Consider the following 56,030-nt stretch of genomic DNA (forward strand, 5'->3'; position numbering starts at 1 on the left):
GCTTGCTGGGCTGCGGGTGCGGCCGCGGCGGCCGCGGGCGCGGCGCCTGCAGCCGGCGCTGCCGGGCTGGTGGTCGCCTGCGCCACCAGAGTGGCGCTATGCAGTGCGTTGGACATCTCAGTTCCTCATTACGAAATCGAACGGAATTTTTGCTTTGGCGGGATAAGCCACGCCATTACGGGTATACGGCTTGAAGCGGCCTTTGCGGGCGGCTGCCAGCGCCGATTCGTCCAGGCGCGGAAAGCCCGACGAAGCATCGATGGTTGCCCGCTCGACCAAGCCCTGAGTATTGATTTCCACCAGCACCACGACCCGGCCCTCTTCCCGCATGCGGCGCGACGCCATCGGATAGTTGGGCATCGGACGCGCACCCTGGAACTCGATGCTCGAGACCAGCACGGGCTGATCGGGAGGTGGTCCCTGCGTCGGGCCCTGCGGCGCCTGCGTGCCTTCCGGCGCACCACTGGGCGGCGTCGGCTGCGGCGGCGTTTCAGGCTTGGGCTCGGGTTTGACTTCCTGCTTGGGCTTTGGCTTGGGTTTGGGCTTGGGTTTGGGCGGAGGCGGCTTGGGCGCCGGCATCGGCGGCTTTTCCACCACCGGTTCGGGCTCGGGTTCCGGCTCCGGCTCGGGCTTCAACTCGGGTTCGGGCTCGGGTTCGGGCTCGATCTCGGGTTCAGGCTCGGGCGGCGTCTCGGTCACCGGCTGCGGCACTTCAGGAGTGGGTTCGGCTTTGGCGATCTGGGGGATGGGGGCATCCACCACGCTCACCATGATTGCCTCGGGTTCCTCCAATTCAGGACGACTTTCCGGCGCCATGAAGATGGCGCCGATCACCGCTGCATGAAGCGCGACGACCGCCAGGCCAGCGCCTGCGCGTATACCAAAAGAAGACCGCGAAGAAGAATTCCAACCGGGTTGAAGACTAGGCATGAATCAGCCAGGGTGCATTGACTTTTCCGGCCAGCCAGAGAAATGACGCGCACAAAACGGCGACGCCGGCTGACCGGTACAAGCCCGACATAGTATCTTAAATGCGAATGATTCGCACGTTGTATTTCGAATGGAACAGCGTAACACCGCTGACGGAGATCAAAGCGGAATCAATAAACGCTTACGAAAAAAGGCGGACGCTCGCGCGTAGCGGCACTGAAAACGCCCACCGGAAAAACAAAAAACCCGCCACGTCGCCGTGTGCGGGTTAGATGCGAATCCGGAACGAGGCGCGGTGTGCCTTCCCAACCGGGATCGTGTGCTTCTGGTGGGTGCTACAGGGGTCGAACCTGTGACCTACGCCGTGTAAAGGCGCCGCTCTACCAACTGAGCTAAGCACCCATTTCAGTGCAATTGCCCGGCGCGATTAGCACGCGGGAATTACCAATTTGGGGTACTCAAAAGCAATACGCGGGCCGGAGTATACCGGACCGCGTACTTGTGGGCAAATCGCAGCGCCAGGCGCCTTGCGATCCGCTGCCGTCAATCAGTTGACGGCGTCCTTCAGGGCCTTGCCCGGACGGAACTTCGGCACCTTGGCCTTCTTGATCTTGATGGTTTCGCCGGTGCGCGGGTTACGGCCAGTGCGCGCGGCGCGAGCCGACACGGCAAACGTGCCGAAACCGACCAGCGTGACCGTACCGCCCTTCTTCAGCGTGGTCTTCACGGCACCGATCAGGGCGTCGAGCGAACGGCCGGCAGCAGCCTTGGAGATATCGGCCTTGCTGGCGATGTGATCGATGAGTTCGGTTTTGTTCATGCAGGTGTACCCCTCACAAGGTGTGGAGTCTGCCGGGGGGGCGGAGTTCATGGCCGTCAGGATGGATGCCACAAATGGACGCGAGACCAGGCAAACGACGAACAGACAGTGGATAAACTTTTTTCTTGCGCTGCAAAGCACAACTTTTAAACTGCTGCGCCGCTTAGGATTTGCTGGCTTTTTGCCTGCAAACCGTCAGCGACGCAGAGGTGTATTAGGCCTTGGCGTAGAGCGGCTGTCAAGAGAAAACCTGACCGCAACCCGCGTCAATACTAGCTTTTAGCCGTTTTCGCAATAAACAAAAACGCGAATTTCGGGGTTTGCACGACACCCCAAATAAACACTTTAAGCTTCATCAAACGTCGGCCCAGCGACGCAGCAGATTGTGATAAATGCCGGTGAGCTGCACGATCGACGCATGCCCCGCCACATCCTGGTTCAAGCGCTGGATAGCCACGTCCATATCCAGCAGCAATGCGCGCTGGCTGTCTTCGCGCACCAGGCTTTGCATCCAGAAGAACGAACTGACGCGCGCGCCGCGCGTCACGGGGTTGACCTTGTGCAGGCTGGTGCCCGGATACAGCACCATATGCCCTGCCGGCAGCTTCACGGCGCGCGGACCATAGGTGTCGTCGATAACGAGCTCGCCGCCGTCGTAGCTATCGGGATCCGAGAAGAACAGCGTCGCGGACAGGTCGGTGCGCACGCGCTCCGGTGAACCCGCGATGCCGCGCACGGCGTTGTCGACGTGATAGCCGAAGGCCTCGCCGCCTTCGTAGCGATTAAACAGCGGCGGGAAGATCTTGCGCGGCAACGCAGCCGACACGAAGAGATTGTTGCCCGACAGGCGCTGCAGGATCAGCGTGCCGAGCTCTTGCGCCAGGGGATGCTGTTCGGGCAATTGCCGGTTGTGCTTGACCTGCCCCGATTGATGGCCGGCGGTGACCTTGCCGTCTACCCAGTCTGCGGCATCCAGCCGCTGGCGGATGTCGGCCGCCTCTTGCGGCGTGAAGACTTCTGCGATCTGTATAAGCATGGGTTCCTACCCCGATTGCGTTGTCGGCGCAGCCCTGGCGGGAGCCGCGCCTGCCGCATTATCCCTTCAGGCAACCATTGAGCGCCTGATCGAAATCAAACAGCAAATCGGCTTCGTCTTCGATGCCCACCGACACGCGAATCAGGCTGTCCGCAATGCCCATCTGCTGACGGCGCTCCGCGCCCATCTCGTAATAGATGGTGTGGGCGGCCGGCAGCGCCAGACTGCGCGTATCACCCAGGTGCGTCGCCATCAGCACGACACGCAGCCGATTCAGGAAGTCGAAGCAATCGACGCCATCTGCCAGCTCGACGCCCAGCAGGCCGCCGAACCGCGAGCCGAAGAGCGCCGCGGCGCGCGCGTGTTGCGGATGGCTTGCAAGGCCCGGGTAATGCACCTTCGCCACGCCCGGGTGCTCTTCCAGAAAGCGCGCCAGCGCCAGCGCATTGGCGCAGTGCTTGGCCATGCGCAGCGCCAGCGTCTCGGCGCCCACCGCAATGCGGTGCGCCGGCTCGGCGGCCAGCGTGCCGCCCATGTCGCGCAGACCCTTTTTCTTGATCTGCGTAAGGCCCCAACCGGTCGACGCCCCCTTGCGATAGGCCTCGTAGATATTCTCGTTGCCGGCCCAGTCATACAGGCCCGTGTCGGTCACCGCGCCACCCAGCGCGTTGCCATGACCGCCGATGTACTTGGACAGCGAGTTCATCACCAGCGATGCGCCCACGGAAGCAGGCCGGAACATCCACGGCGAGGTCAGCGTGTTGTCCACCACATAGACCAGCCCCTTTTCGCGGCAGATCTCGCCGATCACGGCCAGGTCGGCCACCTGCGTGCCCGGGTTGGCAATGGTCTCGGTAAAGACCATGCGCGTATTGGGCTGGATGGCGGCGCGCACCTGCGACGAATCCGTCGCGTCGACAAAGGTGATCTCCACGCCCAGTTCCTGCAGCGTGCCGAACAGGCTGTTGGTGTTGCCGAACACGAACTGGCTGGACACCAGGTGGTCGCCCCGGCGCAGCAGCGTGGTGAAGATGGCGGCCAGCGCAGCCATGCCGGTCGAGAAACTGACCGTGCCCTTGCCGCCTTCCATCTGGCTGATCTTGGCTTCCAGCGCGGTCGTGGTCGGCGTGCCCTGGCGCGCATAAGTGAAGCCCGCCTTGCCCTGGAACACGGCAGCCAGCTCGCGCGCGTCGTCGTAGGCAAACTCGGACGACGGATGCATCGGCTTGTGCACCGCTCCGTGCTCGACGGATTGATTGCGGTCGGAATGGAGGATCGTAGTGGTAAAGCCGTTCTGGTGCATGATGGGCAGACGCAAGAAAGAAGGGTATCTACAGGATTAGACGGATCACGATTGGCGCTGGCGCACGGTCTCGTACAGGCAGACGGCGCTGGCGACGCTGACGTTCAGGCTTTCCACGGAACCCAGCATCGGGATGTTGACGAGCTGGTCGCAGGTTTCACGCGTGAGGCGGCGCATGCCCTCGCCTTCGGCGCCCATGACCCAGGCCATCGGCTGGCGCGCGTCGATCTTGTGCATGCTGTCAGTGGCCTGATCGTCCGTGCCGACGAGCCACACGCCGCGATCCTTCAGGCTGCGCATGGTGCGCGCCAGGTTGGTCACCATCAAATACGGAACCGTATCCGCCGCGCCGCACGCCACGCGCTGCACGGTGGCGTTCAATCCAACGGCGCGATCACGCGGCGCGATCACCGCGTGCACGCCCGCCGCGTCGGCGGTACGCAGGCACGCGCCCAGATTGTGGGGGTCGGTCACGCCATCAAGAATCAGCAGCAGCGGCGGCCCTTCGATCACGTCGAGCACTTCGTCGACATCCACCGCCAACTGGCGCTCGTCGGCCAGCGCCACGACGCCCTGGTGACGGGTGCCGCGCGACAGGCCGTCCAGGCGCTCCATGGGAACCGGATGCAGACGGCAGCCAGCCCGCTCGGCCTGCTCGATGAATGTCTGCATGCGCTTGTCGCGGCGCGAGGCCTCGACGTAGATTTCCTTGATCGACTCGGGCGCGTGGCGCAGCCGCGCGACAACCGCGTGAAACCCGGCCAGGACTTGGGTCGACGCCATAAAACAATACCTTTAGATAAACGAATACCCGCCCCAGAGGGGGCGGGCCACCGGACAGGACCGGCAATAACCGCAATGTTACCCCTTACAGCCACACCGCCGAACGACGGCATGGCCATAAGGATCCCCGCCGCCGCTCAGTGGCGCTTGCGGGTGGCCTTCTTGGCGGGCGCGGCCCGCTGAGTGGCCTTGGGCGGCTTGCTGGCCTTTTTGGCCGCGGCGCGCCGTTCCTTGGCAGTCTGCCCCTTCAGGCCCGCGGGCTTGGGGGACGCGGCCTTCTTGACGCGGCGCATGGGCTCATCGGGCCCGCGCGCCGCCGCCTTGCGCAGCGCGTCGAAACTCGTGCCCTGCACCAGCCGGAACTCGATGCGGCGCGCTTCCAGGTCCACGCGGGACACCTGCACCTGCACCTTGTCCGTCAGGCGGTAGCGCATGCCGGTGCGTTCGCCGCGCAGTTCGTGCAAGGCGTCGTTGAACTGGAAGTACTCGCCGCCCAGCTCCGAGACGTGCACCAGGCCCTCGACGTGCAGCGTGTCCAGGGTGACGAAGATGCCGAAGCTTGCCACGCCGGTGACTGTGCCGCTGAAGTCTTCGCCCACGCGCTCCTTGACGAACCAGCACTTGAGCCAGGCCTCGACATCGCGCGAGGCCTCGTCGGCGCGGCGCTCGCTGGCCGATAGCACCAGACCCATCTTTTCCCAGATGGCGTGTTCGTGTTCGCGCTGCGTGCGGCCGATGACGACGGCGTGGTCGTCCAGACTGGGCACATACCGCTGCCCCGCCAGCAGCGCCTTGATCACGCGGTGCGTGAGCAGGTCGGGATACCGGCGGATCGGCGAGGTGAAGTGGCTGTAGCCCGGATAGGACAGGCCGAAGTGACCCATGTTGTCGGGGCTGTACACCGCCTGCTGCATCGAGCGCAGGCACATGGTCTGCAGCAACTGGTAGTCGGGGCGCCCGCGCACGGAATCCAGGAAATCGCCGTAGTCTTTGGCGGTGGGCGTGTCGCCCCCGCCCAGCGACAGGCCCATCGTGCGCAGGAATTCGCGCAGCGATTGCAGGCGTTCCGGCGTGGGGCCTTCGTGGATGCGGTACAGGCCGGGATGCTTGCTGCGCGTCATGAAGTCCGCCGCGCAGGTGTTGGCGGCCAACATGCACTCTTCGATGAGCTTGTGCGCGTCGTTGCGCACGGACGGCACGATCTGTTCGATGCGGCCCAGCTCGTTGCAGACGATCTTGGTTTCGACAGTATCGAAATCAATGGCGCCGCGCTTCTTGCGGCCTTGCGACAGCAGTTGGAAAAGCTCGTACAGATGCTGGACCTGCGGCATCACGCTGCGCATCGCATGCGCGGCCGGCCCGCCCGGCTGCTGCAGGGCCGCCCAGATGTTCGTGTAGGTGGTGCGGGCGTGCGAGTGCATGACCGCGTTGTAGAACTGGTACGCCGTGACCGTGCCGGCCTTGGCGCCGCTGGCCGGAATGACCATGTCGCACACCAGCACCAGGCGGTCGACGTCCGGATTCAGCGAACACAGGCCGTTGGAAAGCGACTCGGGCAGCATCGGAATGACCCGGCGCGGGAAATACACGCTGGTGCCGCGTTCGATCGCATCGTCGTCCAGCGCATCGCCCGGACGGACGTAATGGCTGACGTCGGCAATGGCCACCAACAGGCGCCACCCCGGACGCTTGCGCTGGCCCGTGCCCAGCTCCACCGGCTCGCAATACACCGCGTCGTCGAAATCGCGGGCGTCTTCGCCGTCGATGGTGATAAGCGGCACGTCGCGCAGATCGACCCGGTCTTTCAGGTCGGATTTGCGGACCGTGTCGGGCAGGCGCGCGGCCTGCTTCAAGGCGCCATCAGTGAAGTCGACCGGCACATCGAACTTGCGCACTGCAATTTCGATTTCCATGCCGGGATCGTCGATCTCGCCCAGCACCTCGGCCACGCGGCCCAGCGGCTGCGTATGGCGCGTGGGCTGCGCCATGATTTCCACCGCGACCACCTGCCCGTGCTGGGCGCCATTGGTGTCGCTGGGCGGAATCAGGATGTCGTGCTTGATGCGCTGATCTTCGGGCACGACGATGGACAGACCATGTTCGTGCAGAAAGCGCCCCACCAGCTTGTTGGTGCGGCGCTCGATGACTTCGACGATGGTGCCTTCCGGCTTGCCCCGGTATTCGCCGCCCGGCTTGACCAGCACGCGGTCGCCATGCAGCACCTTGAGCATTTCGCGAGGGGACAGGAACAGATCCGGACCGCCGTCGTCGCGCAGCAGGAAACCGAAGCCGTCGCGATGACCCAGCACCTTGCCCGCCACGAAGTCGAGCTTGGTCGCCAGCAGCAGCACCCCCTTGCGGTTGGGCAGCAACTGCCCGTCGCGCTCCATGGCGCCCAGGCGGCGTTCAAACCCCACCAACGTCGCCTCGCGCTCGACGCCCATACGCTCAGCCAGCTCTGCCGGAGACAACGGCGAACCCGCGGCGCGCAGCGCTGTCAGGATGGCTTCACGGGACGGAACATCAGGGTCGAAGTCCGGCGGCGCTTCGGGCAAGGGTGTTGATCTGTTCTTATTGGATTCGTTATTCGATCGTTTTGCCAAAGCTAAATTTTCCGTATATAATGCGCAGCTTCTGTGGTTCGCCCAAGGCTGAACACTGAAGCAGAAATGGTCAGAACGGTTTAGGAAACCGGGTTTGAAAAAACCGATTGTAAAACCAACTGCATTCAGACGCATGGATTAGTTCAAAGCTGGCTGATTAGGTCAACGCTTAAAACCAACCCAAGTGACTGGAACGCAGCGTAGCACATAGTTCTGACAGTATCTTTCAGTGCCCAGGTGGCGGAATTGGTAGACGCGCACGGTTCAGGTCCGTGTGCCGCAAGGTGTGGAGGTTCGAGTCCTCTCCTGGGCACCACGGAATTCTAATCAAGGCAGTTTGCGACTGGCTTGGTGAAATAAGGCTAAAAGGCCCCGGAAATCGAAAGGTTTCCGGGGCTTTTGCTTTTGTGTTTTCTTTCTGTGATCGCTTGCCGGAATCTGCGCACGCCAGATATCAGCGCCGCACCGCCCTCGCTTCGGTTATCGCCAGGGCACCTTGCGATTCAAATGATGACGCGCATAAAGATCGGCGCCCATGCCGTCGATCTGCCCATCGATCAATGCCTCGAACGGCGCAAGCAGCGCGTCAAAGTTGCGCGGCGCCTCGATGGCGTTCAGTGCGTGCGTCACCGCTTCGATGGTGGACAGCGCGCCTGCCACGTCGGCGTGGCGCACCCGATAGCGTGTCGTCAACCCCGGCGGCAGCATCACGCGAGGCAGCGCGGCAAGCGCCGGATTGATGTGCAGCAGCTTGCGCGCATGCCCCCATGTGCCGTCCGGCACGATCAGCCGGACGGGCATGCCCAGGTCCTGGCCATAACCCGGCGTCAGCACCTCGGCGCCCTCTCCGGGAAACAGCAGGCGCGGCGCATGATCCGGCACTGCCCAATCAGACTCCGAAAAGTACTCGCCCACCACACGGCGCGCCCCCGCCAGTCCCAGCACCGCAAGACGCGCCGTGTTCAACGCGTGGCGCGCTTCGCTGGGATGCTGCAGCACCACCACGCGGGTACGGCAAGACAACGATGGAATCAACGCGCAAAGGCAATGCGACAGCGGGCGCAGGCAGCGCGTACAGAGGGCTCGAGACATGGGCGACACTATATCGAAAGCGGCCTGTTCGCGGCCCGCCCAAAAAAAAGTGAAAAAAAAGCAGCACGACTTGCACACATCAAAAAAAGTGTGCATAATCTCGTTCCTCTGCTGCTGAACACGAAACGAAGCGAAAGCGACGCAACATGTGAAGCAACAGCGCCCAGGTGGCGGAATTGGTAGACGCGCACGGTTCAGGTCCGTGTGCCGCAAGGTGTGGAGGTTCGAGTCCTCTCCTGGGCACCAATTACTACATCACGAGGTACCTGTCGTGATGCGCCAAAAGAAAAACCCCGAATGCGAAAGCGTTCGGGGTTTTTGCTTTGTGCGCGCGTTTTTGTTTTGCGTGCGCGGTTCTTTGGCACGGTTCTTTGGCGCGGTTCGTTGTTTCGCAGGCGCGGCCTTTCGCTGTTCGCGGACTACACCGCAGCCCATCGGCTGCGGTGCATGACCGGACAGCGCCCTACTTCAACGTGCGCGTCATCACCACGTGCGGAATGCCCGCCTCGACAAATTCCTCGCCTTCGGCCTTGAAGCCATGCGCCTCGTAAAAGCCTGCAGCATGCGTCTGCGCATGCAGCACCAGCATGCGATGGCCGTCGCCGTGGCCCTGGCCGATCAGCGCATCAAGCAACTGTCCGCCCACGCCCATGCCGCGCGCCCGCTTGTGAACCGCCATTCGGCCGATGTGACCGTCGGGCAAGAGACGCCCCGTGCCCATCGGCGTGCCATCGGGCCCGTAAGCAACGGCATGCACGGACACGGCATCGTCGTCGTCCATCTCGATTTCCGGCGGTACGTTCTGCTCGACCACGAACACCGCATGGCGCACCGAATATGCATCGTCGCGCAAACGATCCCAGGTCCCCAGCGCGATACGCACCGTTGTTTGTCTATTGGCCGACATGTCCTTCCCCCTACGTTGCAGCAAATGAATAACTGAATCCTACGCCGCATTTTGGCAGGGATGAAGAACGCGCGAAAAGGGGTACGATCGCGGCTTGCCCTTGCCGCCCCTGGTCCGCCATGACGCCTGCCGCACCCCCTGCCTGGTTGAAAGCCGCACCCGCGCTCTTTCTCGTGCTGTGGTCCAGCGGCTTCGTCGTATTGAAGGTGGGCCTGGCCTACGCCGATCCGCTCACGTTTCTGGCGCTGCGCTACGCCTGTGTGCTGCTGATCCTGACCCCCCTGCTGCTCGCCCTTCGCCCGCCGCTCCCCACCCGCGCCAGCGCATGGGGCCATCTGGCCATGGTCGGTTTGCTGTTGCAGGCCGGCTACTTCTGCTTCACCTACCTGTCGCTCAAGCAGGGCATGTCGGCGGGCGGGGTGGCCCTCATCACTTCACTTCAACCCATATTGATCGGACTGCTGGCGCCGGCCCTCGCGCATGAACGCGTCGACGCGCGGCGCTGGGCCGGATTGGCGCTGGGCGTGACGGGCGCCGCGCTGGTGATCGTGGCCAAGGCCTCGATCGATGTGCTGGCGCCATTGGGACTCACTTTCGCGGTCGGGGCCTTGCTGTGCCTGACCGGCGGCACGCTCTACGAAAAGCGCTTCGGCGCCCAGATCCATCCGGTCGCGTCCAACTTTGTCCAGTACGGCGTCGGACTTGCCGTGTCCGCGCCGCTGGCATTTTGGCTGGAACCGATGCACATCGACTGGACGGGCCCGTTGCTGGGTTCGCTGGCGTATCTGGTGGTCGGCAATTCGCTCGTCGCCATTACCTTGCTGCTGGCCATGATCCGCCACGGCGAAGCATCGCGCGTGTCCGCGCTGTTTTTCCTGGTGCCGCCCTGCACGGCGATCATCGCGCTGCTGATCCTGCGCGAACCCATCCCGCCGCTGGCCTGGCCCGGCATGGCGCTGGCCGCGCTGGGCATCCTGCTGGTCACGCGCAAAACCGGTAAGACCGGCGACGGCGGCAAGTAGAATGAGCGCCTTTCCGCCTTCGCGCCCTCGCCCATGAACGCCGTCGTCACCGCCGCCCTGCCGGTCTTTGCGTTGATATTGACCGGGTGGCTGGCCGCCCGCTGGCGCATCCTGGGCACCAACGCGACCGACGCACTGAACCGCTACGTGGTGTACCTGTCCTTGCCCGCGCTGCTGTTCCGCGCCATGACGCAGGTGGATCTGGCGCACATGGCCCACTGGGGATTCGTTGGCGCATTCGCGGGCGGCGTCGCCATCACGTTCCTGGTGTCATTCGTGCCGCGCAAGCGCGGACCGCAGTCGCTGACCGACCGCAGCATCGAAGGCCTGGCGGCGTCCTACGCCAACGCCGGCTACATGGGCATTCCGCTATGCCTTGCGCTGCTGGGCGCCGACAGCCTGGCACCCGCCACGTTCACCACCTTGCTGACCGCCAGTGTGCTCTTCGGCTTTGCCATCGCGCTGATCGAGTTCGACCGCCAGCAGACACCCAATCTACCCGCGACGCTGCTCAAGGTGGGTCGCGCGCTGGTACGCAACCCGCTGCTCGCCGCCCCGGTTGTGGGTCTTGGCTGGGCCGCCACCGGCGTGGCGTTGCCCGAAGGCGTCGACCGCTATGTGGCCTTGCTGGGCGCATCGGCCAGTCCGTGTGCGCTGGTAACCATCGGCCTTTTTCTCGCGCAGACCGAAACCGCCAGTTCCGGTCCCGGCGTGTTGCGCCTGGTGCTGGGCAAGCTGCTGCTGCAGCCGGCCGCGACGGCGGTGCTGGCCTTCTACGTGTTCTCGATGCCGCCGCTGTGGGCCTGGACTGCGGTTCTGATGAGCGCGTTGCCCATCGGCACCGGCCCCTTCATGCTGGCCAAGATGTATGGGCGCGATGCCCGCGTCACGTCGCGCGCCATTCTCGTCAGCACCGTGGCGTCGGTGCTGACGGTCAGTCTGCTTGTGGCGTGGATCAGCGCGCATCCCGTCTCGTGAACGCGCGAGCACTTTATATAACCTGCAGTTATCGTTAAAGCACAATTCCTTCGTTTGAGAAATTTAACGACAGGACTAGACTGACGGCTATTCCCACGGGTGCGACTACGCACCCGTTTGCATTTACGTCTTGATCCTCGGGATTGCCCATGAGCGCCAACGCTTCCTCCCTGCCCCTGTCCCCGGCCCTGCCGCCCATCCAGATCAACCGCAAGCCGCTGTGGATCGCGCTGCTGCTGGTGCTGGCCGGCGCGCTGTATCTCAACCAGACCGTCAGCTGGCGCCAAGGCGCGCTGTGGGTGATCGGCGCGCTGCTCGGCGTCACGCTGTACCACGCCTCGTTTGGCTTCACGCAAGCCTGGCGCGTGTTCGTATCGGACCGCCGCGGCGCGGGCCTGCGCGCGCAGATGCTGATGCTGGCCGCGGGCGTGCTGCTGTTCTTCCCCTTCCTGGCCGCCGGCACGCTGTTCGGCCAGCCGGTCAACGGCTTCGTGTCGCCCCCGGGCGTGTCGGTCGTGCTGGGCGCATTCCTGTTCGGCATCGGCATGCAATTGGGCGGCGGCTGCGCGTCGGGCACCCTCTTCGCGGTAGGCGGTGGCAACACCCGCATGGTGGTCACGCTGCTGTTCTTCATCGTGGGTTCGGTCATCGCCACAGCCAACTTCGGCTGGTGGTCCAGCCTGCCCGCACTGGCGCCCACCTCGCTCATCAAGACCTGGGGCCTGGCGCCCGCCATCCTCGCCAACCTGGCCGTCTTTGCCCTGATCGCATGGATCGCCACCGTGCTGGAAAAGCGCCGCCACGGCCACGTCATTTCCTTTGCATCGCGCACCGCTCGCCCGGCCTCGTTGCTGCAGGGCCCGTGGCCGCTCATCTGGGGCGGCGTGGCGCTGGTCGTGCTGAACTTCGCGACGCTGGCGCTGGCCGGTCGCCCGTGGGGCATCACGTCGGCATTCGCGTTGTGGGGCGCCAAGGCGCTGGATGCGGTGGGCGGCGACGTCGCCACCTGGGCCTATTGGGCCAAGCAGCCGTCCCTGGCCGCGCCGCTGCGCCAGGACGTCACGACCGTCATGGACATCGGCCTCATGCTGGGCGCACTGGCCGCCGCCAGCGCGGCGGGCAAGTTCGCGCCCGTCTGGAAGGTGCCGGCGCGTTCGCTCGCCGGTGCGGTAATCGGCGGCCTGCTGCTCGGCTACGGTGCGCGCCTGGCCTTCGGCTGCAACATCGGCGCCTACTTCAGCGGCATCCTGTCGGGCAGCCTGCATGCCTGGCTGTGGCTGCCTGCCGCCTTCGCCGGCAGCGCGCTGGGCGTGCGCCTGCGTCCGCTGTTCGGCCTGGCCGTCGAGAAGACGCCCTCGGCGTCCAGTTGCTGAGAAACTGTGTTCCAACAATGGCCTCCTGATGCAGGAGGCCATTTTTTTTGGCTCGCCGTAACGCCAGCAACCATGCGGGTTTCGGCGCGCCGCATGGCTGCGCGAGACCCGCGGCACCACGCGCATGTGGGGCGCGCCATTCATCCGCCAGACGGCCGCGCTGGTGTATGGTGGCTCCATTCCGAAATACGGAGATGCACATGAACTGGATAGCCGGCCGCTTCACGGCCTTTTTCCTGACATTGGCCGGCGCGGTGATCACCGCCGTCCTGGCCGCCACCGCATCCTTGTGGTGGCTTGCCGCAGCAGTGCCGCTGGCGCTGCTGGGCGCATTGGGCGTGTACGACCTGATCCAGCCGCGCCACGCCATTCGCCGCAACTATCCGGTGCTGGGCAACCTGCGCTTTCTGTTCGAATTCATCCGCCCCGAGATCCGCCAGTATTTCCTGGAAGACGACACGCAGGCCTCGCCGTTCTCGCGCGCGCAACGCTCCATCGTGTATCAGCGCGCCAAGCGCGAGATCGACAAGCGCCCCTTCGGCACCCAGGAAGACGTCTACGGCGACCGCTACGAATGGATCAACCATTCCATGTCGCCCTCACACATCAACGACACCGACTTTCGCGTGACCGTCGGCGGGCCTGATTGCACGCAGCCTTATTCCATGTCGGTGTTCAACGTATCGGCCATGAGCTTTGGCGCGCTGTCGGCCAACGCGGTGCTGGCCCTGAACGAAGGCGCACGGCAAGGCGACTTCGCGCACGACACGGGCGAAGGCGGCATCAGCCGCTACCATCGCCAGCCCGGCGGCAGCCTGGTGTGGAACATCGGTTCGGGCTACTTCGGGTGCCGCGACGAGCACGGCGCGTTCTCGGAAGAAGCCTTCGTGCGCAACGCCTGTACGCCGCAGGTCAAGATGATCGAGATCAAGCTGTCGCAAGGCGCCAAGCCCGGCCACGGCGGCATCCTGCCGGCGGGCAAGGTGACGATCGAGATCGCCGAAGCGCGCGGCGTGGCGCCCTGGCAGGACTGCAACTCGCCGGCCAGCCATTCCGCGTTCGACAGCCCCATCGGCCTCATGAAGTTCGTGGCGCGCCTGCGCGAGCTTTCGGGCGGCAAACCGGTCGGCTTCAAGTTCTGCGTGGGGCATCCGTGGGAATGGTTCGCCATCGTCAAGGCCATGCTGGAAACCGGCATCACGCCCGATTTCATCGTGGTGGACGGCGCGGAAGGCGGCACGGGCGCGGCGCCCGTCGAATTCGTGGATCACGTCGGCACGCCGCTGCGCGAGGCGCTGCGCCTGGTGCACAACACGCTGATCGGCGTGAACCTGCGCGACCGCATCAAACTCGGCGCGTCGGGCAAGATCATCACCGCCTTCGACATGGCGCGCGTGATGGCGATGGGCGCGGACTGGTGCAACGCCGCGCGCGGCTTCATGTTCGCCATCGGCTGCATCCAGGCCCAGGCCTGCCACACCGGCAAGTGCCCCACCGGCGTCACCACGCAGGACCCGTTGCGGCAACGCGCGCTGGTTGTGCCGGACAAGGCGCAGCGCGTGGCGAACTTCCACAAGAACACGCTGCACGCGCTTGCCGAACTGCTGGCCGCGGCAGGCCTGACCCACCCCAGCCAACTGCGTCCTCACCATATCGCGCGCCGCATCTCGCCCAGCGAGATTCGCCTTCTGTCCGCGCTGTTTCCGGAACTGGCGCCCGGCGAACTGCTGCGCGGTGAATTCCGGCATCAGGTCTTTCGCGCAGGCTGGGCGATGGCGCAGGCGCAGTCGTTCCAGCCCACGCACGACATCACCACCGCGCTCGCGCGCGAGCACGCCGCCCAGGCCGCCGCAGCCGGCAATTCCTGAGCGGCGCGGCGGGCGGGCCTGTCGCAGCACATCGCGCCAAGCCCGCCTGCCGCGTTCGCTACAGCCAGCGCTCGAACATGCGCGAGAACGACTCCATGAAGCGGTCGTCCAGGCCGCGCTCCTTCCAGGCCTCGGGCGTGATCTGCACGGCATCGGCCACATCGCGCTGGAACAGCGCTTCCATCTCGGCCGCGAACTCGGGGCCCAGCACCACCGCGTTGATCTCATAGTTCAGCGCAAAGCTGCGCCAATCCATGTTGCTGGAACCGACGGTCGACCAGACGCCGTCGACCACCGCCGTCTTCGCGTGCAGCAGCGCGTCACGCCGTTCGTAGATCTTCACGCCGGCACGCAGCAGATCGGTGTAGTGAGACCGCCCCGCGTGGAACACCAGCGACGAGTCGCTGAATCCCGGCAGCACCAGCACCACGTCCACGCCCCGCCGCGCCGCCGACTGCAACACCTCGATGAACGCAGGGTCCGGCACGAAGTACGCCATCGTGATGTGGATGGATTTCTGCGCACTTTCGAACGCGGACATCAGCGTCAGATAGACCGTATAGCCGTCGCTGCGATCGGGCTGGTTGGCCAGGATGCGGACCGTGGTGTTGCCGACGGGCGGCGCGACCTGCGAATCGCCGCCCTTGATGGGCTCCTTCGCCTGCGACGCCCAACCCGTCTGCAACACCTGCTCCAGTTCGGCGACCGCCGGGCCTTCGATGCGCAGATGCGTGTCGCGCCAGGGCGCGGAATCGGCGTCTTCCGGCGGGTCGCCCGCCTTATCGCCGGAGCCGCCCCCCGAGCCGCCGCCCGAGCCCGAGCCGCCCCCGCCGGAGAACGACGACGACTCGTACACGCTGCTGACGTTGATGCCGCCCAGGTAGCCCACCTTGCCGTCAACGACCAGCACCTTGCGGTGATTGCGCTGGTTCGGCGACCAGCCAGCCCGGGCGTTGACCGGATTGACGGGATTGAAGACGGCCACCTGAACGCCCGCATCGCGCATCCGCTGGAACAACGCATCGGGCGTCTTGATCGTCCCGACCGCGTCCACCATCAATGAGACCTCGGCGCCCCGGTTGCGCGCCGCGATCAACGCCTCGGCAAAGCGCTGGCCTTCGGCGTCGTCGTCGAAGATGTAGGTTTCCATGTGGACGTAGCGGCGCGCCTGGCCAATGGACTGCAGCATCGCCTTGTACGTGCTGGGGCCGTCGGCCAGCAGACGCACGCGGTTGCCTTTGACCAGCGGCGCGCCGCTGACCGCCTGTTCAACTGCCAGGTGCCTGGCAAGGAAGTCGTCCTTCGGTGTTTGAGGGTCCGCAGCAATGCCTTGCCCGCGACGGTAACTGTCCTGCGCGGCATCCGCGGACAGGCCCGCCTGCGAGGCGCGCGCGTGCCGTTCCTGCGCGTCGGGGACGCTGGCGCAGGCGGCGAGCACGGACGCGACGCACGCAAACAGCACGGCGCGCGCCCACCGGCGCGCGTCGACCGTCAGTTTGTGCAAGGTATTGTGCGGCCCACCCCGGCTCTCGGCCGGTAATGGGCTCATGATGCGCCTCTAGCGTCGATTGCCTGCCACGAAAATGCAGCCGAGCACGGCGCCCACCAGCGCCGCCACGCCGACCGACTTCCACGCATTCTCATGCACGTACTCGTCCGCGTAAGCGGTGGCCCGGCGGGCCCGTTCGCGCGCGACGACTTCCCAGCCGCCCGCGGATTCACGCGCATCGGCGAGTTGGCGCTTCAGGCGTGCACGCGCCGATTCGATTTCGGAGCCCGTATACGACGCAGTCGAACGCAAGAGGTCTTCCGTTCCGGCGAGCAGCTCGTGGAAGCTGTCATTCACGCGTTCACGATGCAAAGCCATTTCAGCGCGCTGGTGCTTTCGATTCATGGTAGCTCCTTGTTTTTTTTGGACCGTACCCGCGACACCACCATTGCCTGATGCAACGCAGCATCGCCAGGACTGCGGGACACATCGTTCCGCATGGCCGAAGCCCCATTGTCCATAGCAACGGCCATAACTGCCCGAGCTTTCGCAACCAGCCGTAAACCGATATTTCAGCGGCGCGAAACTTGCTGATGGCGCTGTCTGGCCCGTGCCCAAGGTGAGGCAAACACCTTGTCGCTTCCGGCCAAACGCGTTTTCGATTTCGTAAAAGTCCATTGCATTCAGAGGCTTGGCGCTTGACACCCGAACCCCCTCGGCCGCCACAATAGGTCTTCGCAATGCGCTTCAACCGCCCCAAAAAGGAACTGAACGCATGGTTTCCCCTTCCGCACTCCTTGCCGCCGTTTCTCCTGAATTCGTCGCGCAAGAACCGCAGCACCAAAGCGCCGAGCAGATCGAATTGCACGACGGGTTGTTGGACAGCCCGGCCCACATCGACCCCAAGTTTCTGTACGACGCCCTCGGCTCGTCGCTTTTTACGGCCATCACGCAGCTGCCCGAGTACTACCCGACGCGCTGCGAGGACGAAATCTTCCGACGCCATGGCGCGGATATCGCCCGCCACGTCGGTCCGGTGCAGGCCATGATCGATCTGGGCGCCGGCGACTGCGTCAAGGCCGAGCGGCTGTTTTCAAGCCTTCGTCCCAGCCACTATGTGCCGGTCGACATTTCTGCCGACTATCTGCAGGCGGCTGTCCGCCGGCTGAAGCTGTCCTATCCCGACATGCGGATCACGGCCGTGGGGCAGGATTTCTCGCATGAACTTGCGTTGCCGGCCGACATCCCAACGCAGCAACGTCTCTTCTTTTATCCCGGCTCCAGCATCGGCAACCTGGGTCCCGACAGCGCGTACGCCATGCTGCGGAGGATTCGCGAAGCGTGTCCCGGCGGCGGGCTGCTGATCGGCGTTGACCGCGTCAAGCCCAGAAGCGTGCTTGAACCCGCGTACGACGACGCGCTGCATCTGACGGCCGCGTTCAACCTGAATCTACTGCGCCACGTGAACGCGGTGCTGGGCAGCGACTTCAATGTCGACGACTGGCGCCATGTGGCCATCTTCAACAGCGAACGCTCGCGGGTCGAGATGCACCTGGAAGCGCAGCGCGCATTACGCGTGACCTGGCCCGGCGGCCATCGCGACTTCAAGCGCGGCGAGCGCATCCATACGGAGAACTCGTACAAGTTCACGCCACAGGCCTTCAGCGACCTGCTCCATCGCGCAGGCTTTGGCAATGTCGAACACTGGTCGGATGCCCGAGACTGGTTTTCTGTTTTCAGCGCCCGCGCCTGACGCGGGACCACCCACGACGCCCCCCGGAGGATCGCCATGGACCCCGCATGCCTGCTGACCCATCCCGCCATCGCGCCCTACGCGAGCGGACAGGCTGGACAGCACGACCGCTACGACGCCGTGCGCTCGACCACGACCGCGCTGGCCGCGCCACTGAGCCCCGAAGACTGCCAGGTGCAATCCATGCCGGACTGCAGCCCCGTCAAATGGCATCTGGCCCACACCACCTGGTTCTTCGAGACGTTCCTGCTGGCGCGCTTCGACACATCGACGCCGCCCTTCCATCCGCAATACCGGATGCTGTTCAATTCCTACTACAACGCTGTCGGCGCAAAACATCCGCGCCCGCAGCGCGGCCTCCTGTCGCGCCCGCCGCTCGCTGAGGTGCTGCGGTACCGCCAATACGTCGACGAAGCGATGCACGCGCTGATTTCGCGACTGGGCGGCAACGATGCCGACTTCGACGCCCTGCTCGAACTTGGCCTGAACCACGAGCAGCAGCACCAGGAATTGATCCTCACCGATCTCAAGCACATGCTGTCGGCCAATCCGCTCAAACCCGCCTACGTGGCGCCCGGCCAACCCGCACAGCCGCCCGCCACGGACGCCGGCTGGACCCGCTACGAGGGCGGCATCACGCGCATCGGCCACGACGGACGCGGCTTTGCGTTCGACAACGAAGGTCCGGCTCACGACGTCCTGCTGGCGCCCTTCTCTCTTTCTGATCGTCTCGTGACCCAGCGTGAATTCCTGGACTTCATCAACGACGGCGGCTACGACCGGCCCGAACTGTGGCTGTCCATGGGTTGGGACATGGTGTGCGCGCAAGGCTGGCGCGCCCCGCTGTATTGGGAAAGCGACGACGATGGCTGGCGCGTCTTCACATTGCGCGGCATGCAGGCGCTGGAACTGGAGGCGCCCGTCACACACGTCAGCTATTTCGAAGCCGACGCCTATGCGCGATGGGCGGGCGCACGCCTGCCGCGAGAAGCCGAATGGGAACACGCCGCCCGGCAGATGTCCGAAGACACCTACTCGGCCCGCGCCAACCTGCTTGAAAACGGTCACCTCGACACACGCCCCGCCCCCGAACGCAACGGCCAGCGCGGTCCGGTGCAACTGTTCGGCGACGCGTGGGAATGGACGTCGAGCGGCTACGACGCCTACCCCGGCTTCAAGCCCAGCGCTGGCGCGGTCGGCGAGTACAACGGCAAATTCATGTGCAACCAGTACGTGCTGCGGGGCGGTTCCTGCGCCACGCCGCGCGATCACATCCGGCCTAGCTACCGTAACTTCTTTCCGCCCGAGGCGCGGTGGCAGTTCTCGGGGATCCGGCTGGCTCGGGATGATTGAGGGGATTTGCGCCGCTGGCGAGCCGTTTGGATCACCGGATTGGCCGGATCTGAAAAAATTGGCGCCGGTTCGCTTGCACTGCCAAAAAACTTCGTGCTAGAATTTCGTTCTTCGTTGAGCAGCAATTGCAACGCAAACTGTTCAGCAAAAGGGATGGCGCATTAGCTCAGCCGGTTAGAGCGACGGAATCATAATCCGCAGGTCCCCTGTTCGAATCAGGGATGCGCCACCAAAGAATTCAAAAGGCCCGCACATTGTGCGGGCCTTTTTCGTTAGGGCGTTCAACAGTGCGCGCAGCTGCTTGGGTTCACTATCCATCACGCATACCATCCCAATGGCAAGGATCAGCACCCCACGCCACCGAACACCTCGCACGTATCCTATAGGATACAAAAATTTGACTTTTCGTATCCGCTCGGATACATTACATCGTCCGCGACCAACCAGTGGGGGGGTGAAGATGTTAGGCGCCAGAGATGAAAGACCTGGAAAGCACCGAAGACTATGACGAGTTCGAAGCAGATTTAAAAGATCTGCGGGCTCGCGCAAAAATCCAGGCACGAATTCAACGGCTGCGTGCCGGCAATCCGGGTGACCACCGAAATCTCGAGAAAGGCGTATCGGAACTTCGGATTGATATCGGCCCGGGATACAGGGTCTATTACACGCAGCGGCAGGACGGGACGCTTGTGATCCTCCTCGCAGGAGGCAACAAGTCCACGCAACAAGCTGACATTGCAAGAGCTTACCGATTGGCTACAAGCCTTTGATCTCTTGCCTTTGAGCGACGATGCGGCGTGATTGCACTAGTGGCAATCACGCCTTGGAAATCAGGCTCCATACGCATAGGAGCAGAAACATGGCAAAGCTTCAAACAAAAAAATACGACATCGCTGAGCGGCTCCGTACCGCCGAAGAGATGGCGCTTTATCTGGACGCTTGCATCGAGGAGAGTGATGGAGACGCGGCGTTCATTGCAAAGGCGCTCGGCGATATCGCCCGTGCGCAAGGGATGACGAAGATCGCAAAGGACACGGGCATGTCGCGCGAGAGCTTGTATAAGGCGCTATCTGGTGAGCGGTCCCCCGATTTCGCGACGATTCTCAAGGTCATGGGAGCGTTGGGAATTTCTTTGCGCGCAGCCGCCGCTAATCGGCCGAATGTTGACGCCGCCGCTTTTGGCAACATCGCCTGCTCACGATGAACTTTTCGTCGAAGCGCGCCTCTTCCGAAGCGTCATTTCAAGCTTGTCACGGCAACGGACTCATAATCCGTTGATGACAAGCTGAACCGAAAGTACCGAACGTTAAGAACAAAATGGCCCGCACACCGTGCGGGCCATTTTCATTCGGACAATACAGGCCTCAGCCCATCAAGTCCGATACACCGTATCGCGCCGGCGGCCGCCCCACGTCGCCGCCAAGCTCGCCACGAACGCGCCGATCAGCATCGACGCAAAGCCCCACAACGCGAATGCCGCAGCGGCCTTGCGCGCCGCGTCGGCGGCTTCCTTGGCCTTTACCTTGGCTTCTTCCGCGGTCTTCTTGGCGTTCTGGATCGCCTCGTCGACGCGGCGTTGCGCCACGGCGGGCTCAACACCGGCCTGCGCGGCCACGACCTTCACCACGTAATCGCGATCAGCGGGCGTCATCTCGCCACGGGTGATGCTCATGGCAACGATGCGGCCCACTTCGGCACGTGCCGCTTCCGGGTCAGTGTTGGCCTCGGGACGTTCCGAACGCATCAGGGTGTCGGTGAGATAGTCGGTGGCGCGTTCCATGCCACCGTTGCTGCCTGCACCCGCCGCGCCGGCCGTCGCGGCCGCAGTTGCCGCGGTGCCGGCAGTGGCTGCCACCGATGCGCCGGCCTTGGCCACGCCCGATGCCATGGACGCCAGGGCCGACCCCAACAGCGCGGCGCTGACCACGGCGCTCAGCGCCCAGACCAGAAAGCCATGCGCGGTGTCGCGGAAGTAGACCTCATCCGAGTGCACGTCGACCCACTTGGTGCGCAGGCGTCCAGCGACATAGCCGCCAATGCCGTACGAGAGGATCTGAGTGAGCAGCATCCAGACAATGATGCCAATACCGATGGTCGGGGCCGACACGCCCTCGTCGCCCCACGGCGATACGGACAGGAAGCCCAGGCCGGTGCCACCGGCAAACAATGCGAGCGAGAGCGCGGCGGCAATCACCGCGCCGGCGAAGACCGCCGCCCACGACACGGCCGAAATGGCGGACTCACGTGGAGGCACGCCATCGGCATAGGGTTGGCTCAATGAAGACGTATTTTGCATGATCGATCCTTGTCCAGAGTCTTACGCAACCGCGCGGACGCGGGTGCCAAAGCGGAAATGACGAACCGGCCTTCAGTGCCAGAACAGCGCCAGCAGAATGATGATGGGAATGGGCACGCCAAGCAGCCACAACAGGATGGAGCGCATGGAAACCTCCTTGCTTCGATAAATGGATATGGGTGAAGTGACGCCGGCCGCAATCAGGCCAGGTCGATGGTGCCCGGAGCACGGGGGTCCGGCGCGGGCGGCGTGGGGTCGATGACGTCGGGATTGTCGGTGGGACGACCCGGGTCCGGACGCGGATCGTCCGCAGGGGCGGTACCTGGAAGCGCCGGATCGTCCGGCGTGAGATCGTCGGGTTGACCGGGTTCTCGGTGCGGGATCTGGGACATGTTGCCTCTCCTCAAGCAGCGCAAGTCGCGCTTCGATTGAGCATCAGCAAATGGCGTGCCTGAGACCCTCGAGGCGTTCAACGCCTTCAGGAAAACGAATCAGCGATCAGTCTTTGCGCTTGCCGCCAACCACGGAAGCGGCACGTTCGGGCGTCTCGCCCGCAAGAAAAGCAACGACCGCGGCCTTGCCGGCGGCAGAGGCCTCATCCTGGCTGGTGTATCGCTTGTCCGAGTAATTGGTGCTGCGCACATTTCCAGATTCAGGATCAAGCAGCGTGATGATCCATGCGAATTCACCTGGCGCGAGCTGCCGGACCTGCAAGGTGGCGCGCGTGCCGGGACGTAGTTCTTGCGGCATCTGGCGGCCTCTTCCGTGTTTCGATGACGCCATCGTAGCGCAATCGCGGGGGCCCGCCACGGACGGACGCGGCGCGTGAAAAATGCTGCTCTTGCACACGATTTTCATGCTGCAGACTGCGCGGCTAATCCGCCACAAAGCGCCCTGCCTGCAAGGAAAACCCTAGGGTGCAGTCCTGCAATACAGGCGCACAATCGTCTCAAACATAAGACCGCAAAGCGGCGCCGAATCCCCTAAATCAGGCGAGGACGGAGACAACATGACTTACTTGGCAGTTTTCATGAGCTGTTTGATGGTTATGGGTATCGTCGCGTTGGTGATTCAAACGATACGAAGCGCGGGGCCCGAGCCCTGGCTGAAGATATCGGCGGCGATTGTCAGTTCCACCTTTGCATCGCTGATGCTGGTCCCGTTGGGGTTCGCCGTGGCCCTGACGATGCTCGTCGAGTAGTCTCCCCCACCGTAGACCAGGCCCGGACTATCCGTTGCGGGCCGGTCTGCCGCGGGTTGCCGCCCAACACAACAATGAACCGGCGGTGACCATCGCCACGCCCTGCCAGAACGACAGGGTGAGCGGCGTCGCCAACCAGAGCGCGGCAAAGAAGGTGGAAAAGACCGGCGTGAAGTACGACGCGGTGGCCAGCAAGGTCAGGTTGCCTCGCAGTATCCCCACGTTCCAGAATGCGTAGCCGCTGGCCATTGCGCCGCCGGCCACGCATAGCTCGATCGTGGCGGGCGCCGTGAACGCAAGCGCGGGTTCCGCGCTGATCGCATATTTGATCCACAGGACAGCAGCGGTCAGCACGAAAAACAGCGCGACGCCGTTCTTGCCGTCGGCAAAGCGTTTGGTCACGTTGCAATACACGGCCCAGATGATGGCGCCGCTGAACGCCAACCCATAACTGAGAGGATTGCTCGACACATTGGCAACGGTGCGTTCATACGACAGCCCGCCGGCTCCGCCAACGACCCACACGATGCCGCACACCGACAACAAGATGCCCGGCGCTACCCAGATGCTTGCCCGCTGGCCATTGATGAGCATGGCAAACACGACCGTCAGACACGGCCACAGATAGTTGACGATGCCCAACTCGATGGCTTGCCCCCGATCGGCCGCGAATCCCAGCGACAGCGACAGGCAGATCTCGTAAGCGACGAACAGCATGCTGCCCACGATGAGATAGGACCGGGGAAACGTGCGCAGCTTCGGGAAGCCCAGCAACAACACCAGGAAGATCGAACCGACCGTATAGATGAGCGCGGCGCCGCCGATCGGGCCAAAGCTTTCACTGACGCCACGAATCAGTCCGACGACCGTGCCCCATAGCAGGATCGCCAGCAAGCCGAGGGAAGTGGCCGCATTCCGGCCAGGATTCAATTGCATTACCGATTCCGATTGCGCGCCGGGCCTTTACGAGAACTGGGCTGGCCCGGCGCCAAGGCGGCAAGTTTAGCGAAAACCGAACGGAGAAATCGCGGCATGGCTATTTCGACACGCAGGATGAGCGACGTACTGGCAAGCACGGATTCAGGGCGGCTTTACCGCATTGAAGTGTTCTTGCGGGCGGAGGATGCGGGCGCCGGCATCCTGCCGCGAACCGGCGGGCGCTACATATTCAGAACGTCCGAAGGTGACGCCGTCATCGCGCTGGACGACAAGCGGTATCGTCTGGGATCCGGCGAGGTCCTGACTGCGCTGGCGCCGCGCCACGACACCTGACACGCCCGGCTCCGCGGCGGGATTACTGATCCAGCGCCACCCGCCGCTTGCCCAGACCCTTGGCCCGATACAACGCCACGTCCGCGCGCTCGAGTAACTGCAGCATGGTCGTGCCCGACTGCGGATACACGGCGATGCCGATGCTCGCCGACACCGCGACGCGCACGTTGGGATACGGCAGCGAAAGGCTCTCGACCAGCGCCTCGGCAACCAGCCGCGCGTTCTCCTGGTTGGCGCCCAGCAACAACACGGCAAATTCGTCACCGCCCAGGCGTGCCGCCACGTCGGAAACCCGGATGGCGCTTGCCATTCGGTCGGCGGCCTCTTTCAGCACCGTATCGCCCGCGGCATGGCCATGCATATCGTTGACAGCCTTGAAGCCGTCCAGGTCGATGGCCAGGATCGAGAACGCCTCACCGCTGCGCTGCGCGACCGCCAGCTCACGAAGCACGAGTTCGCCGAACAGCACCCGGTTGCACAGACCAGTCAGCGGATCGTAGTGCGCCAGATGCTGCGCGCGCGCCAGCATGCGCGACGCCTGCAGCATGGCGGCGCCCACTTCCTGGGCTTCCTTGATGCGTGTGGCAGGCAGTTCCACGGTACGGCCCTCGCCCAGCGCCAGCGCCGGCGCGACGAGCCCCTGCACGGCCGACGTCAGCCGGCTCGCCAGCCTGATCGCCAGCCACAGCCCCAGGCCGAACGCGAACAACGTGCCCATGCCGATCCACGCAATGGAACGATAAAGGTCCGTGGTCAGCAATTGCATCGGCGCGCCGGCGGCAACCGTCCAGCCCGACAGTGCCGACCGGCTGAACGCGGTGTAGACCGGCGTGCCTTCCTTGGTGATCGTTTCGAGCGACCCCTCGCCTTCCTGCTGCACGGCGCGGGCCAGCGCGGGCACCGCCTTCTGGCCAACGAATTTCGACGTGTCGCGGGTGCGGGCGACGATGGTTCCTGCGTCGTCCAGCACGGCAGCCACCCAGCCCTCGGGCAAGGCGCGGCGGCCCAACACATTGCCGATGCGTTCGGGCGACAGCCCCACATTCAGGCTGTAGACCACCTCCCCGCCTCGCACGACCGGCACGCCGAGCGCGATGGTGGGGTCGTTGGTCAGACCGCCGGTGAACAATCCCGTCAGCACGGGCATGCGCGATTGGAAGACGCGAAGCAGCTCATCCGGCGCGCCGGTGGACGGCAACGCCGTACCGTAGGGCACTTGCGTGTTGATGATCTGGCGCCCTTCCTTGTTGGTCAGGACGTAGCTGTCGACGATCTGGAACCGCACGGACTCGCGCGCACGGCGATGAAAACCGGCAAGGTCTCCTTCGACCAGGTCCGGCGATGACGCCAGCATCTGCAAGCCGGCTTCGACGCCCGTGAGCTCGCGATCGAGGATTGCCGTGAGATTGCGCGCCAGAAAGATGGTGTCGCGAAAGATGCGTTCCTTCTGGATGACGTAGCTTTCGTAGACCGCGACCGTCGCCACGATAAGCGCGGGGGTGATACAGGCAAAGACGAGGGCCAGCAGGCCCGTGCGCATGGAGTAGCGGCGCGCCTGGCGGCGGCGCACGCCCGCACGCGTTTCGCCGTCAGACATGGCGCGCCTCGCCACTCAGGTTCCGCACTGCGCGGACGTTCGACCTAAACAACACCCGTGGGCTCATGCGCCTCCCCGTACGCCCTCCCGGCACCCCCGCCAGGCCTGGATGGAAACTCAGAGATTATTGCAGAACGCGCCCGCTGCCGCCTTTTGCGGCCTACGTCTCTTCCAGATCCGGCGTGCCGGTAAATTGGCTCTTGAGCAGCGTCAGCGCGCCTTTTTCGGCCAGCGCCTCGTTGGGGAACACGTGCTTGGTGTCTTCCAGGATGGGAAAGCCGAAGACGCGTACGCGGGTGTGGTACCCGTCAGGCGTTTCGGCAAATTCGATGTCAAAGTTGCGTTCTTCGATCCAGCCCGACCGATGCAGTTTCCATTCCATATCCAACGCGCTCCTGTTTGGCGAAGTTGACACGAAAGGCCGGCCGCAATGACCGGCGCTGCTACACCATACACCCGGCCGGGCGCACATGGGAGCCCGGCTCGGTCAATCGTCGCGGGACTGGCGGTCCCGAGCCAGCGCGGCCTGCGTACCGGCAGTGGCGCCGCCCGCTGCCGCCGGCGTGCCGGCGACGGGGTTGCCCGGCAACGGCGCGCTCGCTGCGGGGACGACCGTCGGATCACTTGCCGCGGGCGAGAACAGATCCCAGCTTGCCATGAACAGCGCCGCGATCAGCGGACCGATGACAAAGCCGTTCAGGCCGAACAGCGCCATCCCGCCAAGCGTGGAGATCAGGATCACGTAATCGGGCATCTTCGTATCCTTGCCCACGAGAATGGGGCGCAGGATGTTGTCGACCATGCCGATGACCAGCACACCGAACGCGATGAGCACGGCGCCCTTGACCACGGAGCCCGTCAGCAGGAAGTACACGGCCACCGGCGCCCAGATCAGTCCCGCGCCAATCGCCGGAAGCAGCGACAGGAACGCCATGATCACGCCCCACAGCAACGCGCCCTGGATCGACAGGATTGAGAAGATGATGCCGCCCAGCGCGCCCTGCGCCGCCGCCACCGCGACGTTGCCCTTTACGGTGGCGCGGACGACGGTCGTGAATTTGCGGAACAGGTGCTGCTTGTGCATGTCGCTCAGCGGCACCGCGCGCCGCAGCCGGGCCGAAAGCTGGGGCCCGTCACGCAGCAGGAAGAAGAGCAGATACAGCATGATGCCGAAGCTGACCACGAACTGGAACGTGTCCTGTCCGATGTTCAGGGCTTGGGTCGCCAGGAACTGGCTTGCCTGCATCGCGCCGGCGCTCAGCTTGTCCTGCAGGCTGGGAATATCGGCCAGGTCGAAGCGCGCCAGCAGCGCGTGCACCGACGGCGGCAAGGCGTCCATTGCCTGCTGGAAGTACGCGCCAAAGTTGATCTGGCCTGACTTGATGCTTTGATAGAGGCTCGCGCCTTCGCTCACCAGCGAGCCGCTGATCACGACCAACGGAAGAATCACCAGCAGCAGCACCAGCAGCAGCGTGATGAGCGCGGCGAGATTGCGCCGGCCGCCAATGCGCACCACCAGGCGGCGCTGCAAGGGCGCAAAAAGAATGGCCAGAATGGTGCCCCAGAACACGGCCCCATAGAAAGGCCACAACAGCCAGCCGAACGCGATGGTGACCACCACCAGCAAAAGCACGAAGGTTCTGTAATGCACGCCTGAAGATTCGCTCATGGTGTGTCCAAGGCACGGCATGCGCCGCGAGAGCCGCATTGTACAAAGCGCCGCCTGGCGCCGCTTGCATTGAGACGAGGCTGATCCACGGCTATGGCGCCTTCGAGCCGGCGCTCGCTGCCTGCAGCAGCGTGGCGCGGGCGGCTTCAAGACCGTCGGACTGCGCATTCAGCGCTTGCAGACGCAGGTTCAGTTCCTGTTGCAACGTCGGTTTCGCCACCTTCGTCTGCCCATCCTCGAAGGTGACGTCCGCGCCATTGGCAGCCACGAAGTCCGCAATGCCCAGCGCGTCGCGGGCGACCGAGTCCATCCTGGCCGCGGCCTCCATCATGTCGGCAGCCGGCGCTGTCACCGCCTCGTCGTAGACGCCGTCATACACGGGTGCCAGATCGGCGGGCAGCGTCAAGGCCGCGCGCGCCTTGTCGGCCTTGCTTCGCGCCGCCTGGACCTGCGCGGCGCTGTCTGCCAGCGTCTTGCGCGCCGCCTGCAGGCTGGCCTTGCGCTCCACGATCTCGCTTACCGACCGGATCGTCTCCACGGACAGCACTTCGCGCAGCGGCGCGGCCGCCTTGGCCATGGCGTCCTGGAAATCCGTCATTACTTCGTAGGCGTCGTCGTAATCCCCGATCGCGTCCTTTTCCTGCTTGCTCAACAGACCGATCGGCACGAGCGTCACGTTGTTCATGCGGACTTGCAGAACCTGTATGAACGCGGCGCGCTCCTGCGGCTCCTTGTTGACGCAGGCCGCCAGCAACAGCATCGAAACCGCCGCCATGCCCGCCACCCACGCGCGAACCCAACCCATGCGCATCCTTTTGCACTCCGATTCTGCAGATTACGGGAAGATTATCCGGTAGCCCCGAGCTTGGATCCGAATGGGGCGAAATTTGTTGCCATCGAAGCGAGTTGACACAGGGAGAGCGGCGCGCATGCCCGCGGCGCCGGCGTCCTCTAAAATCACGGATTCGGCGGCGTTCGGCCGCCCGCAACACACACTGGCTGCCCCCATGACTCAGAACGCTTCTCCCCTGCCCTGGGGTTTCACGCTCCCGGATTGCCGCGGCGCGAACGCCTTGCTCCTTTTCATGAACGACCTGGCGCGGGTGGTCAACCAGTACCTCGGCCACGGCAAGCTATCGGAAGAGGCGCTGGCGGACGCCCAGAAAGCCGTGGACGCGCTGCTGGAACGCTATGTGGAGAGTCAGGCGGCGCCCGAGGCCTTTGACGACGAGCGCATCGAACTGGCGTTGGAAACCTTGCCGCAGCCCGACGGCACGACCAGCACCCAAGTGGCGCTGCGCATGTCGCCGCGCCTGGAAGGCCTGATCATCGAGGCCCAACGCCAGGCCCGTCCCGCGGCGCACTAACGCGTATTTGCTCGGCCGGATGCCTATCCGGCCGAAAATGCTTGCATAATCGCGTATTCTCCGATATTATCGTCGGTTGGATCTGCGCAGTCGTACCCCGGTACGCCATGTCCGCCACGAACTGCTCACCCCAAGCTGGCCGCAAAAAAGCGGTTGCCGCAAACAGATCCGCCTCCCGTAAGCTCTGCGTCCTTGCGAAGTACAACGCAAAATACGCAAACCCAGAGCACCATCGGAAACCCCACGCCTTCGCCCATCCGCCAGTCCGGATCGGCCTGAAGCAGATACACCCAAATAACACGTTGCTTTTCCGGAAGCAGCGACGCATGCCGCGGTCCAACCACCGCGAGCGCCAGAGCCAACCCACTCTGTGCGCACCCAGGGCTGCATCGGCGCACGCTACCGCGCCGGCAACCATGCCCGTGTATGGCGCGCCTGCGCCCTGCAGCCCGACCGATGCCCGCCAGGACTGGACGAAGGCATCACCACGCCGGCCCGGCGCGCAAAAAACATGAGAATGCGCAAAAGAACGGCAGCAGCAATGCGTTAGTGTCATGTAACGCCTGTCCAATACATCCGGCGGACAAGGCGCTTCGCGAAGGTCCGGCCAAGTGCCCTGCATTTGCCCGGCTTGCGCGCACCATGACAAGACGCAGCTTTTCCAATAACTAGAACCTAAAGAGAACACAACATGAATACTCGTTTCACCACCACCGAACTGATCCGCCGCCCGGCCCATACGCAGCTCGACGACATGCCCATCCACATCGGCGACATCGTCTACCTGAAGCCGGCCAACGGCCCCGAAATCCGCGCCACGGTCATCTTCAACGCGCCGATCAACGGCACCACCACCTACACCACCGAAGTCGTGCCGTGCGGCGCGCCCGCGCAAAAGACGCCCGCCCAGCGCATCCGGTTCCGCCACGAGCACGTGCATCGCATTGAACCGGTGCGCCGCAACGCTCGCTAAGCAGACCAACACCGCCGCGCTTACCCCGCGGCGGTTTGCTTTGTGCGTGATAAATTCCCAGCAACTTCAGCCCGCTGATCTCACCATGCATAACAATCGTCTTGCGGTCCGCATCTGGGACCTTCCCACCCGCCTCTTTCACTGGGGACTTGTCGTCTGCATCGTCGGCGCGTTCGTCAGCGTGAAACTGGGCGGCCTGTACATGGACTGGCACGTGCGGTTCGGCTGTACGGCGCTGGGCCTCATCATCTTCCGCGTGCTGTGGGGCTTTGCCGGACCGCGCTATGCCAGGTTCGCGCATTTCGTTCGCGGCCCCGGCGCCGTGGCCCGCTACCTGAAGGGCGCCGCCGCGCCCGCCGGCCACAATCCGCTGGGCGCCCTGTCGGTCATGGCATTGCTGCTGGTCGTGGGCTTTCAGGCGGTCAGCGGCCTGTTCACCACGGACGACATCATGACGCAGGGTCCGCTGTTCGGACACGTATCCGAAGCCACCGCCAGCGCCATGACGTCCTGGCACAAGCTCAATGAATGGGTCATCATCGGCCTGGTCGTCCTGCACCTGCTGGCCGTCACGTGGTACGTGGTGGTGCGCCGCAAGCGTCTGGTGCGTGCCATCATCACCGGCAACGTCGATGCCAAGGACGTGCCCGCCGGCACGCCGCCCGCGCAGGACGGCCTGGCCATCTGGCTGCGCGCACTGTTGCTGGGCGCCTGCGTGACCGGGCTGGTGCTGTGGATACGATCGCTCGAGGTCGTGTCCGACATGTCGTTCTCCTGACTCTGCCCAAGCGAACAGCCCATGAAAAAAGCCCCTTGACGGGGCTTTTTGCTTGCCAGGATGACGGGCCGGATCTGACAACGGCCCGATGCCTTATTTCTTCTTGCGGTACGAATCGTGGCAGGCTTTGCAGCTGGCGCCGACGTCGCCGAAGGCCGCGCGCAGCTTGTCCAGATCGCCGGCATCGGCGGCTGCCGACAGTTTCACGATGTTGTCCTGAAACGCCTGCTGCTTCTGCTTGAAGCCAGCCGCGTCGCTCCAGATTTCGGGACGGGCGTCACCGCCTTCCGTACCCGGGCCGAAACCCGCCCACGGCAATGCCGACAGCGTCTTCAGCACATCGACGTTGGCCTTGATCTGCGCGGCGTCATAGGGCGCCTGGCCCTTGACCACCGGCGCCATGCGGCCGAAGTGCGAGCCGATCAGTGCAAGCGCCGACTGGCGGTACTTGACGGCATCTTCGGGCTTGGCGAATTGCGCGGAGGCGGACGTTGCCAGCAGCGGACCCACCGTCATACAGGCCAGCGCAGCGAGCGTGGACAACTTCTTCATTGATTTCTCCCGTAGGTACAACGTGAAAGCCGCGCGCGTAACGCGCGCGGCACGGCGACTATACCGCCCGGGCCAGCTCGGCAGCCAGACCAATGTACGAGCGCGGGGTCATCGCCAGGAGGCGGGCCTTGGGCTCTTCAGGCAGCGCCAGGCCCTGGATGAATTCTCGCAGAGCCTCTTCGGTGATGCCCTTGCCGCGCGTCAAGGCCTTGAGCTGCTCGTACGGCTGCGGCAGGCCATAGCGGCGCATGACGGTCTGCACCGGCTCGGCCAGCACTTCCCAGCAGGCGTCGATATCGGCGTCGATGGCAGCCGTGTTGACTTCGAGCTTGCCCAGGCCGCGCATGCAGGCATCCCACGCCACCAGGCAGTAGCCCAGGCCCACGCCGAGGTTGCGCAGGACGGTGGAATCGGTCAGGTCGCGCTGCCAGCGGGAGATCGGCAGCTTGTCGGCCAGATGGCGCAGCACGGCGTTGGCCAGCCCCAGGTTGCCTTCGGAGTTTTCGAAGTCGATCGGGTTGACCTTGTGCGGCATGGTCGACGAACCGACCTCGCCTTCCTTCAGGCGCTGCTTGAAGTAGCCCAGCGCCACGTAGCCCCAGATGTCGCGATCCAGGTCCAGGATGATGATGTTGGCGCGGGTAATCGCGTCGAACAGCGCGGACATCCAGTCGTGCGGTTCGATCTGGATGGTGTGGCGGTTCTGGGTCAGGCCCAGGCCGGTCAGCACGCGCTTGCTGAACTCGGGCCAGTTGATTTCGGGATAGGCGGACAGGTGGGCGTTATAGTTGCCCGTTGCGCCGTTCAGCTTGGCCAGAGGCTCGACGGCCACGACGGCGGCGATGGCGCGGTTCAGGCGCGCGGCCACGTTGGCGAATTCCTTGCCCAGCGTGGTCGGGCTGGCGGGCTGGCCGTGGGTGCGCGACAGCAGCGGCTGATCGGCGTTGGCGACGGCCAGGTCGTTCAGCTTGGCGGCGACTTCGCGCAGGCGCGGCACCACGACCTGGTCGCGGGCGCGCGACAGCATCAGCGCGTGCGAGGTGTTGTTGATGTCTTCGGACGTGCAGGCGAAGTGGATGAATTCTGCGGCGCGGGCCAGTTCGGCGTCATCGGCGACCTTTTCTTTCAGCCAATACTCGACGGCCTTCACGTCGTGGTTGGTGACGCGCTCGATATCCTTGATGCGGCCGGCGTCCGCCTCGGAGAAGTTGGCGACCAACTGGGCCAGGCGCGCGCGGGCGGCCTCGGAGAAGGCCGGCAGCTCGGGCAGGCCGGCGTCCGACAAGGCGATCAGCCAGGCGACCTCGACTTCGACGCGGTGCGCCATGAAGCCGGCTTCGGACAGCAGACCGCGCAGTGCGTCGCCCCGGGAAGCGTAGCGGCCATCCAGTGGCGAAAGGGCATTAAGTTGGCTCAGCTGATCGGCGATTTGCATGGTCTGGTAGGGAAAAAGCGACGGATGGGAAAACCCGGCGATTTTATCATCCGGGGCCGCCTGACATTGTGGCAAACTGACGAAGATTCCGCCCTGCGGACAATTCCGGCCGTCATACAGCCTGCTATACTTCGGCCGCTTTCCGACTCCGCTTGTGACTCCATGAAACTGATCGGCTCGCTTACCAGTCCCTACGTGCGCAAAGTGCGTATCGTCATGGCCGAGAAAAAGCTGGACTACCGGCTTGAACTCGAAAACGTCTGGTCCGCCGACACGCAGATCCAAACGTACAACCCGCTGGGCAAGGTCCCCTGCCTGGTGATGGAAGACGGCGGCGCCCTGTTCGATTCGCGCGTCATCGTCGAATACGTGGACACCTTGTCTCCCGTGGCCCGGCTGATTCCTCAGCAAGGGCGCGATCGCGCAGCCGTCAAATGCTGGGAAGCCATCGCCGATGGCGTCCTGGACGCCTGCGTGACCATCGTCAAGGAAAACCAGCGCCCCGAGGCCCAGCGCAGCCCCGAATGGATCGAACGCCAATACGGCAAGATCCACGCCAGCCTGGACGCCATGAACAAAAGCCTGGGCGACAACGCCCATTGCATGGGCATCAACTACAGCCTCGCGGACATCGCGGTCGGCTGTGCCCTGGGCTACCTGGACCTGCGCTTTGCCACCCTGGACTGGCGCACCGGCCAGCCCAATCTGGCCCGCCTGTACGACAAGCTGTCGCAGCGCCAGTCGTTCATCGACACGGTGCCCAAGACGGCCTGACGGCCGGCCAGAAATGCCCGCAAAAACGCCCGGCTCGACCGGGCGTTTTTTCGTCCGGCCGCTTTCTGCGGCCGGTTTTCCGTATATCGATCAAACCGTCCAGGTCTGCCAGGCCTTGAACAGCATGTACGCCGCCAGCGCGAACAGCAGCGCGGCGAACACGCGCTTGAGCGTCTGCACCGGCAGGCGATGGGCCATGCGCGCCCCCAGCGGCGCCGTCAGGACGCTGGTGCAGACCAGCGCCAGCAATGCCGGCCAGTAGATGAAGCCGAGCATCCCCGGATAGGTCTGGGCTTCGTTCAGGCCCGAAACGATATAACCCACGCTGTTGGCCAGCGCGATGGGAAAGCCCAGGGCCGCCGAGGTCGACACCGCATTGTGCAGGGCCACGTTGCACCAGACCATGAACGGCACCGACAGAAAGCCGCCCCCGGCGCCGACCAGGCCCGACAGGAAGCCGATGCCCGCCCCCGCCGCACTGGTGCCGACCACGCCCGGCATCTGGCGCGTGGGCTTGGGCTTCTTGTTGCGCAGCATGCTCCAGCCGGAGTAGCCCACGAACAACGCGAAGAACAGCGACAGCCACAGCGTGCTCAGCGCGGCAAACACCGCGCCGCCCGACAGCAGCCCGCCGATGATGATGCCCGGCGCCATCGCCGCGACGATGCGCCACTTGATGGTGCCCCGCTGCTGGTGAGCGCGCACGCTGGAAATGGAGGTAAAGAGGATCGACGTCATGGACGTGGCGATCGCGGCGTGCACCACCAGGTCGGCCGGCATGCCCTGCCAGGTGAACAGCATCGTCAAAAAGGGAACCAGCAGCATGCCGCCGCCAATGCCCAGCAGGCCCGCGGCAAAGCCGACCACTCCGCCCAACACCAGCAGGCAGATCACCATCGTCACATCCACAACCGTCTCCTCAGTTTTATTGTCATGAACAAGGCCCCGCGGGCATGGCTCCGGGGGGCCTTGGTTACGTGCAGCGGGGACTGCTTAAATAATGATCCCGCCACCCAGGCAAACCTCGCCATCGTATAGCACGGCCGACTGCCCGGGCGTCACCGCCCATTGCGGCTCGGTGAAATCCAGCGAAAACGTCTCGGGCGCCGCATCGCCCAGGCGGCACGCCGCGTCGGCTTGCCGATAGCGGGTCTTGGCGCCGTAGGCGCCCGCTGCCGGCGGGTGACCGGCCACCCAGCTCGCGTCCTGCGCCTTCAGATCGCCAGACAGCAGCCAAGGATGGTCATGCCCCTGCACGACGTACAGCACGTTGCGTTCCAGATCCTTGCGCGCCACGTACCAGGCCTCGGCCGTGCCGTCGTCCCGCTGGCGGCCCTTGACGCCGCCCACGCCCAGCCCCTTGCGCTGGCCCAGCGTGTAGAACGAAAGCCCTTCGTGGCGGCCGACCTTCTGCCCTTCGGGCGTCAGGATGGGACCGGGCTCGGTGGGCAGGTAACGGTTCAGAAATTCCCGGAACGGCCGCTCGCCGATGAAGCAGATCCCCGTGGAATCCTTCTTGGCGGCGTTGTGCAGGCCGATCTCGTGCGCGATGCGCCGCACTTCGGTCTTGTGGATCTCGCCCAGCGGAAACAGCGTGCGCGACAACTGCGCCTGGTTCAGGCGATGCAGGAAGTAGCTCTGGTCCTTGGATGCGTCCAGCGCCTTCAGCAACTGGAACTGCGAGCCGCCGCCCTCGGCGGGCACTTCGCGCACGCGGGCGTAATGGCCGGTCGCGATGTGTTCTGCGCCCAGCGCCATGGCGTGGTCGAGGAACGCCTTGAACTTGATCTCGGCATTGCATAGGACGTCGGGGTTGGGCGTACGGCCCGCGGAGTATTCGCGCAGGAAATCCGCGAACACGCGGTCCTTGTACTCGGCGGCGAAGTTGACGTATTCGAACTCGACGCCGACCAGGTCCGCGACGCTGGCGGCGTCCAGGAGATCCTGGCGGGTGGAGCAGTATTCGGAATCGTCGTCGTCTTCCCAGTTCTTCATGAACAGGCCGACGACCTCGTAGCCTTGCTGTTTGAGCAGCCAGGCGGTGACCGAAGAATCGACCCCGCCGGACATGCCGACGACAACGCGGCCTTTCTTGGTGGATGTTTGACTCATGATGCGGCTATTTTAGATCGGACAAGGCGTCTTCCCGCGGCTGCGGTTCGGCGGCGCGCGACACTTCCATCAGCCAGGCGCGGAAGGCCTGCAGGGTGGGCAGATTGGCCTTCTGCTCGGGGTAGCACAGGTAATAGCCCATCCGCGCGCGGATCGGCAATTGCATCGCGATGGCCAGCTTGCCGTCGCGCAGCTCGTCCTCGATCAGGCAGCGCGGGATCAGCGCCACGCCGAAGCCCGCCGCGGCCGCCTGCGACAGCAGCGCGTACTGATCGAACCGGGCGCCTTCCAGGCTGCGCCGCGTATCGCAGCCGGCCTGCTCGAACCAGTCGCGCCAGCCTTCCAGGGCCGACGTATGGTGCAGCAGCGGATAGGCCAGCAGGTCTTCGGGCGACTGGCACCCGCCCGCGATCAGGCGGGGACTACAGACCGGCAGGATCTCGCGGCCCACGATGTAGTCCGCGCCGCTGCCGGGCCACAGCCCCTCGCCGAAGCGCACGGCGGCGTCCAATTCGGGTGTGGAGAAGTCGTAGCCCTGGCGGTGCGGCAGGAATTCCACGTGGATGTCGGGCCGCAGGCGCATGAAGGCCGTCAGCCGCGGAATCAGCCACCGCGCGCCGAACGTCGGCATACAGGTCAGGTTGAGCGTGCCGCCGCGCCCCTGGTGCGCGATCAGCTCGACGGTGGCCGCTTCGATCTGGCCGAGACCGGCCTGGATCTTGGCCAGATAGCTGCGGCCGGCTTCGGTCAGAACCAGGCCTTGCCTGATTCGTAGGAATAGTTCAACGCCGACGAACTCTTCCAGATGTTTCACCTGTTTACTCACGGCCCCCTGCGTCACGCACAATTCCTGCGCGGCGCGCGTGAAACTGCTGTGCCGGGCGGCAACTTCGAACGCCTGGAGATCCGTTAAAGAGGGACAGAAACGCCTCATCTGCAGCCCCCACCGAATGTGGGGCTCCCTTGCCCTGCGGGCATGATGACGGCAAAGGCGCGGGCGACGGATGTTACAGAAAAGTAACGCCGACGAGAGCCTGCCGAAAAGAGGTATGAAAAAAAGTCATAGCTTACGGAGAATCTTTCGTTTGCGCAAACCTGCCCGCCAGGAAAGAATCGTCGGGTTTGCGTCTGCCTTTGCGCATCCGCTGTTCATTCATTAGTAGGGGAATTCATGCAACGCCGTAATGTAGTCCTGGGCCTGTGTGTCGCCGCCGCGACCCTGGCCACGCCGCTGACCTCGGGTATCGCGCACGCTGAAGATGCGTATCCCAGCAAGCCCATCCGCCTGATCGTTCCCTTCCCGCCCGGCGGCACCACCGACATCGTCGGCCGCCTGTTCGCCGACAAGCTCGGCAAGGAACTGGGCCAGACCGTCGTCGTGGAAAACCGCGGCGGCGCCGGCGGCTCGATCGGCAGCGCCTTCGTCGCCAGCAGCGCGCCGGACGGCTACGTCCTGGGCATCGCCACCGTCAGCACGCACGGCATCAACCCGGCCATCTACCCGAACCTGCCGTTCGATGGCGAGAAGGACTTCACGCCCGTCTCGAACCTGGCTGCCGTGCCGAACATCATGACCATCAACCCGAAGGTCCAGGCCAAGACCATCGCCGAATTCATCACGCTGGCCAAGAGCCAGCCCGGCAAGCTGACGTACGCGTCGGCCGGCAACGGTTCGGTCTCGCACATGATGGGCGAACTGTTCAAGATGGCCTCGGGCACCGACCTGATGCACGTGCCGTACCGTGGCGTGGGCCCCGCGCTGAACGACGCGCTGGCCGGCCAGGTCGACGTCATGTATGACAACCTGCCCTCCACGCTGCCGCACGTCCAGTCCGGCCGCCTGATCGCCATGGCCGTCGCCTCGCCGCAGCGCGTCGCCTCGCTGCCCAACGTGCCCACGTTCGCCGAAGCCGGCCTGCCGGCCGTGAACGACGCCTCGTGGTTCGGTCTGGTCGCCCCGGCCAAGCTGCCCGCCCCCGTGCTGGCCAAGCTGAACGCCGCCGTCCAGAAGGTCAGCGCCGAAGAAGACGTCAAGAGCCGCCTTGCTGCCCTCGGCGCCTCGCCCGCTGCCAACACCCCGGCCGAATTCGGCGCGCAGATCTCGGCTGAAATCGCCAAGAACAAGCGCATCGCCAAAGAAGCCAACGTGAAGATCGACTAACCGGTCTTCGGTCCTCGCGCGCCCGTGGCGCGCGAGGACCTCCGATTCACGAACGCAGTACCCCCTTATGCGACTTACCCAGCCCCTGTCCTACCGCTTCGACCTCCCGCAGCACTATCCCGATTCGGAAATCTCGGTCCCTCTCGTGCTGGATTCCCCGCACAGCGGCACGACCTACCCCCCCGATTTCGCCGCCGCGGTGGACTTTGGCGCCTTGCGCACGGCCGAGGACACCTGGGTTGACGATCTATGGGGCGACGCCATCGAGATGGGCGTGCCGATGATCGCCGCGGCGTTTCCGCGCGCCTACATCGACGCCAACCGCGCCGCCGACGAGATCGACGAATTGCTGCTGGACGCGGCATGGCCCGACGCAATCAACCCCTCGCCCAAGGTCAAGCTGGGCAAGGGTCTGATCTGGCGCATGCTCGATGACGGCACCCCGCTGTACAACCGCAAGCTCACGGTGGACGAAGTGCGCCACCGCATCGATGCCTGCTGGAAGCCCTATCACGCCGCGCTTGGTCAGGTGCTGGACAACGCCCACCGCAAGTTCGGCAAGGTCTGGCACATCAACTGCCACTCGATGCCCAGCGTGGCCGGCGCCTTCGCCACCGATCGCCCGGGCCTGGTCCATCCCGACTTTGTGCTGGGCGACCGCGACGGCAGCACCAGCGATCCGGCCTTCCGCGAATTCATCGCCGCCTGGCTGCGCGAGCGCGGCTACAACGTCACCGTGAACGATCCCTACAAGGGCGTGGAACTGGTGCGCGCGTTCGGCCGCCCGCAACAAGGCCGCCACAGCCTGCAGATCGAGATCAACCGCAAGCTCTACATGGACGAAGTGTCGCTTCGTCCGACCGACAACTACGGCCGGCTGAAGGCCGATCTGCGCGACCTTACCGCCGCGCTGATCACCTGGACCCGCGCGCAGACGGCATAAGAAACGCCGCCCGTCCAGACGCCGGGTTGCAAGCCCCACGCCCCATGGTTCGCCATGGGGTTTTTTTTTGGCCCGGCGCAAGCGGCCAAAACGGGGGAGGCGTGAGAGCGCACATTCCGTGTATAACTACGGCGAACCTTCTGAGGAGAGGCGTCGATGCACATCGGGATACCTAAGGAAACCCGAGACGGGGAAACCCGTGTCGCAGCAACACCGGAGACCGTCAAGAAGTACGTGGGCGGCAAGCACACCGTCGTTGTGGAAAGTGGAGCCGGCGCCGCCGCCCGCTATCTCGATGAGGCCTATGTCGCCGCGGGCGCCACGCTCGGTTCAGCCCAGGATGCCCTGGGCGCCGAACTGGTCATGAAGGTTCGCGCGCCCGCCCCCGAAGAATTGCCCCGCATGAAGCCGGGCGCCGTGGTCGTGGGCATGCTCGATCCCTTCGACGCCGAAGGTCTGGCGCAAATGGCCGCCGCGGGCTTGACCGGCTTCGCGCTGGAAGCCGCGCCGCGCATCACCCGCGCGCAAAGCCTGGACGTGCTGTCGTCGCAGGCCAACCTGGCCGGCTACAAGGCCGTGCTGCTTGCGGCCCATCACTACGGCCGGCTGATCCCCATGATGATGACTGCCGCCGGCACCCTGAAAGCCGCGCGCGCCGTCGTCCTGGGCACCGGCGTGGCCGGCCTGCAGGCGATCGCCACCGCCAAGCGGCTGGGCGCAGTGGTCGAAGCCTCCGACGTACGGCCCGCCGCCCGCGAACAGGTCGAATCGCTGGGCGCCAAATTCATCGACGTGCCGTTCGAGACCGAGGAAGAGCGCGAGATCGCGCAAGGCACGGGCGGCTACGCGCGGTCCATGCCGCCCGCCTGGATGGCGCGCCAGGCCGCGCTGGTGTCCGAACGCTGCAAGCAGGCGGACATCGTCATCACCACCGCGCTGATCCCGGGACGCCCCGCCCCCACGCTGGTTTCGGCGGACACGGTCGCGGCCATGAAGCCGGGCTCGGTGCTGGTGGATCTTGCCGTCGAACGTGGCGGCAACTGCCCGCTGTCGGAAAAAGGGCAAATCGTCGAAAAGCACGGCGTGACGATCATCGGGCTGACCAACCTGCCCGGATTGGTCGCGACCGACGCCTCGGCGCTCTACGCGCGCAACATCCTGGATTTCCTGAAGCTCATCATCAATGCGGACGGCGCGCTGGCGATCCAGCGCGACGATGAAATCGTGGCAGCCTGCCTGGTGTGCGAAGGCGGCAATGTGACGCGGAGGACGTGACCATGGAAGCGATCAACCCCACCCTGATGAATCTGATCATCTTCGTGCTGGCCATCTATGTCGGCTATCACGTGGTCTGGAACGTCACGCCCGCGCTGCACACGCCGCTCATGGCGGTCACCAATGCCATTTCCGCGATCATCATCGTCGGCGCGATGCTGGCCGCCGCGCTGACCGAAGGCGGACTGGCGCGCGGCATGGGCGTATTCGCGGTGGCGCTGGCCGCCGTCAACGTCTTTGGCGGTTTTCTCGTGACGCGGCGCATGCTTGAAATGTTCAAGAAGAAGGACCGCAAGCCGGGCAAGGAGGAAGCGAAATGATCTCGCTGAACCTCGTCACCCTGCTCTACCTGATTGCCTCGGTCTGCTTCATCCAGGCGCTCAAGGGCCTGTCGCATCCCACCACCTCGCGTCTGGGCAACGCCTTCGGCATGGCCGGCATGGCGATCGCCGTGGTGACCACCGCGGCGCTCATCATCGGGCTGGCGCGCAGCGGCACGGCCACGATCGGGCTGGGCTGGGTCGTGCTGGGGCTGCTGGTCGGCGGTTCCATCGGTACGCTGATGGCCAAGCGCGTCGAGATGACCAAGATGCCCGAGCTGGTCGCCTTCATGCACAGCATGATCGGCCTGGCGGCGGTCGCGATCGCCGTGGCCGTCGTGGCCGAGCCGCACGCCTTCGGCATCGCGCCGCCCGGCATGGCCATCCCGACCGGCAACCGCTTCGAGCTCTTCATCGGCACGTTCGTGGGCGCCATTACGTTCTCGGGTTCGGTCATCGCCTTCGGCAAGCTGTCCGGCAAGTACAAGTTCCGGCTGTTCCAGGGCGCGCCGGTGGTGTTCGCCGGCCAGCACATGCTGAATCTGGCGCTGGCGCTGGCGATGCTGGGTTGCGGCCTCTGGTTCATGCTCACGCAGGAATGGACGCCGTTCATCATCATGACGCTCATCGCCTTCGTGCTGGGCGTGCTGATCATCATCCCGATCGGCGGGGCGGACATGCCGGTGGTGGTGTCGATGCTGAACAGCTATTCCGGGTGGGCGGCCGCGGGCATCGGCTTCTCGTTGAACAACCCCATGCTCATCATCGCCGGATCGCTGGTGGGCTCGTCGGGCGCCATCCTGTCCTACATCATGTGCAAGGCGATGAACCGGTCGTTCTTCAACGTGATCCTGGGCGGCTTTGGCGGGCAAGCGGGCGGCGGCGCGGCGGCAGGCGATGCGCAGCAGCGCAGCGTCAAGTCGGGCAGCCCGGACGACGCGGCGTTCCTGATGACCAACGCCGAAAGCGTCACCATCGTGCCGGGCTACGGCCTGGCTGTCGCGCGGGCCCAGCATGCCCTGAAGGAACTGGCCGAAAAGCTGACTGCGCGGGGCGTGACCGTGAAGTACGCCATCCACCCGGTGGCCGGCCGCATGCCCGGCCACATGAACGTGCTGCTGGCCGAGGCCGAAGTGCCTTACGACCAGGTCTTCGAGATGGAAGACATCAACAGCGAGTTCGGCCAGACCGACGTGGTGCTGGTGCTGGGCGCGAACGACGTGGTCAACCCGGCCGCCAAGAACGATCCCAAGTCACCCATCGCCGGCATGCCCATCCTCGAGGCCTACAAGGCGCGCACGGTCATCGTGAATAAGCGCTCCATGGCCTCGGGCTATGCCGGGCTGGACAACGAACTGTTCTACATGGACCGCACGATGATGGTCTTCGGCGACGCCAAGAAGGTGCTCGAAGACATGGTCAAGGCCGTGGAGTAACCCCAACGCCAGGCGCTGCGCGGCCGGCTAGCCCTGCGCAGCGCGGCGCAACTGCTCGTCGACCACTTCGACCCAATGGCGCACCGGCGTATCGGTGCCGCTTTGCAGATGGCCGATGCACCCGATGTTGGCCGACAGGATCACATCGGGACTGCCCACCGCGATGGCGCCCAGCTTGCGGTCACGCAGCTCCAGCGCGATGTCCGGATTCAATACCGAATACGCGCCCGCCGATCCGCAGCACAGATGCTTGTCCGCGAACGGCTGCAGCTCAAATCCCAGATCGACCAGCAATTGCTCTGACAACGGCCGCAGCCCTTGCCAGTGCTGCAACGTGCACGGCGGGTGAAACGATGCCCGCGTACCGGCCGGCAGACGCGACCGCAGCATGTCGGCGTGCGGCGCGACAATCTCCGCCACGTCCTTCACCAGCGCCACGATGTCGGCGGCTTTCTGCGCATACGCTGGGTCGTGGCGCAGATGGTGCGCGTATTCCTTGACCATGGCGCCGCAGCCCGACGCATTCATGACGATGGCCTCGACCTTGCCGTCCTGCACCAGCGGCCACCACGCGTCGACGTTGGCGCGCATCTGCGCCACGGCTTCGTCCTGCGCGTCCAGGTGAAAACTGACCGCGCCGCAGCAACCGGCGCCCGGCGCGATGCGCGCGCCGATGCCGACCGCATCCAGCACGCGGATGGTGGCGGCGTCGATGGTGGGCATCATGGCCGGCTGCACGCAGCCCGCCAGCATCAGGACCTGGCGATCGTGTCGCGCCACCTGCGGTAGCGGTCCGGCGTCGCGGCGTTCCGGCACCTTGCGCCGCAGGGCCTGGGGCAGGATGCCGCGCAGGCTCTGACCCAGACGCATGGCCGGCGCGAACATCGGCGACAGCATTGCCTTGCGCAGCAAGGTGCGTTTGGTCCTGTCGCCCCACGACCGCTCCACGCGCTCGTCCACGATCTTGCGGCCGATGTCGACGAGGTGGCCGTACTCGACGCCGGACGGGCAGGTGGTCTCGCAATTGCGGCAGGTCAGGCAGCGGTCCAGATGCTGCTGCGTGGATTGCGTGGGCTCCTTGCCCTCCAGCACCTGCTTGATGAGATAGATGCGTCCGCGCGGGCTGTCCAGTTCGTCGCCCAGGACCTGATACGTGGGACAGGTGGCCGTGCAGAATCCGCAATGCACGCAGCGGCGCAGAATCGCGTCCGCCTCGTTGCCCAGATCGGTGCCGCTCGCCCAGGAAGCCAGATTGGTTTGCATGATGTCCTACAGCTCCAGGACCAGGCGGCCGGGGTTGAAGAGGCCGGCGGGATCGAGTTCCTGCTTCAGCCTGCGGGTGATTGCGCCGACACCCGGCGCAAGCGGATGGAACACGCCATCGGCGGGCGGCGGGGTATCGGCGGGCCGGAACAGCGTCGCGTGACCGCCATGTCGGGCCGCCATATCGCGCATTTCGGCGGCATCGCGCTGACCGCTCAGCCAACGCTGGCCACCGCCCCACTCCACCAGCATCGGCCCCAGTTCCAGATCGGGGGTGGTTGGCGGCAGGGCCAGCCGCCACAATGGCCGGTCTGGCGCAAAGAACGGGTGCGTCTGCTCGCGCAACGACCGCCACCATGCGTCGGCCGCATCGGGCGCCAGCACATCGCCGCCGATCAGCGCCCGCGCGCTGGCCAGCGCGGGCGGCGCGCCCGACAGGCGCACCATCGTCATGCCGTCCGCGCCGTCGGCATCGCTTGACCAGCTCGATGCCGAGATCGGCAGCGGCTTGCCGCGCCAGAAGGCAAAGTTGGCCAGTGCCTGCGCCTGCGTCGCGGGCAACGCCAGCGTCATCTCTTCCATCGGCTTGGGCACGACCTTCAGCGACACCTCGAGGATGGCGCCGAAGATGCCGTGCGAGCCGGCCAGGAGGCGCGACACGTCATAGCCCGCCACGTTCTTCATGACCTCGCCACCGAAGGAAAGGATGCGTCCTTCCGAATCCAGCAGTTGCGCACCGAGCACGAAATCCTTCAAGGCGCCGGCGCTCATGCGGCGCGGGCCCGACAGGCCGGCCGCGACGCAGCCGCCCACCGTCGCGGTCGGCGCAAAATGCGGCGGCTCGAAAGCCAGCATCTGGCCGTGCTCGGCAAGCGCGGCCTCCAGTTCGGCCAGCGGCGTGCCGGCGCGCACCGTCACCACGAGTTCGGATGGGTGGTAGCTGACGATGCCGCGGTACGGCGTCATATCCAGCAGGCAATGGCCATCCTGCGGCCGCACGGGACGGTAGTTACCGTAGAACCGCTTGCTGCCGCCGCCCATCACGAACAGGGGTTTGTGGCCGGCACGGGCCGTCATGACCTGGTCGCACAATTCCGACAGGACAAAATCCATAAGGGATACGTCCTAGAAACGGGCGAGATCGGGGAAGCGCAGTTCTCCCGCATGGACGTGCATCTTGCCGTATTCGGCGCAGCGTGCCAGCGTGGGGATGACCTTTTCAGGATTCAGCAGGCACGGCGGATCAAAGGCCCGCTTGACTGCCAGGAACGCGTCGAGTTCTTCGCGAGAGAATTGCACGCACATTTGATTTATCTTCTCCATTCCCACACCGTGCTCTCCGGTCACGGTTCCTCCCACCTGCACGCACAGCTCAAGAATGGCCGCACCGAATTTCTCGGCGCGCTCCACCTCGTCCGGCTTATTCGAATCGAACAGGATCAGCGGATGCAGATTGCCGTCGCCGGCATGAAAGACGTTGGCGCATCGCAGGCCGAATTCGTCTTCCATCTGTTCAATGGCGCCCAGTACGCGCGCCAGATGACGGCGCGGAATCGTGCCGTCCATGCAGTAGTAATCGGGCGACACGCGCCCGGCAGCGGGAAACGCGTTCTTGCGCCCCGCCCAGAATTTCAACCGTTCCGCTTCGGATGCCGACACCTGGCAGCGCGTGGCGCCGGCTTGCCGGAACACGGCCTCCATGCGTGCGATCTCGTGCGCCACCTCTTCGGGCGTGCCGTCCGATTCGCACAGCAGGATGGCCTGCGCGTCCATGTCGTAGCCCGCGCGGACAAACGGCTCGACCATGTGCGTGGCGCGGCGGTCCATCATTTCAAGACCCGCCGGAATCATGCCTGCCGCGATCACCTGCGTGACCGCGTTGCCTGCCGCCTCGACGCTGGAAAAACTGGCCATGACGACCTGCTGGCAGGCCGGCTTGGGAATGAGCTTGACGGTCACTTCGGTCACGACGCCCAGCATGCCCTCAGACCCGACGAACACAGACAACAGGTCCAGTCCGGGCGCGTCCGGCGCGTGCGATCCCAGTTCGACCACGTCGCCGTCGATTGTGACCACACGCACGCGCAGCACGTTGTGCACGGTCAGGCCGTATTTCAGGCAATGCACGCCGCCAGAGTTTTCCGCGACGTTGCCGCCGATGGAGCACGCGATCTGGCTCGATGGGTCCGGCGCGTAATACAGCCCATACGGCGACACGGCTTCGGAGATCGCAAGATTGCGCACGCCCGGCTCGACGATCGCGGTCGTGCTGGCCAGGTCGATATGCTTGATCCGGTTGAATTTGGACAGCCCAAGCAACACCCCTTGGCTGTGCGGCATGGCGCCGCCCGACAATCCCGTTCCGGCGCCGCGCGCGACAATAGGCGCGTTCAGGCGCTTGCAGATGCGCATGATGGCCTGCACCTGCGCTTCCGTTTCGGGCAAGGCGACGACCGCGGGAATCGAGCGGTAAAGGGATAGGCCATCGCATTCGTAAGGACGGGTGTCCTCTTCGCGATAAAGCACACAGTGCGCGGGCAACGCGGCCGACAACGCCTCGATGAGCTGCTGCTGCGAATAAGGCGCCTGCGCTTGTGCCAGGCCGGTTTCGACCAGTGAATTCATGAGCGCAACAATAGCGCGTGTGCCCATGTTAATCAGGCCGGGATTTACCCGCACCTGACGCATTTACCGGCATTTGCGGCAAGTTCATACGTAACCGGCCGTAAACCGTGAAGCAGCCTGTCGCGTAAAAGCAGCAGGCGCTGACGGATCGAGGGAGGCGTTTGCAGCCTCCCCCTGTTGATTACCAGGACACGATCTTGCCTGGATTCAGGATGTTGTTCGGGTCAAACGCGTGCTTCAGGCTGCGCATCAGATCCAGCGCGTCTTCGCCGTGTTCTTCCGCCATGAATTGCATCTTGTGCAGGCCGACGCCGTGCTCGCCCGTGCAGGTGCCATCGGCAGCGATGGCGCGGCGCACGAGGTTGTGATTGATGGCTTCCGATTCCTGCCATTCCTGCGCGTTGTCAGCGTCCAGCAGCATCAGCACATGGAAGTTGCCGTCGCCCACGTGGCCGACGATGGTGTACGGGAAGCTTGCGCGGTCCAGTTCCTCGACGGTGTCGCGCACGCAGTCGGCCAGGCGCGAAATCGGCACGCAGACGTCGGTGGTGCTGGCGCGGCAGCCGGGACGCAACTGCAGGCCCGCAAAATACGCGTTGTGGCGCGCAGTCCAGAGGCGGCTGCGGTCTTCGGGACGCTCGGCCCATTCGAAGTCCATGCCGCCGTGTTCGGCCGTGATGGCCTGCACGGTTTCGGCCTGCTCCTGAACGCCGGCGGGGCTGCCGTGAAATTCAAATACCAACAGTGGCGTTTCGCGCAGGGTCAGCTTGCTGTGCAGGTTGACGGCACGCACGCTGGCGGCGTCCATGAACTCGACGCGCGCGATCGGCACGCCCATCTGAATGATCTCGATCACGCTCTGCACGGCGGCGTCCAGCGTCGGGAAATTGCAGACGGCGGCGGACACGGCTTCGGGCTGTGGATACAGGCGCACGGTCACTTCGGTGATGATGCCGAGCGTGCCCTCGCTGCCCACGAAAATGCGCGTCAGGTCGTAGCCGGCCGACGACTTGCGGGCGCGGCCCGCGGTGCGGATGATGCGGCCGTCCGCGGTGACGACGGTCAGCGACATGACGTTTTCGCGCATCGTGCCGTAACGCACGGCGTTGGTGCCAGACGCGCGGGTGGCGGCCATGCCGCCCAGGCTGGCGTCGGCGCCCGGGTCAATCGGAAAGAACAAACCGGTGCTGCGGATCTCTTCGTTAAGCTGCTTGCGCAGCACGCCGGCCTGCACCGTGGCGGTGAGGTCTTCGGCGTTGATGGCGAGAACCTTGTTCATCTGCGACAGGTCCAGGCTGATGCCGCCCTGGATCGCAAGAATGTGGCCTTCGAGGGACGAGCCGGCGCCGTACGGAATCAAGGGAACGCGGTGCTCGTTGCACACCTTGGCGACGAATGCGACATCTTCCGTCGAGTGCGCGAAGACCACGGCGTCGGGCAGCATGGCGGGGTAAGGCGATTCGTCGCGGCCATGGTGTTCGCGCACGGCGGCCGATTCCGACAGGCGGTCGCCAAAGTGCGCACGCAGGGCATCCAGACAGGCGGCCGGAACCGCGCGGCGCAACGATTCGGCGTGCAAGGGAGCGTTCATGATCTCGTGGTTTCCCGGGTTCGATAATCCGAATATTCTACGCCGCCTCGCGTGCTGCGCCGCACACCGCCCCAGGCTGACGGTGCGCGGCGTGAACCCCCCTCATTTTCCGGAATCGCTTGCCGGAATCACTTGCCGGATTTACTTGCCAGACGTCAGCGCCACGCGGCGGCGTTCGCGCACGGCTTGCGCCAGGCGCTCCAGCACGGCCACGGACGCATCCCAGTCGATGCAGCCGTCGGTGATGCTCTGGCCGTACACCAGCGGTTGGCCCGGCACCATGTCCTGGCGGCCGCCCAGCAGATGGCTTTCGACCATGACGCCGACCAGGCGCGCATCGCCGGCTTCCATCTGGCGCGCCACGTCTTCGACGACGAGCGGCTGGTTCTCCGGCTTCTTGCTGCTGTTGGCGTGGCTGGCGTCGACCATGATGCGCTGCGCGAGACCGGCCTTGGACACGTCCTGGCAAGCGGCGTCCACGCTGGCCGCGTCGTAATTCGGCGTCTTGCCGCCGCGCAGGATGACGTGGCAGTCCTCGTTGCCCGCCGTGGACACGATGGCCGAATGGCCGCCCTTGGTCACCGACAGGAAATGGTGCGGCTGCGAGGCCGCCTTGATCGCATCGACGGCGATCTTCACGTTGCCGTCCGTGCCGTTCTTGAATCCCACCGGACACGACAGGCCCGACGCCAGCTCGCGGTGCACCTGGCTCTCCGTCGTGCGCGCCCCGATCGCCCCCCAGGAGACCAGATCCGCGATGTACTGCGGCGTAATCATGTCCAGGAACTCGCATCCCGCCGGCAAGCCCATGCTGTTGATGTCCAGCAGCAGTTCGCGGGCGACGCGCACGCCCTTGTTGATGTCGAAGCTGCCGTCCAGGTCGGGATCGTTGATCAGGCCTTTCCAGCCCACGGTCGTGCGCGGCTTCTCGAAGTACACGCGCATCACGATTTCCAGGTCCGCGCTCAGGCGGTCGCGCACGGGCTTCAGACGCTTGGCGTATTCGATGGCGGCGCGCGTGTCGTGGATGGAACACGGACCGATCACGACGATCATGCGATCGTCCATGCCGTGCAGGATGCGGTGCATGCCTTGCCGCGCGGCGAAGACGGTCTCGGACGCCTCCTTGGTGCACGCGAACTCGCGCATCACGTGCGAGGGCGGATTCAGTTCCTTGATTTCTCGAATACGAAGGTCATCGGTGTTGTGCGACACGGTACTGCTCCTGGGTTGCCCGCCACGGCGGCATAAAAAAAGCCGCCAGATCTGCTGGCGGCTTTTTTGGGGGGATTCTGTCCAAACTTCAGATTGAGCGCGTCCCTTCCTCCGCCAGCGGCTTCAGAAAACCAAAAAAATAAAAATAAAATGCGGGGGACGCGAATTTCATGGGGACCGACTCTAGCACAGTTTTTTGAGGGCGTCACGCCGGATTTTTGCCGAATGCCGCCCCCATTTATGGCATCAGGCCGTGCCGCCGACCGTCAGGCCTTCCATGCGGACCGTCGGCATGCCGACACCGACGGGCACGCTCTGGCCGTCCTTGCCGCAGGTGCCCACGCCAGAATCCAGCTGCAGGTCGTTGCCGATCATGGTGACGCGGTTCATGGCGTCGGGGCCATTGCCGATGAGCGTGGCGCCCTTGACCGGATACGTAACCTTGCCGTCTTCGATCATGTAGGCCTCGGAGGCCGAGAACACAAACTTGCCGTTGGTGATGTCGACCTGGCCGCCGCCAAAGTTGACGGCATACAGGCCCCGTTTGACCGAGGCGACGATTTCGTCGGCGGGCTTGTCGCCGGCCAGCATGTACGTGTTGGTCATGCGCGGCATGGGCAGGTGCGCGAAGGACTCGCGGCGGCCGTTGCCAGTGGCCGCGGTCTTCATCAGGCGCGCATTCAGCGTGTCCTGCATGTAGCCGCGCAGAATGCCGTCTTCGATCAGGACATTGCGCTGCGTGGCATTGCCTTCGTCGTCGATGTTGAGCGAACCGCGGCGGTCGGGAATCGTGCCGTCGTCGATCACGGTGACGCCCTTGGACGCCACGCGCTCGCCGATGCGGCCCGAGAACACGCTGGATCCCTTGCGGTTGAAGTCGCCTTCCAGGCCATGCCCGACGGCTTCGTGCAGCAGGATGCCAGGCCAGCCCGAGCCCAGGACAACCGTCATTTCGCCGGCCGGTGCGGGACGCGCCTCGAGGTTGACCATGGCTTCGTGCACGGCGCGCTCGACATAGCCCTGCAGCATCTCGTCGGTGAAGTAGGCCAGGCCCAGCCGCCCACCGCCGCCGGCGTGACCCATTTCGCGACGGCCATTGCGTTCGGCAATCACGGTGAGCGACAGGCGCACGAGCGGGCGCACGTCTGCGGCCAGGCGGCCGTCGCTGCCCGCGACCAGCACCACGTCGTATTCCGCGCCCAGTCCGGCCATGACCTGGATCACGTGGGGATCGCGCGCCCGCGCCATGCGCTCGATGCGCTCGAGCAGTGCGACCTTTTCGGGCGCGCTGAGGCTGGCGACGGGGTCGATGTCCGCATACAGGCTACGGCCCATCTCGGCCTCGACGTGAGCGGCGACCTTGACCTTGCCGGCGCCGCGGCGCGCGATGCCGCGCACAGCGTGCGCCGACGACAGCAGCGCGTCGGGCGACAGGGAATCCGAATAGGCGAATGCAGTCTTTTCGCCGCTGACGGCCCGGACACCCACGCCCTGGCTGATGGAGAAACTTCCCGTCTTCACAATCCCTTCTTCAAGACTCCAGCCTTCGCTGCGCGTGTACTGGAAATACAGGTCGGCGTAATCGACCTTGTGGGTGAAGATTTCACCCAGTGCCCGCGCCATGTCCGCTTCGGTCAGCCCCCAGGGGTCGAGCAGAAGGGATTTGGCGGTGGCCAGGGAAGCAATGGCGGGATCGATGATTTTCATAGGCTCAGTTCAGGAACGGCACCGGGGGCCGCGCATGCGCGTCATGGCGCTCAAGACCGTATCGTACCGCCGACAAGGACCCGGCGTCGCGCCGGACACCAAAAGTCGCGGTGCGCCGTAGTGGCAAATGCGGCACGCCATGCGGGACAAAATGATCTCGCATTATCTTGCCCATACAGATGGGGGCGGCATACTGGGCATCAAGTTAAGTATCAAGTTAAGCAATTACGCCCGGACCGCATTGCCTATCAGACGATTTCGATCTTGTCGTACGACCTGACAACAAAATGAAATCCGAGGGACGGAACACCGTTGTTCCGGGGGTATACCACCGCAGGGGGGTCACAAAGCCATAATGTATAACGCGTGCGTTTGCGACAAATTCAGCACGCAGCGAGCGCTCGGTTATTGACGCCAGACTCGCTTCGATAGTTCCCCGCAATGGCTTGCAGACCGACGATTTCGTCAGCCTGCAAGCCATTCTTGGAGTTGTCCGACAATCAACGATCCCAATGCAAACCCGTTAGCCAAGCGGCCACTTGTTTCAGTTTGTCCCAAATTTAAGATATTGCTTCCTATGTTGTGAAAATTGCGGCGACCCGCAAGCGATAAGCCTTCCCGCGCTTTTGATACAAAGTAATTAGTCTGAGAATGGCGATACCCCGACTTAAATTCTGTATTATGCGAAGCACAACAAATAAACATAACTTCGCCGGCGATTAAAGCAGTTCCATAATCAGGAATAAACCATGGCCCGAGAAACCTACGCAGCTCTGCAAGCAAAGATCGAAAAGGAAATCAACAAGCTCCAAAAGAAGGCCGAAGTCCTCCAGACGAAGCGCCGCAAGCCGGTGATCACGTCCATCATCACGTCGATGCGCGAGTACGACATCACGCCTGAAGAAATCATCGCCGCCTACGGCGCCGGCAAGCCCGCCCGCGCTGCCACGGGTGGCCGCCGCAAGGCCAGCGCCCCCGCCCGCGCAGGCGGCGCCGCGAAGCGCGCGGTGGCGCCCAAGTATCGCCACCCGCAAACCGGAGAAACCTGGAGCGGCCGCGGCAAGGCGCCGCGCTGGCTCGCTGCCGAAGAAGCCGGCGGCGCAACGCGCGAGAGTTTTCTTATCAAGGAATAAAACCTATTCCTCAGTAAGAAATAAAAACGGCGCACCATCATGGTGCGCCGTTTTTATTTTAGGAAACCACCGCCGAGAACCTTCCCGGCTCAACGCGCGGGGAATTGAATCTCTCGTTCAGCGCCGTTATTGCCGGGGAAATTGTCGAATATGGCGCGCACCAGATAGGGCATGGTGCGAAGCAAATCATCGCGCTCGCTCAAAATGAAGGCGGTCGAACGGTATACCTCGGCACCGCCCTGCTGGGTATCCCGTATGAAGAGCGACAGCGAATTGCGCTGGACCACCATGGGCACGTCGACCCAGTCCGGACCCCAGAAACCCGCGCCCATGCCCCATGGTCCTGGCCCATAAAAACCGCCATAGCCGCCATAGAAATACGGATCGTACGGACGGCGCACCATCACCTGCGTTTGTGTGGTGCCATAGCGGAACGAAACCTCGAAGCGGGCCTTTACGCCTTGGCGGGCTTCGACCAGACCCGTAGCGCCGATACCCGCGCGCACCATGTCCTGGAACGACTGATATTCCAGATTATTGATTTGGGATGGGTCGGCGGGAACAAACTGATAGGTCTGGCCTTCGACAGCCGCCGGCCATTGCTGAAACGACGTCACGCGGGCCGAGACGGTCGGCGCGGCGCAGCCCGTCAACGTCATCGCCCCCAGGACGGCAAGAATACCGGCCCACCGGCCAAGACTGCTGAACCAAGACGACCTGGACATTTGCAACTCCTTCAGCGCACGACGGCGCCATCATAACGAGCTTTGACATAAGCGCTTGCCAAAAGTTTTCAGGCTAGCCCGTAAGCCCAAGGTTCCGCTCATCGGCCAGCCACTACAATAGCCTTCTTGTTCATACAGGACTGCAAATCCCATGCGCACCGACACGCCCGTTACCGTTTACCGCAAGGATTACCAGCCCTACCCCTACGAAATTCCCGAAGTCGCCCTCGCCTTCGACCTCGCGCCCGACGCGACCGAAGTGCGCTGCACGATGCACGTGCAGCGCAGGCCTGAGGCCAGCGCCGACGCCGCCCTGATCCTGGACGGAGAAGAGTTGGAACTCGTGTCGGTAGGCGTGAATGGCGAGCCGCTGCCCGCCGCCAGCTACCAGCTGTCCGAGCACACCCTCACGCTGCGTGGCCTGCCTGCCGACGCCACGGTTGAAATCGTCAGCCGCTGCAAGCCGTCCGCCAATTCCACCCTGATGGGTTTGTACGTGTCGGGCGGCAATTTCTTCACGCAATGCGAGGCCGAAGGCTTCCGCCGCATTACGTGGTTTGCTGACCGCCCCGACGTCATGTCGCGTTATCGCGTGACGCTGCGCGCGCAGCCCGAGTATCCCGTGCTGCTGTCCAACGGCAACCTGATCGCCTCGCGCCAGTTGCCCGACGGCCGCAACGAGGTCGAATGGGAAGATCCGTTCCCCAAGCCCTGCTATCTGTTCGCGCTGGTGGCGGGCAACCTCACGCATCGCGAAACCACAGTCAAGACGGTCAGTGGCCGCGATGTGCTGCTGCAGGTCTACAGCGACCCCGGCTCCGAAACCAAGACCGAATGGGCGCTGGATTCGCTGGTGCGTTCGCTGCGCTGGGACGAAAGCCGCTTCGGGCTTGAACTGGACCTGGACCGCTTCATGATCGTGGCCGTCCATGACTTCAATATGGGAGCCATGGAAAACAAAGGTCTGAATATCTTCAACGCGGCTTACGTGCTGGCCGATCCGCAGACGGCCACCGACGCGAACTACGAAGGTATTGAATCGGTAATCGGGCACGAATACTTCCACAACTGGACCGGCAACCGCGTCACCTGCCGCGACTGGTTCCAACTGAGCCTGAAAGAAGGCCTGACAGTCTTCCGCGACCAGGAATTCAGCGCCGACATGATGGCGCGCGACATGGACGCCGCAGCCGCGGCCAGCGCGCGCGCCGTCAAGCGCATCGATGACGTCGTGGCGCTGCGCGCCGCGCAGTTCCCTGAAGACGCCGGCCCCATGGCGCATCCGATCCGTCCGGAAAGCTACCAGGAAATCGGCAACTTCTACACGGCCACCGTGTACGAAAAAGGCGCCGAGGTCATCCGCATGCAGCACACGCTGCTGGGCGAAACCGGCTTCCGCGCGGGCATGGACGAATACTTCCGCCGCCACGACGGCCAGGCCGTAACGTGCGACGATTTCGTCGCCGCTATGGAATCGGTTTACGTCAAGCAGCATCCCGGCCGCGACCTGTCAGTGTTTCGCCGCTGGTACCGGCAGGCCGGCACGCCCCGCGTTTCGGTCAGGCTCGATCACGACGCCGCCGCGCGCCGTTGCACCGTGACACTCACCCAGTCGTGCCCGCCCGTCGGCGTCGAAAAGAAGGCCGGCCCGGACTACGTCAAAGCGCCCTTCCACATTCCCTTTGCGATCGGCCTGCTGGACCGCGATGGCAATGCGCTGCCGCTGCGCCACGAGGGCGCCGTCGTGGACACCGCACTGCTGGAACTGACCACGCAAAGCCAGCAATGGGTATTCGAAGATATCGCCGAACGGCCCGTGCCTTCGCTGCTGCGCGACTTCTCCGCGCCGGTCATCGTGGATTACGACTGGTCCAACGAAGAACTGGCGCTGCTGTCCGCACACGACGGCAATCCGTTTGCGCGCTGGGAAGCCGGCCAGGAACTGGCCACCCGCCAGATTCTGGCGCTCGCGGACGCCCGCCAGGCGGGCCGTACGCTGCACGCCGAGGCGGCTTTCATCGACGCCTGGCGCGCGTTGCTCACCGATCCCGCATTGGATGCCGCCTACCGTGCGCGCGCCTTGGCGCTGCCGTCGGAAAAGACACTGGCCGAACGCATGCAGCAGGTGGATCCGCCCGCTCTGGCCGTGGCACGCGACTTCCTGCGCGCCGAACTGGGCCGTCAACTCCAGGCCGTGTTCCGCCGCGCCTTCGACGAGAACCAGACGCCGGGCGAGTACAGCCCTGCCCCGATTCCCGCCGGCATGCGCGCCCTGAAGAATCTGGCGCTCAGCCACCTGATGGCGGCCGGCGAGCCCGAAGCCCAGCGCCTGGCCGAACAACAGTACGCCAATGCGGGCAACATGACCGACAGCATGGCCGCGCTGACTGCCCTGATCAATTTCGGACAAGGCGACTTCCCGCAGCAGGCGCTGGCCGCTTTCTATACGAAATGGAGCGCTAATCCGCTGGTGGTGGACAAGTGGTTCGCGTTGCAGGCGGCCGCCCGCTCGACAACCGTGCAGACCGCCCGCGAGCTGATGAAGCACCCGGCCTTCACGCTGCGCAACCCCAATCGCGCCCGCGCGCTGATTTTCCAGTTCTGCCTCAACAACGCCCGCGGCATGCACCATCCGGACGGCTCGGGCTATGCCTTCTGGGCCGAGCAGGTGCTGGCGCTGGACGCGCTGAACCCGGAAATCGCCGCGCGCCTGGCGCGTGCGCTGGACAACTGGTCGCGCTTCGTCCCCACGCTGCGCGCGCCCATGCAGGCCGCGCTTGAAAAAGTGCGCCAGCACGACGGCCTGTCGCGCAACGTGCAGGAAATCGTATCCAAGGCTTTAGAATTCGCCGCATAGGGAGATCCTTTTGAAACGTAAAACACTGACTCAATACCTGGTGGAGCAGCAACGCTCCGCCCAAGCCCTGGCGCCGGAAGTCCGGCTGCTCATCGAAGTGGTGGCGCGCGCCTGCAAGGCCATCAGCCATGCGGTCAGCAAGGGCGCGCTGGGCGGCGTGCTCGGCAGCCTGGAAAGCGAAAACGTCCAGGGCGAAGTCCAGAAGAAGCTGGACGTGCTGTCCAACGAGATCCTGCTGGAAGCCAACGAATGGGGCGGCCACCTGGCGGCCATGGCCTCGGAAGAGATGGAAACCATCCATCTGATCCCGAACCGCTACCCCAAGGGCGAATACCTGCTGCTGTTTGATCCCCTGGATGGCTCGTCGAACATCGACGTGAACGTCTCCATCGGCACCATCTTTTCGGTGCTGCACGCGCCGCATGATGTGTCGGGCGCCCCCGTCTGCGAAGACGACTTCCTGCAGCCGGGCAACAAGCAGGTGGTGGCCGGCTACGCCGTCTACGGTCCCCAGACGATGCTGGTGCTGACCATCGGCAACGGCGTCGTGGGCTTCACCCTGGATCGCGAAATGGGATCGTGGGTGCTGACGCACGAGAACATCCGCGTGCCGGAAGACACCAAGGAATTCGCCATCAACATGTCGAACATGCGGCACTGGGCCCCGCCGGTCAAGCGCTACATCGACGACTGCCTGGCTGGCTCCACCGGCCCGTTGGGCAAGGATTTCAACATGCGCTGGATCGCCTCGATGGTGGCGGACGTGCATCGCATCCTGACCCGCGGCGGCATCTTCATGTACCCGTGGGACGCGCGCGAACCCGGCAAGGCCGGCAAGCTGCGCCTGATGTACGAAGCCAACCCCATGAGCTTCCTGATCGAACAGGCGGGCGGCGCGGCCATCAACGGCACGCAGCGCATCATGGACATCCAGCCTGAAAAGCTGCACCAGCGCGTGAGCGTGATCCTGGGTTCCAAGAACGAAGTCGAACGCGTGGGCCGCTACCACGCCGAGGACGCGGGCAAGTAAACTGCGCCCGTTCGTTCCGCACCAAAACAAAAGCCCCGGCCATGACAGCCGGGGCTTTTGCTTGGTGCAGACAGTAAAGAGTCAGGCTGGCTTACTTGACCTCTTCGATCGACTTCACGTCGTCCTTGTTGATCTGAACCTTCTTGCCGTTCTGTTCGTATTCATACATGCCCGACTTCTTGTCGTATTCGGGCTCGTCGGGCGCTACGGTCGAAGATCCGTCGCGTTGGTTGATAACCGAAGGCGACGAGCATCCGGCCAGTACTCCAACGCCGGTCATCACCAGGGCCAACGTCATGGTCTTCAGGTTCATGGTCGTGTTCTCCGAGTGTTGAATAGTGATTTCACTCTAGCCGAATCGACCCCCGAAATCGTGTCGGGTTGTGCGCAAAATGCTTAAGAACGTAATCGGA

The 56,030-nt window shown here is 64.4% G+C and carries 53 protein-coding genes and 4 tRNA genes; 25 read left to right on the plus strand and 32 right to left on the minus strand.

From position 1 onward, the window contains the following. Positions 1–117 precede the first annotated feature (117 nt). From HV681_RS19310 to rnr, 7 genes are all read right to left on the minus strand, one after another. Positions 118–930: an energy transducer TonB gene (locus HV681_RS19310; protein ID WP_175124581.1), complete on the minus strand. Its 813-nt coding sequence runs from the start codon at positions 928–930 to the stop codon at positions 118–120. 326 nt (positions 931–1,256) lie between these two features. Next, positions 1,257–1,332 (minus strand) — tRNA-Val (locus HV681_RS19315). Positions 1,333–1,477: 145 nt separating this feature from the next. Beyond that, positions 1,478–1,750, minus strand: coding sequence for an HU family DNA-binding protein (locus tag HV681_RS19320; protein ID WP_003812968.1), 273 nt, complete (start codon positions 1,748–1,750; stop codon positions 1,478–1,480). A gap of 355 nt (positions 1,751–2,105) precedes the next feature. Further along, positions 2,106–2,786, minus strand: coding sequence for a Fe2+-dependent dioxygenase (locus tag HV681_RS19325; protein WP_175124582.1), 681 nt, complete (start codon positions 2,784–2,786; stop codon positions 2,106–2,108). Positions 2,787–2,844: 58 nt separating this feature from the next. Then, the gene (locus tag HV681_RS19330) at positions 2,845–4,089 is read right to left on the minus strand and encodes a cystathionine gamma-synthase family protein (protein WP_175124727.1); all 1,245 of its coding nucleotides are present in this window, start codon (positions 4,087–4,089) and stop codon (positions 2,845–2,847) included. A 45-nt stretch (positions 4,090–4,134) separates the two neighbouring features. Continuing rightward, positions 4,135–4,872, minus strand: a complete 738-nt coding sequence (gene rlmB, locus HV681_RS19335) for a 23S rRNA (guanosine(2251)-2'-O)-methyltransferase RlmB (protein ID WP_175124583.1) — start codon at positions 4,870–4,872, stop codon at positions 4,135–4,137. Positions 4,873–5,009: 137 nt separating this feature from the next. Beyond that, positions 5,010–7,475, minus strand: coding sequence for a ribonuclease R (gene rnr / locus HV681_RS19340; protein ID WP_175124584.1), 2,466 nt, complete (start codon positions 7,473–7,475; stop codon positions 5,010–5,012). 231 nt (positions 7,476–7,706) lie between these two features. Here rnr and HV681_RS19345 point away from each other — a divergent pair. After that, positions 7,707–7,791, plus strand: a tRNA-Leu gene (locus tag HV681_RS19345). A gap of 164 nt (positions 7,792–7,955) precedes the next feature. Here HV681_RS19345 and HV681_RS19350 read toward each other — a convergent pair. Continuing rightward, positions 7,956–8,567 carry a tRNA-uridine aminocarboxypropyltransferase gene (locus HV681_RS19350; protein WP_175124585.1) on the minus strand — a complete coding sequence of 204 codons (612 nt, stop codon included), beginning with the start codon at positions 8,565–8,567 and terminating at the stop codon, positions 7,956–7,958. 161 nt (positions 8,568–8,728) lie between these two features. On the opposite strand from HV681_RS19350, the gene HV681_RS19355 reads away from it, so the two are divergent. After that, a tRNA-Leu gene (locus tag HV681_RS19355) sits at positions 8,729–8,813 on the plus strand. A gap of 217 nt (positions 8,814–9,030) precedes the next feature. Here the strand turns inward: HV681_RS19355 and HV681_RS19360 are convergent. After that, positions 9,031–9,474 (minus strand): GNAT family N-acetyltransferase, encoded by a 444-nt coding sequence (locus tag HV681_RS19360; RefSeq protein ID WP_175124586.1) that lies wholly within the window; start codon positions 9,472–9,474, stop codon positions 9,031–9,033. 119 nt (positions 9,475–9,593) lie between these two features. Between HV681_RS19360 and HV681_RS19365 the strand changes: the two genes are divergently transcribed. The 4 genes from HV681_RS19365 to HV681_RS19380 all read left to right on the plus strand — a co-directional run bounded on the left by HV681_RS19365 (position 9,594) and on the right by HV681_RS19380 (position 14,715). Beyond that, complete coding sequence (locus tag HV681_RS19365; protein ID WP_175124587.1) at positions 9,594–10,496, plus strand: DMT family transporter; 903 nt, start codon at positions 9,594–9,596, stop codon at positions 10,494–10,496. A gap of 33 nt (positions 10,497–10,529) precedes the next feature. Further along, the gene (locus tag HV681_RS19370; protein WP_175124588.1) at positions 10,530–11,474 is read left to right on the plus strand and encodes an AEC family transporter; all 945 of its coding nucleotides are present in this window, start codon (positions 10,530–10,532) and stop codon (positions 11,472–11,474) included. A gap of 149 nt (positions 11,475–11,623) precedes the next feature. Beyond that, entirely contained in the window at positions 11,624–12,847 is a 1,224-nt protein-coding gene (locus HV681_RS19375) for a YeeE/YedE family protein (protein WP_175124589.1), read from the plus strand. Between the two features lie 200 nt (positions 12,848–13,047). Then, positions 13,048–14,715, plus strand: a complete 1,668-nt coding sequence (locus HV681_RS19380; protein WP_175124590.1) for an FMN-binding glutamate synthase family protein — start codon at positions 13,048–13,050, stop codon at positions 14,713–14,715. A 58-nt stretch (positions 14,716–14,773) separates the two neighbouring features. Here HV681_RS19380 and HV681_RS19385 read toward each other — a convergent pair whose 3' ends face one another. Together HV681_RS19385 and HV681_RS19390 are read right to left on the minus strand one after the other, a co-directional pair. Further along, entirely contained in the window at positions 14,774–16,264 is a 1,491-nt protein-coding gene (locus tag HV681_RS19385) for a phospholipase D-like domain-containing protein (protein ID WP_175124591.1), read from the minus strand. A gap of 9 nt (positions 16,265–16,273) precedes the next feature. Further along, the gene (locus HV681_RS19390; RefSeq protein WP_175124592.1) at positions 16,274–16,609 is read right to left on the minus strand and encodes an ElaB/YgaM/YqjD family protein; all 336 of its coding nucleotides are present in this window, start codon (positions 16,607–16,609) and stop codon (positions 16,274–16,276) included. A gap of 370 nt (positions 16,610–16,979) precedes the next feature. Here HV681_RS19390 and egtD point away from each other — a divergent pair, with 370 nt between their 5' ends. From egtD to HV681_RS19415, 5 genes are all read left to right on the plus strand, one after another. Then, the gene (egtD, locus tag HV681_RS19395; protein WP_175124593.1) at positions 16,980–17,957 is read left to right on the plus strand and encodes an L-histidine N(alpha)-methyltransferase; all 978 of its coding nucleotides are present in this window, start codon (positions 16,980–16,982) and stop codon (positions 17,955–17,957) included. Between the two features lie 36 nt (positions 17,958–17,993). Continuing rightward, positions 17,994–19,310 (plus strand): ergothioneine biosynthesis protein EgtB, encoded by a 1,317-nt coding sequence (gene egtB / locus HV681_RS19400; protein ID WP_175124594.1) that lies wholly within the window; start codon positions 17,994–17,996, stop codon positions 19,308–19,310. A 155-nt stretch (positions 19,311–19,465) separates the two neighbouring features. After that, positions 19,466–19,542 (plus strand) — tRNA-Met (locus tag HV681_RS19405). 244 nt (positions 19,543–19,786) lie between these two features. Further along, entirely contained in the window at positions 19,787–20,080 is a 294-nt protein-coding gene (locus HV681_RS19410; protein ID WP_175124595.1) for a type II toxin-antitoxin system RelE/ParE family toxin, read from the plus strand. Between the two features lie 89 nt (positions 20,081–20,169). Beyond that, positions 20,170–20,514, plus strand: coding sequence for an addiction module antidote protein (locus HV681_RS19415; protein ID WP_175124596.1), 345 nt, complete (start codon positions 20,170–20,172; stop codon positions 20,512–20,514). Between the two features lie 168 nt (positions 20,515–20,682). Here the strand turns inward: HV681_RS19415 and HV681_RS19420 are convergent, their stop codons facing one another. The 3 genes from HV681_RS19420 to HV681_RS19430 all read right to left on the minus strand — a co-directional run bounded on the left by HV681_RS19420 (position 20,683) and on the right by HV681_RS19430 (position 22,464). Continuing rightward, positions 20,683–21,606: a hypothetical protein gene (locus HV681_RS19420; protein WP_175124597.1), complete on the minus strand. Its 924-nt coding sequence runs from the start codon at positions 21,604–21,606 to the stop codon at positions 20,683–20,685. A gap of 200 nt (positions 21,607–21,806) precedes the next feature. Continuing rightward, positions 21,807–21,998 carry a hypothetical protein gene (locus HV681_RS19425; RefSeq protein ID WP_175124598.1) on the minus strand — a complete coding sequence of 64 codons (192 nt, stop codon included), beginning with the start codon at positions 21,996–21,998 and terminating at the stop codon, positions 21,807–21,809. Positions 21,999–22,104: 106 nt separating this feature from the next. Then, positions 22,105–22,464, minus strand: a complete 360-nt coding sequence (locus HV681_RS19430; protein ID WP_254595023.1) for a hypothetical protein — start codon at positions 22,462–22,464, stop codon at positions 22,105–22,107. A 151-nt stretch (positions 22,465–22,615) separates the two neighbouring features. Here HV681_RS19430 and HV681_RS19435 point away from each other — a divergent pair, with 151 nt between their 5' ends. Beyond that, entirely contained in the window at positions 22,616–22,807 is a 192-nt protein-coding gene (locus tag HV681_RS19435; RefSeq protein ID WP_175124599.1) for a hypothetical protein, read from the plus strand. Between the two features lie 27 nt (positions 22,808–22,834). Here HV681_RS19435 and yddG read toward each other — a convergent pair whose 3' ends face one another. Next, positions 22,835–23,743, minus strand: a complete 909-nt coding sequence (yddG, locus tag HV681_RS19440; protein WP_175124600.1) for an aromatic amino acid DMT transporter YddG — start codon at positions 23,741–23,743, stop codon at positions 22,835–22,837. A gap of 96 nt (positions 23,744–23,839) precedes the next feature. On the opposite strand from yddG, the gene HV681_RS19445 reads away from it, so the two are divergent. Further along, positions 23,840–24,079 carry a 6-phosphofructokinase gene (locus HV681_RS19445; protein ID WP_175124601.1) on the plus strand — a complete coding sequence of 80 codons (240 nt, stop codon included), beginning with the start codon at positions 23,840–23,842 and terminating at the stop codon, positions 24,077–24,079. 22 nt (positions 24,080–24,101) lie between these two features. Here the strand turns inward: HV681_RS19445 and HV681_RS19450 are convergent, their stop codons facing one another. The 4 genes from HV681_RS19450 to HV681_RS19465 form a co-directional block, all read right to left on the minus strand. Continuing rightward, the gene (locus tag HV681_RS19450) at positions 24,102–25,676 is read right to left on the minus strand and encodes a sensor domain-containing diguanylate cyclase (protein ID WP_175124602.1); all 1,575 of its coding nucleotides are present in this window, start codon (positions 25,674–25,676) and stop codon (positions 24,102–24,104) included. A 160-nt stretch (positions 25,677–25,836) separates the two neighbouring features. Next, a complete protein-coding gene (locus HV681_RS19455; RefSeq protein WP_175124603.1) occupies positions 25,837–26,058 on the minus strand; it encodes a hypothetical protein in 222 nt (73 codons plus the stop codon). 105 nt (positions 26,059–26,163) lie between these two features. Next, positions 26,164–27,345, minus strand: a complete 1,182-nt coding sequence (locus HV681_RS19460; protein WP_246282972.1) for an AI-2E family transporter — start codon at positions 27,343–27,345, stop codon at positions 26,164–26,166. A gap of 91 nt (positions 27,346–27,436) precedes the next feature. After that, complete coding sequence (locus HV681_RS19465) at positions 27,437–28,150, minus strand: DUF3053 family protein (protein ID WP_175124604.1); 714 nt, start codon at positions 28,148–28,150, stop codon at positions 27,437–27,439. Between the two features lie 202 nt (positions 28,151–28,352). Between HV681_RS19465 and HV681_RS19470 the strand changes: the two genes are divergently transcribed. From HV681_RS19470 to HV681_RS19480, 3 genes are all read left to right on the plus strand, one after another. After that, complete coding sequence (locus HV681_RS19470) at positions 28,353–28,712, plus strand: hypothetical protein (protein WP_175124605.1); 360 nt, start codon at positions 28,353–28,355, stop codon at positions 28,710–28,712. A 691-nt stretch (positions 28,713–29,403) separates the two neighbouring features. After that, positions 29,404–29,685 (plus strand): hypothetical protein, encoded by a 282-nt coding sequence (locus HV681_RS19475; protein ID WP_175124606.1) that lies wholly within the window; start codon positions 29,404–29,406, stop codon positions 29,683–29,685. Positions 29,686–29,770: 85 nt separating this feature from the next. Continuing rightward, a complete protein-coding gene (locus tag HV681_RS19480) occupies positions 29,771–30,463 on the plus strand; it encodes a cytochrome b/b6 domain-containing protein (RefSeq protein WP_175124607.1) in 693 nt (230 codons plus the stop codon). Positions 30,464–30,556: 93 nt separating this feature from the next. On the opposite strand, the gene HV681_RS19485 is transcribed toward HV681_RS19480, so the two are convergent. Both HV681_RS19485 and purB read right to left on the minus strand, forming a co-directional pair. Beyond that, positions 30,557–31,015: a c-type cytochrome gene (locus HV681_RS19485; protein ID WP_175124608.1), complete on the minus strand. Its 459-nt coding sequence runs from the start codon at positions 31,013–31,015 to the stop codon at positions 30,557–30,559. 58 nt (positions 31,016–31,073) lie between these two features. Then, positions 31,074–32,450: an adenylosuccinate lyase gene (gene purB, locus HV681_RS19490; RefSeq protein WP_175124609.1), complete on the minus strand. Its 1,377-nt coding sequence runs from the start codon at positions 32,448–32,450 to the stop codon at positions 31,074–31,076. 162 nt (positions 32,451–32,612) lie between these two features. Here purB and HV681_RS19495 point away from each other — a divergent pair, with 162 nt between their 5' ends. Next, a complete protein-coding gene (locus HV681_RS19495) occupies positions 32,613–33,224 on the plus strand; it encodes a glutathione S-transferase (RefSeq protein ID WP_175124610.1) in 612 nt (203 codons plus the stop codon). Positions 33,225–33,314: 90 nt separating this feature from the next. Here HV681_RS19495 and HV681_RS19500 read toward each other — a convergent pair whose 3' ends face one another. The 3 genes from HV681_RS19500 to gcvA form a co-directional block, all read right to left on the minus strand. Continuing rightward, the gene (locus HV681_RS19500; protein ID WP_175124611.1) at positions 33,315–34,133 is read right to left on the minus strand and encodes a sulfite exporter TauE/SafE family protein; all 819 of its coding nucleotides are present in this window, start codon (positions 34,131–34,133) and stop codon (positions 33,315–33,317) included. A gap of 84 nt (positions 34,134–34,217) precedes the next feature. Then, positions 34,218–35,336 carry a tRNA 2-thiouridine(34) synthase MnmA gene (gene mnmA, locus HV681_RS19505; protein ID WP_175124612.1) on the minus strand — a complete coding sequence of 373 codons (1,119 nt, stop codon included), beginning with the start codon at positions 35,334–35,336 and terminating at the stop codon, positions 34,218–34,220. Between the two features lie 7 nt (positions 35,337–35,343). Then, positions 35,344–36,270 carry a transcriptional regulator GcvA gene (gene gcvA, locus HV681_RS19510; protein ID WP_175124613.1) on the minus strand — a complete coding sequence of 309 codons (927 nt, stop codon included), beginning with the start codon at positions 36,268–36,270 and terminating at the stop codon, positions 35,344–35,346. A 237-nt stretch (positions 36,271–36,507) separates the two neighbouring features. Here gcvA and HV681_RS19515 point away from each other — a divergent pair, with 237 nt between their 5' ends. The 5 genes from HV681_RS19515 to HV681_RS19535 all read left to right on the plus strand — a co-directional run bounded on the left by HV681_RS19515 (position 36,508) and on the right by HV681_RS19535 (position 41,471). Beyond that, positions 36,508–37,497, plus strand: a complete 990-nt coding sequence (locus HV681_RS19515; protein WP_175124614.1) for a Bug family tripartite tricarboxylate transporter substrate binding protein — start codon at positions 36,508–36,510, stop codon at positions 37,495–37,497. A 67-nt stretch (positions 37,498–37,564) separates the two neighbouring features. Continuing rightward, a complete protein-coding gene (locus tag HV681_RS19520; RefSeq protein WP_175124615.1) occupies positions 37,565–38,440 on the plus strand; it encodes an N-formylglutamate amidohydrolase in 876 nt (291 codons plus the stop codon). A gap of 156 nt (positions 38,441–38,596) precedes the next feature. Next, positions 38,597–39,715, plus strand: a complete 1,119-nt coding sequence (locus tag HV681_RS19525; protein ID WP_175124616.1) for a Re/Si-specific NAD(P)(+) transhydrogenase subunit alpha — start codon at positions 38,597–38,599, stop codon at positions 39,713–39,715. Positions 39,716–39,717: 2 nt separating this feature from the next. Next, on the plus strand, positions 39,718–40,035 hold the full coding sequence (locus HV681_RS19530; protein WP_006224972.1) for an NAD(P) transhydrogenase subunit alpha part 2: 318 nt from the start codon (positions 39,718–39,720) through the stop codon (positions 40,033–40,035). Continuing rightward, on the plus strand, positions 40,032–41,471 hold the full coding sequence (locus HV681_RS19535; protein ID WP_175124617.1) for an NAD(P)(+) transhydrogenase (Re/Si-specific) subunit beta: 1,440 nt from the start codon (positions 40,032–40,034) through the stop codon (positions 41,469–41,471). The genes HV681_RS19530 and HV681_RS19535 overlap by 4 nt, the downstream gene beginning before the upstream one ends. A gap of 27 nt (positions 41,472–41,498) precedes the next feature. Here HV681_RS19535 and glcF read toward each other — a convergent pair whose 3' ends face one another. From glcF to tldD, 6 genes are all read right to left on the minus strand, one after another. Continuing rightward, the gene (gene glcF / locus HV681_RS19540; RefSeq protein ID WP_175124618.1) at positions 41,499–42,734 is read right to left on the minus strand and encodes a glycolate oxidase subunit GlcF; all 1,236 of its coding nucleotides are present in this window, start codon (positions 42,732–42,734) and stop codon (positions 41,499–41,501) included. 6 nt (positions 42,735–42,740) lie between these two features. Beyond that, positions 42,741–43,847 carry a glycolate oxidase subunit GlcE gene (gene glcE / locus HV681_RS19545; RefSeq protein WP_175124619.1) on the minus strand — a complete coding sequence of 369 codons (1,107 nt, stop codon included), beginning with the start codon at positions 43,845–43,847 and terminating at the stop codon, positions 42,741–42,743. 12 nt (positions 43,848–43,859) lie between these two features. Further along, positions 43,860–45,359: an FAD-linked oxidase C-terminal domain-containing protein gene (locus HV681_RS19550; RefSeq protein ID WP_175124620.1), complete on the minus strand. Its 1,500-nt coding sequence runs from the start codon at positions 45,357–45,359 to the stop codon at positions 43,860–43,862. A 181-nt stretch (positions 45,360–45,540) separates the two neighbouring features. Further along, on the minus strand, positions 45,541–46,950 hold the full coding sequence (locus HV681_RS19555) for an FAD-binding oxidoreductase (RefSeq protein ID WP_175124621.1): 1,410 nt from the start codon (positions 46,948–46,950) through the stop codon (positions 45,541–45,543). 141 nt (positions 46,951–47,091) lie between these two features. Further along, a complete protein-coding gene (gene aroG, locus HV681_RS19560) occupies positions 47,092–48,165 on the minus strand; it encodes a 3-deoxy-7-phosphoheptulonate synthase AroG (RefSeq protein WP_175124622.1) in 1,074 nt (357 codons plus the stop codon). A gap of 246 nt (positions 48,166–48,411) precedes the next feature. Continuing rightward, positions 48,412–49,872, minus strand: a complete 1,461-nt coding sequence (gene tldD, locus HV681_RS19565; protein ID WP_175124623.1) for a metalloprotease TldD — start codon at positions 49,870–49,872, stop codon at positions 48,412–48,414. 749 nt (positions 49,873–50,621) lie between these two features. Between tldD and HV681_RS19570 the strand changes: the two genes are divergently transcribed. Further along, a complete protein-coding gene (locus HV681_RS19570; protein ID WP_056567295.1) occupies positions 50,622–51,005 on the plus strand; it encodes an H-NS histone family protein in 384 nt (127 codons plus the stop codon). An 89-nt stretch (positions 51,006–51,094) separates the two neighbouring features. Here HV681_RS19570 and HV681_RS19575 read toward each other — a convergent pair whose 3' ends face one another. Next, positions 51,095–51,730 carry a DUF4136 domain-containing protein gene (locus HV681_RS19575; protein ID WP_175124624.1) on the minus strand — a complete coding sequence of 212 codons (636 nt, stop codon included), beginning with the start codon at positions 51,728–51,730 and terminating at the stop codon, positions 51,095–51,097. Positions 51,731–51,881: 151 nt separating this feature from the next. Here HV681_RS19575 and pepN point away from each other — a divergent pair, with 151 nt between their 5' ends. Beyond that, a complete protein-coding gene (gene pepN / locus HV681_RS19580; RefSeq protein WP_175124625.1) occupies positions 51,882–54,587 on the plus strand; it encodes an aminopeptidase N in 2,706 nt (901 codons plus the stop codon). A 10-nt stretch (positions 54,588–54,597) separates the two neighbouring features. Further along, positions 54,598–55,617 (plus strand): class 1 fructose-bisphosphatase, encoded by a 1,020-nt coding sequence (locus HV681_RS19585; RefSeq protein WP_175124626.1) that lies wholly within the window; start codon positions 54,598–54,600, stop codon positions 55,615–55,617. Between the two features lie 91 nt (positions 55,618–55,708). On the opposite strand, the gene HV681_RS19590 is transcribed toward HV681_RS19585, so the two are convergent. Then, positions 55,709–55,930, minus strand: a complete 222-nt coding sequence (locus HV681_RS19590) for a YgdI/YgdR family lipoprotein (protein WP_056567306.1) — start codon at positions 55,928–55,930, stop codon at positions 55,709–55,711. Positions 55,931–56,030 lie beyond the last annotated feature (100 nt).

This window comes from Achromobacter animicus, from assembly GCF_902859585.1.
Lineage (GTDB): Bacteria > Pseudomonadota > Gammaproteobacteria > Burkholderiales > Burkholderiaceae_B > Achromobacter > Achromobacter animicus.

Coding starts and splice junctions, on each gene's coding strand:
- HV681_RS19445 (WP_175124601.1), top strand. CDS start 23,840: ATGGCTATTTCGACACGCAGGATGAGCGACGTACTGGCAAGCACGGAT.
- HV681_RS19525 (WP_175124616.1), top strand. CDS start 38,597: ATGCACATCGGGATACCTAAGGAAACCCGAGACGGGGAAACCCGTGTC.
- HV681_RS19410 (WP_175124595.1), top strand. CDS start 19,787: ATGAAAGACCTGGAAAGCACCGAAGACTATGACGAGTTCGAAGCAGAT.
- egtD (WP_175124593.1), top strand. CDS start 16,980: ATGGTTTCCCCTTCCGCACTCCTTGCCGCCGTTTCTCCTGAATTCGTC.
- HV681_RS19375 (WP_175124589.1), top strand. CDS start 11,624: ATGAGCGCCAACGCTTCCTCCCTGCCCCTGTCCCCGGCCCTGCCGCCC.
- HV681_RS19535 (WP_175124617.1), top strand. CDS start 40,032: ATGATCTCGCTGAACCTCGTCACCCTGCTCTACCTGATTGCCTCGGTC.
- glcE (WP_175124619.1), bottom strand. CDS start 43,847: ATGGATTTTGTCCTGTCGGAATTGTGCGACCAGGTCATGACGGCCCGT.
- HV681_RS19515 (WP_175124614.1), top strand. CDS start 36,508: ATGCAACGCCGTAATGTAGTCCTGGGCCTGTGTGTCGCCGCCGCGACC.
- HV681_RS19485 (WP_175124608.1), bottom strand. CDS start 31,015: ATGAAGAAGTTGTCCACGCTCGCTGCGCTGGCCTGTATGACGGTGGGT.
- HV681_RS19360 (WP_175124586.1), bottom strand. CDS start 9,474: ATGTCGGCCAATAGACAAACAACGGTGCGTATCGCGCTGGGGACCTGG.
- rlmB (WP_175124583.1), bottom strand. CDS start 4,872: ATGGCGTCGACCCAAGTCCTGGCCGGGTTTCACGCGGTTGTCGCGCGG.
- egtB (WP_175124594.1), top strand. CDS start 17,994: ATGGACCCCGCATGCCTGCTGACCCATCCCGCCATCGCGCCCTACGCG.
- HV681_RS19370 (WP_175124588.1), top strand. CDS start 10,530: ATGAACGCCGTCGTCACCGCCGCCCTGCCGGTCTTTGCGTTGATATTG.
- HV681_RS19310 (WP_175124581.1), bottom strand. CDS start 930: ATGCCTAGTCTTCAACCCGGTTGGAATTCTTCTTCGCGGTCTTCTTTT.
- HV681_RS19570 (WP_056567295.1), top strand. CDS start 50,622: ATGGCCCGAGAAACCTACGCAGCTCTGCAAGCAAAGATCGAAAAGGAA.
- HV681_RS19330 (WP_175124727.1), bottom strand. CDS start 4,089: ATGCACCAGAACGGCTTTACCACTACGATCCTCCATTCCGACCGCAAT.
- purB (WP_175124609.1), bottom strand. CDS start 32,450: ATGCAAATCGCCGATCAGCTGAGCCAACTTAATGCCCTTTCGCCACTG.
- HV681_RS19520 (WP_175124615.1), top strand. CDS start 37,565: ATGCGACTTACCCAGCCCCTGTCCTACCGCTTCGACCTCCCGCAGCAC.
- HV681_RS19420 (WP_175124597.1), bottom strand. CDS start 21,606: ATGCAAAATACGTCTTCATTGAGCCAACCCTATGCCGATGGCGTGCCT.
- HV681_RS19385 (WP_175124591.1), bottom strand. CDS start 16,264: ATGAGCCCATTACCGGCCGAGAGCCGGGGTGGGCCGCACAATACCTTG.
- HV681_RS19465 (WP_175124604.1), bottom strand. CDS start 28,150: ATGGGTTGGGTTCGCGCGTGGGTGGCGGGCATGGCGGCGGTTTCGATG.
- pepN (WP_175124625.1), top strand. CDS start 51,882: ATGCGCACCGACACGCCCGTTACCGTTTACCGCAAGGATTACCAGCCC.
- HV681_RS19455 (WP_175124603.1), bottom strand. CDS start 26,058: ATGGAATGGAAACTGCATCGGTCGGGCTGGATCGAAGAACGCAACTTT.
- mnmA (WP_175124612.1), bottom strand. CDS start 35,336: ATGAGTCAAACATCCACCAAGAAAGGCCGCGTTGTCGTCGGCATGTCC.
- HV681_RS19530 (WP_006224972.1), top strand. CDS start 39,718: ATGGAAGCGATCAACCCCACCCTGATGAATCTGATCATCTTCGTGCTG.
- HV681_RS19430 (WP_254595023.1), bottom strand. CDS start 22,464: ATGAAAATCGTGTGCAAGAGCAGCATTTTTCACGCGCCGCGTCCGTCC.
- HV681_RS19460 (WP_246282972.1), bottom strand. CDS start 27,345: ATGAGCGAATCTTCAGGCGTGCATTACAGAACCTTCGTGCTTTTGCTG.
- HV681_RS19575 (WP_175124624.1), bottom strand. CDS start 51,730: ATGTCCAGGTCGTCTTGGTTCAGCAGTCTTGGCCGGTGGGCCGGTATT.
- HV681_RS19555 (WP_175124621.1), bottom strand. CDS start 46,950: ATGAACGCTCCCTTGCACGCCGAATCGTTGCGCCGCGCGGTTCCGGCC.
- HV681_RS19325 (WP_175124582.1), bottom strand. CDS start 2,786: ATGCTTATACAGATCGCAGAAGTCTTCACGCCGCAAGAGGCGGCCGAC.
- HV681_RS19390 (WP_175124592.1), bottom strand. CDS start 16,609: ATGAATCGAAAGCACCAGCGCGCTGAAATGGCTTTGCATCGTGAACGC.
- HV681_RS19450 (WP_175124602.1), bottom strand. CDS start 25,676: ATGTCTGACGGCGAAACGCGTGCGGGCGTGCGCCGCCGCCAGGCGCGC.
- yddG (WP_175124600.1), bottom strand. CDS start 23,743: ATGCAATTGAATCCTGGCCGGAATGCGGCCACTTCCCTCGGCTTGCTG.
- HV681_RS19380 (WP_175124590.1), top strand. CDS start 13,048: ATGAACTGGATAGCCGGCCGCTTCACGGCCTTTTTCCTGACATTGGCC.
- HV681_RS19550 (WP_175124620.1), bottom strand. CDS start 45,359: ATGAATTCACTGGTCGAAACCGGCCTGGCACAAGCGCAGGCGCCTTAT.
- HV681_RS19470 (WP_175124605.1), top strand. CDS start 28,353: ATGACTCAGAACGCTTCTCCCCTGCCCTGGGGTTTCACGCTCCCGGAT.
- tldD (WP_175124623.1), bottom strand. CDS start 49,872: ATGAAAATCATCGATCCCGCCATTGCTTCCCTGGCCACCGCCAAATCC.
- HV681_RS19475 (WP_175124606.1), top strand. CDS start 29,404: ATGAATACTCGTTTCACCACCACCGAACTGATCCGCCGCCCGGCCCAT.
- HV681_RS19590 (WP_056567306.1), bottom strand. CDS start 55,930: ATGAACCTGAAGACCATGACGTTGGCCCTGGTGATGACCGGCGTTGGA.
- HV681_RS19365 (WP_175124587.1), top strand. CDS start 9,594: ATGACGCCTGCCGCACCCCCTGCCTGGTTGAAAGCCGCACCCGCGCTC.
- glcF (WP_175124618.1), bottom strand. CDS start 42,734: ATGCAAACCAATCTGGCTTCCTGGGCGAGCGGCACCGATCTGGGCAAC.
- HV681_RS19495 (WP_175124610.1), top strand. CDS start 32,613: ATGAAACTGATCGGCTCGCTTACCAGTCCCTACGTGCGCAAAGTGCGT.
- HV681_RS19415 (WP_175124596.1), top strand. CDS start 20,170: ATGGCAAAGCTTCAAACAAAAAAATACGACATCGCTGAGCGGCTCCGT.
- HV681_RS19320 (WP_003812968.1), bottom strand. CDS start 1,750: ATGAACAAAACCGAACTCATCGATCACATCGCCAGCAAGGCCGATATC.
- HV681_RS19425 (WP_175124598.1), bottom strand. CDS start 21,998: ATGTCCCAGATCCCGCACCGAGAACCCGGTCAACCCGACGATCTCACG.
- HV681_RS19350 (WP_175124585.1), bottom strand. CDS start 8,567: ATGTCTCGAGCCCTCTGTACGCGCTGCCTGCGCCCGCTGTCGCATTGC.
- HV681_RS19435 (WP_175124599.1), top strand. CDS start 22,616: ATGACTTACTTGGCAGTTTTCATGAGCTGTTTGATGGTTATGGGTATC.
- HV681_RS19480 (WP_175124607.1), top strand. CDS start 29,771: ATGCATAACAATCGTCTTGCGGTCCGCATCTGGGACCTTCCCACCCGC.
- gcvA (WP_175124613.1), bottom strand. CDS start 36,270: ATGAGGCGTTTCTGTCCCTCTTTAACGGATCTCCAGGCGTTCGAAGTT.